The organism is Chryseobacterium sp. MYb264 (assembly GCF_035974275.1).
GTDB lineage: Bacteria > Bacteroidota > Bacteroidia > Flavobacteriales > Weeksellaceae > Chryseobacterium.
Genome location: NZ_CP142422.1, coordinates 2,479,275 through 2,536,945 on the forward strand (window position 1 = coordinate 2,479,275; position 57,671 = coordinate 2,536,945).

Annotated in this window: 53 protein-coding genes and 1 tRNA gene (2 of these 54 cut by a window edge); 27 read left to right on the forward strand and 27 right to left on the reverse strand. The window is 35.8% G+C overall.

The annotated features are described in order from the left end of the window. The 13 genes from VUJ46_RS10610 to VUJ46_RS10670 form a co-directional block, all read right to left on the reverse strand. Positions 1 to 1,880: the 5' portion of an ABC-F family ATP-binding cassette domain-containing protein gene (locus VUJ46_RS10610; RefSeq protein WP_326984951.1), read on the reverse strand. 49 nt of this gene lie to the left of the window's left edge; the window shows 1,880 of its 1,929 coding nt (coding positions 1-1,880); the start codon lies at positions 1,878 to 1,880; its stop codon lies off the left edge, out of view. A gap of 188 nt (positions 1,881 to 2,068) precedes the next feature. Then, complete coding sequence (locus VUJ46_RS10615; protein WP_326984952.1) at positions 2,069 to 3,421, reverse strand: T6SS phospholipase effector Tle1-like catalytic domain-containing protein; 1,353 nt, start codon at positions 3,419 to 3,421, stop codon at positions 2,069 to 2,071. Positions 3,422 to 3,548: 127 nt separating this feature from the next. Beyond that, positions 3,549 to 4,229: a response regulator transcription factor gene (locus VUJ46_RS10620; RefSeq protein ID WP_326984953.1), complete on the reverse strand. Its 681-nt coding sequence runs from the start codon at positions 4,227 to 4,229 to the stop codon at positions 3,549 to 3,551. Then, positions 4,195 to 4,923, reverse strand: a complete 729-nt coding sequence (locus tag VUJ46_RS10625) for a sensor histidine kinase (protein ID WP_326984954.1) — start codon at positions 4,921 to 4,923, stop codon at positions 4,195 to 4,197. The genes VUJ46_RS10620 and VUJ46_RS10625 overlap by 35 nt, the downstream gene beginning before the upstream one ends. Positions 4,924 to 4,973: 50 nt before the next feature. Further along, positions 4,974 to 5,597, reverse strand: a complete 624-nt coding sequence (locus tag VUJ46_RS10630; RefSeq protein WP_326984955.1) for a hypothetical protein — start codon at positions 5,595 to 5,597, stop codon at positions 4,974 to 4,976. A gap of 6 nt (positions 5,598 to 5,603) precedes the next feature. Continuing rightward, a complete protein-coding gene (locus VUJ46_RS10635; protein ID WP_326984956.1) occupies positions 5,604 to 6,359 on the reverse strand; it encodes a hypothetical protein in 756 nt (251 codons plus the stop codon). A gap of 78 nt (positions 6,360 to 6,437) precedes the next feature. After that, on the reverse strand, positions 6,438 to 7,070 hold the full coding sequence (locus VUJ46_RS10640) for a DUF5715 family protein (protein WP_326984957.1): 633 nt from the start codon (positions 7,068 to 7,070) through the stop codon (positions 6,438 to 6,440). 111 nt (positions 7,071 to 7,181) lie between these two features. Next, complete coding sequence (locus VUJ46_RS10645) at positions 7,182 to 7,727, reverse strand: hypothetical protein (protein WP_326984958.1); 546 nt, start codon at positions 7,725 to 7,727, stop codon at positions 7,182 to 7,184. A gap of 154 nt (positions 7,728 to 7,881) precedes the next feature. Beyond that, entirely contained in the window at positions 7,882 to 8,862 is a 981-nt protein-coding gene (locus tag VUJ46_RS10650; protein WP_326984959.1) for a LuxE/PaaK family acyltransferase, read from the reverse strand. A 157-nt stretch (positions 8,863 to 9,019) separates the two neighbouring features. Beyond that, positions 9,020 to 9,823: a UDP-2,3-diacylglucosamine diphosphatase gene (locus VUJ46_RS10655; RefSeq protein WP_326984960.1), complete on the reverse strand. Its 804-nt coding sequence runs from the start codon at positions 9,821 to 9,823 to the stop codon at positions 9,020 to 9,022. A 24-nt stretch (positions 9,824 to 9,847) separates the two neighbouring features. After that, complete coding sequence (queD, locus tag VUJ46_RS10660; RefSeq protein ID WP_326984961.1) at positions 9,848 to 10,294, reverse strand: 6-carboxytetrahydropterin synthase QueD; 447 nt, start codon at positions 10,292 to 10,294, stop codon at positions 9,848 to 9,850. A gap of 793 nt (positions 10,295 to 11,087) precedes the next feature. Then, positions 11,088 to 12,485, reverse strand: coding sequence for a tetratricopeptide repeat protein (locus tag VUJ46_RS10665; RefSeq protein ID WP_326984962.1), 1,398 nt, complete (start codon positions 12,483 to 12,485; stop codon positions 11,088 to 11,090). A gap of 854 nt (positions 12,486 to 13,339) precedes the next feature. Then, positions 13,340 to 13,723 (reverse strand): acyl-CoA thioesterase, encoded by a 384-nt coding sequence (locus tag VUJ46_RS10670; protein ID WP_326984963.1) that lies wholly within the window; start codon positions 13,721 to 13,723, stop codon positions 13,340 to 13,342. 592 nt (positions 13,724 to 14,315) lie between these two features. Between VUJ46_RS10670 and VUJ46_RS10675 the strand changes: the two genes are divergently transcribed. After that, on the forward strand, positions 14,316 to 14,786 hold the full coding sequence (locus tag VUJ46_RS10675) for a ComF family protein (protein ID WP_326984964.1): 471 nt from the start codon (positions 14,316 to 14,318) through the stop codon (positions 14,784 to 14,786). 418 nt (positions 14,787 to 15,204) lie between these two features. Here the strand turns inward: VUJ46_RS10675 and upp are convergent, their stop codons facing one another. After that, positions 15,205 to 15,858: a uracil phosphoribosyltransferase gene (gene upp / locus VUJ46_RS10680; RefSeq protein WP_326984965.1), complete on the reverse strand. Its 654-nt coding sequence runs from the start codon at positions 15,856 to 15,858 to the stop codon at positions 15,205 to 15,207. A gap of 83 nt (positions 15,859 to 15,941) precedes the next feature. Further along, complete coding sequence (gene der / locus VUJ46_RS10685) at positions 15,942 to 17,252, reverse strand: ribosome biogenesis GTPase Der (protein WP_326984966.1); 1,311 nt, start codon at positions 17,250 to 17,252, stop codon at positions 15,942 to 15,944. 346 nt (positions 17,253 to 17,598) lie between these two features. Here der and VUJ46_RS10690 point away from each other — a divergent pair. The 4 genes from VUJ46_RS10690 (at position 17,599) to VUJ46_RS10705 (ending at position 21,491) form a co-directional block, all read left to right on the forward strand. Next, a tRNA-Gln gene (locus tag VUJ46_RS10690) sits at positions 17,599 to 17,669 on the forward strand. A gap of 111 nt (positions 17,670 to 17,780) precedes the next feature. After that, a complete protein-coding gene (locus VUJ46_RS10695; protein WP_326984967.1) occupies positions 17,781 to 18,104 on the forward strand; it encodes a hypothetical protein in 324 nt (107 codons plus the stop codon). 293 nt (positions 18,105 to 18,397) lie between these two features. Next, positions 18,398 to 20,998 (forward strand): phage tail protein, encoded by a 2,601-nt coding sequence (locus tag VUJ46_RS10700; protein ID WP_326984968.1) that lies wholly within the window; start codon positions 18,398 to 18,400, stop codon positions 20,996 to 20,998. Between the two features lie 4 nt (positions 20,999 to 21,002). Further along, positions 21,003 to 21,491 (forward strand): SMI1/KNR4 family protein, encoded by a 489-nt coding sequence (locus VUJ46_RS10705; protein ID WP_326984969.1) that lies wholly within the window; start codon positions 21,003 to 21,005, stop codon positions 21,489 to 21,491. 554 nt (positions 21,492 to 22,045) lie between these two features. Here the strand turns inward: VUJ46_RS10705 and VUJ46_RS10710 are convergent. The 4 genes from VUJ46_RS10710 to VUJ46_RS10725 all read right to left on the reverse strand — a co-directional run bounded on the left by VUJ46_RS10710 (position 22,046) and on the right by VUJ46_RS10725 (position 29,057). After that, a complete protein-coding gene (locus VUJ46_RS10710; protein ID WP_326984970.1) occupies positions 22,046 to 23,629 on the reverse strand; it encodes a fibrinogen-like YCDxxxxGGGW domain-containing protein in 1,584 nt (527 codons plus the stop codon). A 38-nt stretch (positions 23,630 to 23,667) separates the two neighbouring features. Beyond that, positions 23,668 to 25,209: a fibrinogen-like YCDxxxxGGGW domain-containing protein gene (locus tag VUJ46_RS10715; RefSeq protein ID WP_326984971.1), complete on the reverse strand. Its 1,542-nt coding sequence runs from the start codon at positions 25,207 to 25,209 to the stop codon at positions 23,668 to 23,670. Positions 25,210 to 25,247: 38 nt separating this feature from the next. Further along, the gene (locus VUJ46_RS10720) at positions 25,248 to 26,789 is read right to left on the reverse strand and encodes a fibrinogen-like YCDxxxxGGGW domain-containing protein (RefSeq protein ID WP_326984972.1); all 1,542 of its coding nucleotides are present in this window, start codon (positions 26,787 to 26,789) and stop codon (positions 25,248 to 25,250) included. A gap of 552 nt (positions 26,790 to 27,341) precedes the next feature. Continuing rightward, positions 27,342 to 29,057 carry a T9SS type A sorting domain-containing protein gene (locus tag VUJ46_RS10725; RefSeq protein WP_326984973.1) on the reverse strand — a complete coding sequence of 572 codons (1,716 nt, stop codon included), beginning with the start codon at positions 29,055 to 29,057 and terminating at the stop codon, positions 27,342 to 27,344. Between the two features lie 240 nt (positions 29,058 to 29,297). Between VUJ46_RS10725 and rpmB the strand changes: the two genes are divergently transcribed. The 5 genes from rpmB to VUJ46_RS10750 all read left to right on the forward strand — a co-directional run bounded on the left by rpmB (position 29,298) and on the right by VUJ46_RS10750 (position 31,381). Further along, positions 29,298 to 29,540, forward strand: coding sequence for a 50S ribosomal protein L28 (rpmB, locus tag VUJ46_RS10730; RefSeq protein WP_002976757.1), 243 nt, complete (start codon positions 29,298 to 29,300; stop codon positions 29,538 to 29,540). A gap of 3 nt (positions 29,541 to 29,543) precedes the next feature. After that, positions 29,544 to 29,726 carry a 50S ribosomal protein L33 gene (gene rpmG / locus VUJ46_RS10735; protein ID WP_027373683.1) on the forward strand — a complete coding sequence of 61 codons (183 nt, stop codon included), beginning with the start codon at positions 29,544 to 29,546 and terminating at the stop codon, positions 29,724 to 29,726. 21 nt (positions 29,727 to 29,747) lie between these two features. After that, positions 29,748 to 29,900: a DUF4295 domain-containing protein gene (locus VUJ46_RS10740; RefSeq protein WP_065399141.1), complete on the forward strand. Its 153-nt coding sequence runs from the start codon at positions 29,748 to 29,750 to the stop codon at positions 29,898 to 29,900. A 193-nt stretch (positions 29,901 to 30,093) separates the two neighbouring features. Continuing rightward, positions 30,094 to 31,047: a signal recognition particle-docking protein FtsY gene (gene ftsY, locus VUJ46_RS10745; RefSeq protein WP_326984976.1), complete on the forward strand. Its 954-nt coding sequence runs from the start codon at positions 30,094 to 30,096 to the stop codon at positions 31,045 to 31,047. A gap of 73 nt (positions 31,048 to 31,120) precedes the next feature. Further along, positions 31,121 to 31,381 carry a GlsB/YeaQ/YmgE family stress response membrane protein gene (locus tag VUJ46_RS10750; RefSeq protein WP_326984977.1) on the forward strand — a complete coding sequence of 87 codons (261 nt, stop codon included), beginning with the start codon at positions 31,121 to 31,123 and terminating at the stop codon, positions 31,379 to 31,381. A gap of 76 nt (positions 31,382 to 31,457) precedes the next feature. Here the strand turns inward: VUJ46_RS10750 and sppA are convergent, their stop codons facing one another. Then, positions 31,458 to 33,212 carry a signal peptide peptidase SppA gene (gene sppA, locus VUJ46_RS10755; protein ID WP_326984978.1) on the reverse strand — a complete coding sequence of 585 codons (1,755 nt, stop codon included), beginning with the start codon at positions 33,210 to 33,212 and terminating at the stop codon, positions 31,458 to 31,460. Positions 33,213 to 33,232: 20 nt separating this feature from the next. On the opposite strand from sppA, the gene folK reads away from it, so the two are divergent. From folK to fmt, 5 genes are all read left to right on the forward strand, one after another. Beyond that, the gene (gene folK, locus VUJ46_RS10760) at positions 33,233 to 33,649 is read left to right on the forward strand and encodes a 2-amino-4-hydroxy-6-hydroxymethyldihydropteridine diphosphokinase (RefSeq protein ID WP_326984979.1); all 417 of its coding nucleotides are present in this window, start codon (positions 33,233 to 33,235) and stop codon (positions 33,647 to 33,649) included. Positions 33,650 to 33,671: 22 nt separating this feature from the next. Beyond that, a complete protein-coding gene (locus VUJ46_RS10765) occupies positions 33,672 to 34,784 on the forward strand; it encodes an OmpA family protein (RefSeq protein WP_326984980.1) in 1,113 nt (370 codons plus the stop codon). Between the two features lie 43 nt (positions 34,785 to 34,827). Beyond that, positions 34,828 to 36,276 (forward strand): OmpA family protein, encoded by a 1,449-nt coding sequence (locus VUJ46_RS10770; RefSeq protein ID WP_326984981.1) that lies wholly within the window; start codon positions 34,828 to 34,830, stop codon positions 36,274 to 36,276. A 78-nt stretch (positions 36,277 to 36,354) separates the two neighbouring features. Continuing rightward, on the forward strand, positions 36,355 to 38,259 hold the full coding sequence (locus tag VUJ46_RS10775) for a RecQ family ATP-dependent DNA helicase (protein WP_442784947.1): 1,905 nt from the start codon (positions 36,355 to 36,357) through the stop codon (positions 38,257 to 38,259). Between the two features lie 87 nt (positions 38,260 to 38,346). Continuing rightward, positions 38,347 to 39,294 (forward strand): methionyl-tRNA formyltransferase, encoded by a 948-nt coding sequence (gene fmt / locus VUJ46_RS10780; protein WP_326984983.1) that lies wholly within the window; start codon positions 38,347 to 38,349, stop codon positions 39,292 to 39,294. A gap of 109 nt (positions 39,295 to 39,403) precedes the next feature. Here fmt and ribB read toward each other — a convergent pair whose 3' ends face one another. Together ribB and VUJ46_RS10790 are read right to left on the reverse strand one after the other, a co-directional pair. Next, positions 39,404 to 40,525: a 3,4-dihydroxy-2-butanone-4-phosphate synthase gene (gene ribB / locus VUJ46_RS10785; protein WP_326984984.1), complete on the reverse strand. Its 1,122-nt coding sequence runs from the start codon at positions 40,523 to 40,525 to the stop codon at positions 39,404 to 39,406. 469 nt (positions 40,526 to 40,994) lie between these two features. Next, positions 40,995 to 41,996 carry an LLM class flavin-dependent oxidoreductase gene (locus VUJ46_RS10790; protein WP_326984985.1) on the reverse strand — a complete coding sequence of 334 codons (1,002 nt, stop codon included), beginning with the start codon at positions 41,994 to 41,996 and terminating at the stop codon, positions 40,995 to 40,997. Positions 41,997 to 42,078: 82 nt separating this feature from the next. Between VUJ46_RS10790 and VUJ46_RS10795 the strand changes: the two genes are divergently transcribed. The 3 genes from VUJ46_RS10795 (at position 42,079) to VUJ46_RS10805 (ending at position 43,970) form a co-directional block, all read left to right on the forward strand. Next, entirely contained in the window at positions 42,079 to 42,447 is a 369-nt protein-coding gene (locus VUJ46_RS10795) for a terpene synthase family protein (protein ID WP_326984986.1), read from the forward strand. Positions 42,448 to 42,522: 75 nt separating this feature from the next. Beyond that, positions 42,523 to 43,209: a hypothetical protein gene (locus VUJ46_RS10800; RefSeq protein ID WP_326984987.1), complete on the forward strand. Its 687-nt coding sequence runs from the start codon at positions 42,523 to 42,525 to the stop codon at positions 43,207 to 43,209. A gap of 17 nt (positions 43,210 to 43,226) precedes the next feature. After that, entirely contained in the window at positions 43,227 to 43,970 is a 744-nt protein-coding gene (locus VUJ46_RS10805) for a hypothetical protein (RefSeq protein ID WP_326984988.1), read from the forward strand. Positions 43,971 to 43,977: 7 nt separating this feature from the next. Here the strand turns inward: VUJ46_RS10805 and VUJ46_RS10810 are convergent, their stop codons facing one another. Continuing rightward, positions 43,978 to 46,110, reverse strand: coding sequence for a helix-turn-helix domain-containing protein (locus VUJ46_RS10810; protein ID WP_326984989.1), 2,133 nt, complete (start codon positions 46,108 to 46,110; stop codon positions 43,978 to 43,980). 83 nt (positions 46,111 to 46,193) lie between these two features. On the opposite strand from VUJ46_RS10810, the gene VUJ46_RS10815 reads away from it, so the two are divergent. After that, the gene (locus VUJ46_RS10815) at positions 46,194 to 46,649 is read left to right on the forward strand and encodes a hypothetical protein (protein WP_326984990.1); all 456 of its coding nucleotides are present in this window, start codon (positions 46,194 to 46,196) and stop codon (positions 46,647 to 46,649) included. A 150-nt stretch (positions 46,650 to 46,799) separates the two neighbouring features. Here VUJ46_RS10815 and VUJ46_RS10820 read toward each other — a convergent pair whose 3' ends face one another. Then, complete coding sequence (locus VUJ46_RS10820; protein WP_326984991.1) at positions 46,800 to 47,336, reverse strand: gamma carbonic anhydrase family protein; 537 nt, start codon at positions 47,334 to 47,336, stop codon at positions 46,800 to 46,802. Positions 47,337 to 47,489: 153 nt separating this feature from the next. Here VUJ46_RS10820 and VUJ46_RS10825 point away from each other — a divergent pair, with 153 nt between their 5' ends. From VUJ46_RS10825 to VUJ46_RS10845, 5 genes are all read left to right on the forward strand, one after another. After that, positions 47,490 to 48,368 (forward strand): NifU family protein, encoded by an 879-nt coding sequence (locus VUJ46_RS10825; RefSeq protein ID WP_326984992.1) that lies wholly within the window; start codon positions 47,490 to 47,492, stop codon positions 48,366 to 48,368. Positions 48,369 to 48,379: 11 nt separating this feature from the next. Next, positions 48,380 to 48,907, forward strand: coding sequence for an NADPH-dependent FMN reductase (locus VUJ46_RS10830; RefSeq protein WP_326984993.1), 528 nt, complete (start codon positions 48,380 to 48,382; stop codon positions 48,905 to 48,907). An 11-nt stretch (positions 48,908 to 48,918) separates the two neighbouring features. Continuing rightward, positions 48,919 to 49,947: a ferrochelatase gene (gene hemH / locus VUJ46_RS10835; RefSeq protein WP_326984994.1), complete on the forward strand. Its 1,029-nt coding sequence runs from the start codon at positions 48,919 to 48,921 to the stop codon at positions 49,945 to 49,947. Between the two features lie 963 nt (positions 49,948 to 50,910). Further along, a complete protein-coding gene (locus VUJ46_RS10840) occupies positions 50,911 to 51,141 on the forward strand; it encodes a hypothetical protein (protein ID WP_326984995.1) in 231 nt (76 codons plus the stop codon). A 3-nt stretch (positions 51,142 to 51,144) separates the two neighbouring features. Beyond that, complete coding sequence (locus tag VUJ46_RS10845) at positions 51,145 to 51,399, forward strand: hypothetical protein (protein WP_326984996.1); 255 nt, start codon at positions 51,145 to 51,147, stop codon at positions 51,397 to 51,399. 112 nt (positions 51,400 to 51,511) lie between these two features. Here VUJ46_RS10845 and VUJ46_RS10850 read toward each other — a convergent pair whose 3' ends face one another. Further along, the gene (locus VUJ46_RS10850; protein ID WP_326984997.1) at positions 51,512 to 52,723 is read right to left on the reverse strand and encodes a type IX secretion system plug protein; all 1,212 of its coding nucleotides are present in this window, start codon (positions 52,721 to 52,723) and stop codon (positions 51,512 to 51,514) included. Between the two features lie 609 nt (positions 52,724 to 53,332). On the opposite strand from VUJ46_RS10850, the gene VUJ46_RS10855 reads away from it, so the two are divergent. The 3 genes from VUJ46_RS10855 (at position 53,333) to VUJ46_RS10865 (ending at position 55,077) form a co-directional block, all read left to right on the forward strand. Further along, positions 53,333 to 53,971: an MBL fold metallo-hydrolase gene (locus VUJ46_RS10855; protein WP_326984998.1), complete on the forward strand. Its 639-nt coding sequence runs from the start codon at positions 53,333 to 53,335 to the stop codon at positions 53,969 to 53,971. Between the two features lie 135 nt (positions 53,972 to 54,106). Then, positions 54,107 to 54,340, forward strand: coding sequence for a hypothetical protein (locus VUJ46_RS10860; RefSeq protein WP_326984999.1), 234 nt, complete (start codon positions 54,107 to 54,109; stop codon positions 54,338 to 54,340). Next, positions 54,328 to 55,077: a zeta toxin family protein gene (locus tag VUJ46_RS10865; protein WP_326985000.1), complete on the forward strand. Its 750-nt coding sequence runs from the start codon at positions 54,328 to 54,330 to the stop codon at positions 55,075 to 55,077. Before VUJ46_RS10860 ends, VUJ46_RS10865 begins: the two co-directional genes overlap by 13 nt. 63 nt (positions 55,078 to 55,140) lie before the next feature. Here VUJ46_RS10865 and VUJ46_RS10870 read toward each other — a convergent pair whose 3' ends face one another. Then, on the reverse strand, positions 55,141 to 57,585 hold the full coding sequence (locus VUJ46_RS10870) for a TonB-dependent receptor (RefSeq protein ID WP_326985001.1): 2,445 nt from the start codon (positions 57,583 to 57,585) through the stop codon (positions 55,141 to 55,143). A gap of 48 nt (positions 57,586 to 57,633) precedes the next feature. Next, positions 57,634 to 57,671, reverse strand: partial view of a trehalase family glycosidase gene (locus VUJ46_RS10875; RefSeq protein ID WP_326985002.1) — the 3' portion only. Its footprint extends 1,435 nt past the window's final position; the window shows 38 of its 1,473 coding nt (coding positions 1,436-1,473); the start codon falls outside the window, past its right edge; its stop codon occupies positions 57,634 to 57,636.

Sequence of the window (57,671 nt, forward strand, 5' to 3'; positions counted from 1 at the left end):
AGATCTTCTTTAATTTTATTATATTTTTCAAGAGTTTCTTCAGAAGGATTCTCTTTGGTAAAAGAAGCTTCAAATTCTTCCACTTTTCCTTCAAGCTCAGAAATTCGTTCTTCTACTTTTTTAATTTTATTCTGAATATTTTTCTGCTCTTTGCTGACAATCACATTTGACTGACTAGTTGAAACCGGTTTTTCCTCAACCTTTTTTTCTTCAACTTTTGGCTCTTCTTTGTGAAGTTTTGCCTTTTCAGCAGAAATTTCTCTGATCGATTCCTTTTGTCTGAATTCCAGATATTCGTTGATATCTCCCAAGAATTCTTTCATTTTACCATCACGGAATTCATAAATCTTATCACAAAGTCCCTGAAGGAATTCTCTGTCGTGAGAAATTACGATCAATGTCCCTTCAAACTTCTGAAGTGCCAGTTTGATAATCTCTTTAGACTGAATATCCAGGTGGTTGGTAGGTTCGTCCATAATCAAAGTATTGAAAGGACGCAGCAACAATTTACAAAGTGCCAGACGGTTTCTTTCCCCTCCGGAAAGTACTTTGGTCTTTTTATTTACCGCTTCTCCCTGAAACAGGAAAGATCCTAACAAATCACGAACTCTTGGTCTTGTTTCTTCCGTTGCCGCATCTTCAGCTTCCTCCTGAACGGTTTTATTTGGTGTTAAAACTTCCTCCTGATTCTGAGCAAAGTAACCGATATTCACATTGTGACCCAAATTCCAGTTTCCAGAATACTCTTTGATATCTCCGGCAAGAATTTTCGCCAACGTGGTTTTTCCCTGTCCGTTTTGTCCAAGAAGGGCAATTCTGTCCCCTCTCTGAACGATGAAGTCTACATCATCAAAGATTTGTTTTTCACCATAAGATTTTCCAAGATTTTCCGCTTCGAAAATAACTTTCCCAGGAACCTGAGACTGTACGAAACGGATATTGAATTTCGAAACGTCTTCGTTGTCCACTTCAATACGCTCGATTTTATCTAATTTTTTGATCAGTGATTGCGCGAAAGATGCTTTGGTAGCACTTGCACGGAATTTATTGATGTTATCTTCCATTTGCTTGATCTCCGCATCCTGATTCTTTTTAGCCTGAATCAGTTTTTCACGGCGGTCTTCACGCATGATCAGATATTTTGAATAGTTAGCCTTGTAATCATCCACTTTTCTGTTGTTCACATCAAAGGTACGGTTACAAACAGCGGTCATGAATTGCTTATCGTGACTTACCAGAACAATGGCTCCAGGATAATCTTTCAGGAAGTTTTCAAGCCAGATGATGGATTCCATATCCAGGTGATTGGTAGGCTCATCGAGAAGCATGATGTCATTCTTTTGAAGAAGCAGTTTTGCCAGTTCAATTCTCATTCTCCAGCCTCCTGAAAATTCATCGGTAATTTTTTGAAAATCATCTGCTTTAAAACCAAGACCGAACAATACCTTTTCGATATCCCCTTCCAGATTATAGGCATCATGGTGCATCAAAAGGTCGTTCAGATCCGTCATTCTGTTGATAAGATCTGTATAAGAATCACTTTCATAGTCGGTTCTTACCGTCAACTGATGGTTGATTTCTTCCAGTTCATCTTTCCATGCATTAATTTGCTCGAAAGCCTGCGTCGTTTCTGCCCAGACGGTTCTTCCTTTCACAAAATCAAGATCCTGTTTTAGGAAACCGATGGTAATATTTCCTTCAGGAACTACATTTCCTTCATAAAAAGTAATTTCTCCGGAAAGCATTTTCAATAAAGTGGATTTTCCCGCTCCATTTTTACCAACCAACCCAATTTTATCATCCTTTTTAATGGTGAAATTGACGTTTTGAAACAGATAGTTTCCCGAGTGATGTAATCCTAGACCTTGAACCGAAAGCATGTTAAATAATGATTAATAAGTGAGTAATGAATTTTCGCGTGCAAAAATACGGAAAAAGAAATGAATACTCGAATCTGTTAAAATTCATAGGCTCATTTTAATTTTATCATCAGGGGAGGCGAATGACTTAAAAAAAAGAATCGCCCTGACCGGCGATCCTTTAACCTAAACTTAAAACTGAAAAAGTACTAACATTTATTATTATAAAAATTTTCCTTTACCAATATGGTACGGCTCCAATGATCATTATTCGGGATATTGGCAGCATATGCATAATCTATAACAGAATCTTCCATGAGATCTACGCCTGAGCGAAGCGTGGCTCCCATGGAATTGACCAGTTCGCCCTGTGCGTTACCGGGGACATTCAACCCACTGTTGATTAATTCGGCATCCATCTGTCCTTCTTTATTTCTAAGTAGAGACCTTGGATATAGTCCGAAATTGGCTGAGAAGTGGGTATAATCCGCCAGTTTTTCATAATCATAATCCGGTCGTAAAGCCTCGGAAAGTTCTCTGGTATATTTCTCAACTTCATTTGAAAGAGTAACTAAACACGAATGTTTTTCCGGATCAAGTTCAAAATTTGAGGCATCGAAAGTAGTGTTAAAAACATTTTGAAGCTCATTGGTTTCAGTTAACATGAGTTTTCCGTAAACTTTCGACAAATCACTATAGACCCAATCACGGACAACATATCCCTCAGAAAAGACCATTTCTTTTTCAGTCTGATAATATTTCAAAGGGTGAGCCCAGATTTTATTTCCTTTGGAGTCCAGAGAGTTTTCACTGATATTTTCAATATACTTAACCAATGCTTCTTCATCCGTATAATTTCCGGTTATATACACCGCATGTGGTGCTTCGAGATAACCACCTCCCACATCCGCATGAACACCGGGAACAAAAATTTCTTTATGAACTGAATCTCCTGCCCTGTATAATGAATCAACCTTCTCTTTTGATTCATCAAAAAAACCGGTTAGTGGAAAAAAATACCTGCACTCATGTACAGCACAAATATGTAAAGCTTTTTCAACTTCTGGCAACACCGTAACCTGATAATCATTAAAAGGGGTAGACTCCACAGTATCAAAAACACCTAAAAATTTAATTTTAATAATAGACTTGCATCCAAAATCCTTCTGGAGCAGCTCGTAGCAGAGATTTCTAGCCAGCATACTTCCTCTGCTGAAACCGTAAACGTAAAAATGATATTCCTGAGCTTCACCGGTAACTGTGTTATCAATGAAAGCAAAAGCTTTTTTACGTTTGTCTTCAGAAGAATATCCGGTAGATCCTTCAGGATTGAGACATGTTGCCATTGCAAAATCACTATCTTCTGCCCCATCTAATGTTCCGATTCCTTCTATATAACATTTCTGATGGCCATTAAAAAGTTCAAAAAGCTTGTAAATATTTGTTACGGCAGCGTAATAGCTTTCATTATTTTGTCGAAGCTTTTCCGAAGAGGTTGCATTTCTGCCGTTATTTCCGGTTCCGTCGAAGAAAACTCCGATAGAAATAATACTATTTTTCATGCCTTGTGGTTTTATATATTCTTCAAGAAAGAAGTTGCTTTTTATTGAACACCCCAAAGTAACGTTGAAAAACAGCAAAGAAATAGCGTAAAAAACACCAAATAAAAAATTCCGTATTTCTACGGAATTATATTTTGGTGGAGATCGAATAAATATTGTTGATAATGGCATAAACAACGATGCCTACCGTATTTTTAGCGCCTATTTTTTCAAGAACCCTCTGCCTGTGGCTTTCCACCGTTCTTGGGCTAATGAATAATTTTTCTGCAATTTCATTGTTGGTAAATTCCTGACAGATAAGTTTTACGACCTCTTTTTCCCTCTCTGAAAGTTCGTCTTCCATTTCAAAAAGAGATCTTTTTTTTGTTGAACTGTTCATATAAGAAAACAGCATCTGGTGATCTTCCTGAGTAAAGAACACTCCATTTTTATGTACCATTGTAATGGCTTCAATAAATGTTTTTCTGTCAGAATTTTTAGGGAGAAATGCAGCCACTCCTAATTTCACCATATAGCCTAAAATAGAAGTTTTATAGTGGGAGGATAGGATGATTATTTTCAGATCCGGATATTTTTCTTTCAGAATTTCAACAAGTTCAAAACCATTCATAGGCTGCATTTGTACATCTACCAATGCGATATTGGGAAATTCTTCAGGAGATAATGTTTCCAGCTGTTGAATAAATTCGGGTCCGTTATTGGAGGTAAGAGTAACGGAGATATTTTTTTCTGTAGACAATAGCATCTTCACCCCTTCGAGGATCAGTTGTTCATCATCTATCAGCGCTATTTTGATTTGGGAGTTCATTGTATGGAATTTTTATGATTAAACGGCTTCCTTTATCGATCATATTTTTCCATTTGTGTTGTGCATTCATCGATTTGATGCGGGATTCTATATTTTTGATTCCCATTCCTTTTTTTACGGCTTCGTATTCAAAACTTTGTCCGTTATCTGAAATTACCACCGAAAGATAGGTTTGATTATCTTTAATATAAATCCAGATCCGCGTAGCTTTAGAATGCTTCAGAACATTGGTTGTACATTCCTGAATAATTCTATATAACTGAACTTCAATGAATTTATTTTTTCTCTGAAATTTAGGACTGACGCTCAGAGAAATATTTACTCTGTTGGATAAATTGGCAATTAACTCCTCAATATACAAAACCAATCCCACCGTTTCCAGATTCACCGGATATAATGAGTGAGAAATGCTTCTGGCAGAATCTATAAGAGAAGACATCTGACCGGAAATATTTTTTTTGATGAGCTCATCTCCTTTGGTATCCAGATTATTCAACCATAAAGATAAGATATTCAAACGATTTCCAATGTCATCATGAATCATGACGGCAATTCTTTTCCTTTCTTCTTCCTGTGCTTTGATATTTTCCAAAGCCAGATTTTTCTGATGTTGAATCTTTGCAAAATTCTGGGCATCTTTTTCACGAATAATCCTTGCAACAAACGTTCGATAACCCATTAATATAAAAAACACGATAATAGCAAGCGTTACGATTATCAGAATGAGCAGATTGATATTTAGGGTTACTTCTTTAATTTTAAAAAGGTATAAATGATTGAACAATATAAGACGCCGGACAAAATATTATTGGTTCCTAAAAGAAGGTAATAATCATTTTCATTGAGATTGGCTATCTGATTTTGAATGATAAATATAAAAACAGATACCGCATAATAGAAAAATACAAAGGCATCTACCAGTAAAAAACGGTTCTTGAGCTTATTGCCTTTAATTTCCTGTAATAAAACAAAACCGGAAAGGCACATAATCACGATATTCGAGACCACTTTTACAATATCTGCATTATGCGGAAGATCTACACTGTATTTGGTAATTAAAAAAGCCAGACTAAGAAAAGCGATCAGATACAAGACTGTCTTCGGCAGATTCAGCTTCCTTGCAAAAAGCGTTGTTAAAAGGTAAAACTCTCCAGTAATGTAGATGGGATAGAGAAACGAAGTATCCTGAAAATCAAAAAACTGTGTTAAAATATTGGTAATTGCTTCGATAATAAAAAGAAAAACAATATAGAGATTATATTGCTTTTCTTCTTTATATAATAGAGAATACTTCGCACCTCCGCAAATACAGGAAGTAAGAAGTAAAAAGTTAGTTATTCCCCAGGTTATAATAAAATAATTATACATTATGTCTTATAACTTACAAATCGGCGGACAAGGTCTAGACCAATCGTAGGTGTTTGAAATCATTTCTACACTGGCGCCTACTCCGCTTTCCAATTTATCATCTTTATAATAAGAAATAAAAATAAGAGTTACCAATGTCTGCTGGAAAATGGCAGAATATTTGAGTCCAAACGAACAGATTACTTTATCCAGATCTCCTTTTTGTGAAGTTGAAGAGATGTCCTCTGACGGCGCATAAAATCTTTCAAAAATATTCTTCTGTTTTGTCTGGTCATACTTTCTGGCCTCATTATAGAACCAGTCCATCCCTTCGTTTCTCCAGCTTTCGATGGCAGCTACCACCTTGTCCTGCTCCAGCAAAGGAACATTGGCCACCGGAAAATACGTGTTGGCACTATCGTCAATTTTCTGCAGATCATTAGAAAGAACGGCATGTTTTACGACGGTATACTGCTTTGTTTCCACCAGCCGAATATCCCCGCTGCACTTTGCCAAAGTACTGAAAGGATATTCTTCCTGTTCAATCTTAAAGCCTTTTTCGTCAAGCGGACATAGGGCAAGAATCAGAGCGCCGTTGTAAATTCCTACTTCTGCGCAAAATTCGCTGCCTTTGTTTCTGCTTTTCAGCCACTCGATCTGACCTGCGTCAAATTCAAAAATATTGCTGGTAGGGATCAGGTTTTCAACTTCGTTGTACTTCTCTGATACAGCACTCCATTGTGAAACTGCACGTACTAATTCGTCTCTGTTTAATGTTGTCATATTACATGGTAAATTAAGTGTATAAAATTATGTAAACTTAATAATGTACACAACTATTCACGTTAAATTGAATTTAAATTAATAATTTCTTACCGTAACATGATAACAGCTTTGCTGCTTTTCTTTGATATAATAAATTCTGCCCGCAGCAGCATAATATTTTAAAACTTTTTCGAGAGCAAGCTCCATTTTAAGATTATTTCTGAGCTGATCATTAAATCTGACATATGAAATATCAAAGGAATTTCCATAATTGTGGGAACTGATTCCCAATGAAGCGTTAGAATTCACCTTTCTGAGCCTGCACTGATCTTCCAGTGTTCTGGTAATGGAAGACACCGTAAAAGTATGTCCTTTTGTTTCCTTACTAAACCTTGTTCCCATACTTTCGAGCGTCATCTTGGCTTTCGAAACCATCCATGCTCTGCTATAATCCAGTTTCTGAACCCGATATCCCTTCCCCGATTTTTTCACTTTATGGAATTTTCCATTATTGATATATTTTTGAACGGTTCTGGAATCTTTCAGAAGTTGAATTCCGAAACTTTTGGATGTATTGAGATGGGGTTGATAAAGAGCCGTGGCCTGTACTTTCAAGACTTCATTAAGGTCATAGCAAGGCAAGACTTTTTTTGAGGATTTCTTTGCTCCTTGGGAGTAAAACACCGTAAAAATACATGAAACACAAATCACACTCAATATCTTTCTCATTAATCAGACTTTTAAAAATTTCAACAGAATCTAATAAATTAAAAAAATTATTTCAATAATAATACCAATAACAGTATATTATTAATTAAAATAAAGAGTGTACATCTTAATTTATTTCAACTTTCTGATATCGAAAGGGTTCTTAAAAATCAATTCTTCATGCTTTCCCTTCACTTCCATTTTCTTTTGCAAAAGGGTAAGAGCGATTTTCCTGAGAAAAAAGTCTTTGTCATTCAGCTTCCAGTAAGATTCTTCATGAATACGTTTGGGTTTCCGGATCATATAAAATTCGGTTTCCCAGGAGTCTACATTATGATAAAACTCAATAATTCCGCAATGTTCAGGGATCATGGAGTGCTCTACCATACCCATTGGCAGTAAAAAACTAAATGCATTGCAGACATAATCTCCACAGGAAATTTTATCGTGTTTTAAAAATTTTTCACCGGTCCCTGAATGCGTATATGATTTTTTGAAATCGTTTTTAAAATCACTCTTAGAGAGCTTAATCTCAATCTCATGACTGAACCCTTCAGAATTAATAATAAGAATATCTGCTTCCCAATCGCCCTGAAAATGATTAGTCAGCACCGTTTCTTTCTCAAAATCACATTGAGAATGTAGGTAGGCATGCACCAATTCTTCTATTTTTAACATGATGAATGATTGTTGGTTGTTGATTGCCGGTAATTGGTTAGGGTTATTATACTCAAAAGAACACTCTACTCACTACACAGCTTCATTCTTTTTCCTTGAAAAAGGACAGTCTTCAGACCCTATAGGACAAAACTCTTTTACTCTACGACTCCAGCTAGCTCACCAAAAGGCTACACCCGCGAATATCCGAATGATCTATTCTTCCCAAAACCTGAAATTGAGTTCCGAAAGTTTTACCCAAATCCTGCGTTGCTATAAATGCACAAGAATGGATATTCGCCAGATCGATAATATTGATCGCTCCGGTTCTCCCTTCTCGTTCATAATTAAAGGGGTCCTCGGCATTTCTCACCATTATTCTCATCCAATTCGGACACTGGTATATATTTTCGCCCAGGGAATAGGCCTGAGAAAGCAATTCTGTCATTGAATATTCAGAATAAATTTTATCCGTTTTAAAGCCGTCCTGTAAAATATTCAGCAATTCGTCTTTGGTCATCTCTTCTTTTCGCCCTTTCATTCCACCGGTTTCTATAACCGTAAGAAAGTCTGACGACTTGAGAGTCTGAGAGCTTGAATGGCAATAATCGAGGAAATCTAATAAGGCAAATGAGACTCCGAAAAGTATAACTTTTTTATCCTTTAATTTATGTAAAAGTCTAAACAAATCTTCGTGATTATAGAGGAAATATCCGTTTTCCGGCTTGGCAGATTTTTGCATCAAATAATCTACCATATATATTAAGGAAGAATGTTGTTTTTCAAGATAGCTTGGCAGCAATCCCAAAAAGATAAAGCCTTCAGGCTTTCCGATAAACTGATCGAAGCTTTTGTAAATACTTTCCTGATAGATCGTTTCGTCTGCAATATGATGTTTAGAAAGCGTCATTTGTGTTGTCCCCGAACTCTGAAAATACAGTTCTGAGGACTTTGCCGAATCCAGGATCTTATGATTTTTAAACATTTCAATAGGAAGAAAAGGAATTTGAGCCAGACTTTTAACCTCATCAGGATTAATTTTCAGGTAATCCACAAATTTCCTGTAAATATCTAAATTTTGATACTGATGTTGAAATGTCATTAAAGCGGCAGCCAAAAAGTCCTGCTCGGTCTGTATGTCGAATATATTTTTCAAAACAAAATTATTTTTAAAACCTATTAATGATTCAGAATGAAACATTTATAAAAAGGACATTATTTTTTAACTATTTTTTAATAATAAAATTAAAAATTGGTCAGGTTCTTGCAACTATAAATCCGGAATATGGATTAAAAACAGGATGATTTCAAAATCATCCGGAGATTACCTCTTTAAGGGGTAATTTTTTTTGTTCAAATGTCTTCAGTTCAAAATCTTTCTCGAAAACGCCGTAGGTAAAATAAGAGATCCAGTCTCCAAGGTTGATATATTTTGCATTACTGTCCAGTGAAAGAACCATGGGAAGGTGGCGGTGTCCATAAATAAAATAATTAATCTTTTCTGTCTTCAGTTTTTCTTTTGAATAAATAATCAGGAACTCTTTATCTTCCCCCAGAAACTCCTTATCCTCTTCTCCAGAGATCATTTTATTTTTCTGAGACATGTATAGGGCAATCTTCATGGCAATATCCGGGTGCAGCCATTTAAAAAACCACTGCGCTACCGGATTGGTAAAGACTTTTTTCATTCTTTTATAACCTTTATCCCCAGGTCCCAACCCATCTCCGTGAGCCAGCAGAAACTGCTTTCCGCCCATTTCGAAATATTGCTTCTTATAAAAAACCGTACAGCCAATTTCGTCTTCCAGATAATCTTTCATCCACAAATCATGGTTACCCACAAAAAAATAGACCTGAACCCCGTTGTCTTTCAGTTCCGCAATTTTACCCAATACACGAACATAGCCTTTGGGAATTACATGCTCCCATTCATGCCAGAAATCGAACAGATCTCCCATTAAAAAAAGAACCTGCGCATCATGCTTTATTTCATCCATCCAACGGATGAATTTTTCTTCACGTACTTTGCTTTCCTTTGGATCTGGCGCTCCAAAATGCTGGTCTGACGCAAAATATACTTTTTTTCCGGGTTCTAAATTAATGGTTGTTTTTAGCACCGTTTTGAACTTTTAGTCAGTAAATTATTGATTGTCTTCTGCAAACCACTCTCCGTATGAGTTTTCTGTCTCATGAAGCTTCAGATAAGCCAGAGAAATTCCTTCAGGAAGTCTTGCTTTTACTTTAGAGGCAATAGCATAGAGCATATTTTCACAGGTTGGCTGGAAAGTGCAGTAAATCACTTTATGTCCCTGCTCTTCCAAAGTATCTCCAAGATCTTTATGAGGAGAAAGCGCATTGATAAGCACCGCATGATCCCAAACATCCACAATTTCGGATTTCACGATGGTTTTAATATCCCCGAAATCCACTACCATCCCGTTTTTGGGATTTTCCAAATCATTAACCGGTTTTCCCTTCACTGTTACAAACAGCTTGTAGGAATGTCCATGCATATTTTTACATTTCCCGTCGTAATTGTACAGTACGTGGGCAGTTTCAAAAGTAAAAATTTTTGTTATACGTATCATGCTACAAAGATATAATAAAAACCCCGTAACATAAAAAACAGAGCCAACGCACGAAATAATCGCTTTATTCAAAACTCAATGTATCTTTTTGACCGCCACGGAATGCGGGAAGTAAAAATATTCCTGTATTCGTAGCAAAAAAGATCCCTGGAATAATCCCCCAACTTTTGTAAAGTCCCCTAAAAAAACGTTTTATCCTATAAAAAGAAATAAGGACATTAGAACAAACCAAAGACCTTCCGGACGAGGGAAGGCCTTCAAAAAAAACATGTTATGAAATTAAATCAACTTTCTAATAAATATGGGTTTTACAATTTTTTTATAGATAATGCTGAAGCGCTACTTTTTTATTGTGTGAGAAACTGAATCGCCTCTCTGTTTTCTTTTACAAATTTGCAGTTAAAAAGAATACGAATGGCTACTACAAAATCACATCATCCGTTTAAAACACTGTTAATCAAACCATATATACAAACACAGATGTTATTTTGTAGTGGTTGTAGTGATTTGAATTGCCTTTAAATTCTAAATAAATCATAAAAAAATATTCCTGTAAAAATAAAAACAGAGCATAGGAAGTCATAATTCTGAATCGGGATATCTTCTGCGGAGCAATAAACAGTCGCATTCTACCTTGCCCATCAACGTGATATTGACAAAAAACATCAGCTTTCTTATTCAAATCCTTTCAATTTATTTTCTTATCTGACTTCAGGCTATAGCATCCCATAAAAATTGACCGCCAGCCCTTAAGTGATGCTCAAAGTCATTTCACCTTACTTAATACAACAGGCTAAATTTCCATGATCCATTTAACCAGATCTACTTCAGCCGGAAGTTCAAGCTTCTTTTTCACCCGATATCTTTTTGTCTGGATAGCCCGGGTAGTTACGTTTTCAAGGCGTGCTATTTCTTTATTGGTGAGACTAAGCTTGATATAAGCACAGAATTTGATGTCGTGCTCGGTAAGTTCGCCGCCCTGTGAAATTAGTTTTTCGTAGAACTCTTGGTATATTTCTTTAAATCTTCCTAGAAAAAACGGGCTGCCTTCTTTTGCCATTTCTACAATTTCACCAAAAGATTCATTTACTCTCTTTCGAAGCACATCAGTTTCTTCCGCTTTTTCTTTTAGCAAGCTGTCTTTTTTCTTATGCTTATCTCTGTAGACTTTAATAATAATCGAAAGTAAAACAGTCACCAAAAGGGCAACAAAGCCCAATATAAAATAAGTTCTGTTTTTTTCATCCTCTTCCTGCTCAACCAGCAGTTTTTCCACAGTACTCCCTATCACTTTCCTTTCATTGTAATTCACGGTATCATTAACTACCGTAAACTTCATAAAATACTCCCGTCTTTTTTCTTCTTCATTCAGCAGGTGATAGGTTTCGGATATTTTTCTATAAGTATCCCTTAAGCTCGTTTTCCTCCGCATCTTTTCGAATATCTTTAAAGCTTGAAAATATTTTTTCAAAGCTTGTTCAGGTTGTTTTTGTTGTAAATAAAGTTCTCCAGATACAAAATATGCTTTCGCTTTGTCATCATTCTCATCATGGGCAAGAGCAAGAGCCTTATTTAAGTAATACGAAGCAGAATCAAGATGCTGTTTTCTGGTAACAAATCCGTCTGCGATCTTTGTAAAAGTAAGAGAATTAGAAGGCATCAGCTTCATACTCTTCTTTTGCATTACAGACACTGAATCTTCAATTCCCAGCATATCAAAATTATACCATTTGCTGGAATAAATATAGTTAAGATAAAAATCGTGTCTTTTTTTATCTTTAATTTTAGCCGCCTTTTTTATGGCTTTATTAAAACTAACGTTAGATCGACTGTACAGTCCAAGCCCTGAATATACCTTACCATATTCGCTGTAAAGTCGCGCATGGACGATCGGGTTCTTCACTTTGTCTATATCTTTACCTGCGCAGTCTAGATAACTGAGACTTTCCTGATAGGCGTTCAGGGTACAGAATAAGTTCCCTATATTGATAGACGCGGTAACAACACCTTCTATATTATGAGTCCTTTTATACATGGCCAGAGCTTTTTGGTTAAAACGCAGCGCTCCTACGATATCCGCCTTATTCTGATACTGTACTGTCCTGTAAATCAAATCCTTAATATTGTACTCCTGACTTTGAGTGAACGAGGGAACAATGACAAGTATAGATAAGTAAATTTTCAGCTTCATTTTTTATGAGTATTTTATTTATAACATAATATTAATAAAAATTACTCAATAAAAGAAAATTAACAATCTCAAATCAAAAAATCACAACTGTTTTTCTCTGAAAAGTGATTAATTATTCCAAAAATAAGTATTCACAAACAGTATCTTAGCTTCTAAACACGTCCTTTTTATTCCGGAAAATCTATTATTATTTTTTTCATCCTCTGTAAAAAAATGCATGTAATAATGGTGCATTTTAGTAAATGATCTCATTTATTTCAAAGGGTACCCATGCCGCCCCCTCAAAGATTAATCGTCACAAATTAAAACAAATATTCACAGTTCACACTTCAAAGCTACAATAACCTCAATGTTAATCAATGCAAAACAGATAGTTATGTTATGTAGTTAATTTGTAGTAATTGATTATTGGCTAAACCTCAGTTACTTTGTGGCAGATTCTAAAAACAGAATCAAGATGAAATAAAATTAAAAATTAACTAAATGAGGAGTCCTTAATACTCCATTTTTCATTTCGTGTTTGTGTTTTTTACAGCAGAGCTACAGTTCGAGGCTCTGCTGTTTTGGTATTGAGATGTCATTTAGTTTTCACTTCATAAAAACAGATCATGTACAAAATTTAAAGACAAAGCAAAAAGGCAAGCTAATCTGAACTGAATTTTTTTGCCCTCACAGATTTTGTAAATGGTGCGCATTTTTTTCCTTACACTTTATATATTGAACACGAAGGCTCATCAAGTTTTTTACTGCTTACCGTTTTAGGTCTCAGCAAACCGCTCTACCCATGAGAAACCAGCAAGATTGAGGAAAGATGCTGTAGCATCGTCACCATACATATCCATTTTAAACACAGCTTACAGTTCCGAGAGCCAGTTGTTATTCAATCGAATAATTCGTTGCGTTTCATGCTCAATAAACACCCAGATGGTGAGTGAATCAACAACCAGCTGATCATGACAGTAGAATTCCACTTTTCTGGGCTGGCGTATCCCTTCAGGATCTTTTGGATAAGTTTTTACCGTTAGTATATCCCCCAGATAAACCTGTTTTTTATATTGAATATGGTGATCCAATAACATCCAGATGTCATTAGTAAAACCTGTTTTATGTTTTACAAGATCCCAGTGCTCCCCAGCGATTTCTTCTACCCATTTTACATACTGAACATTGTTTACATGATGATTGCCATCAATATGATCCTCCGTAACTGTTATTTTTTTTTCAAAAACCAGACTCATCTTCTTCAAATATTTACTCAAAAATAACACTTAAAAATCAAAAAAAATTCTGATTCCGAAAGGTTTTACAGCAGGTTCTCATTCAATTAATCAAAATCTGACAGCAAATAGTGGAGAACGAGGGGTAGCATAAAGCTGGAAGCTTTGATAAGTTCAGTCTATATTCTTAAAATTAAAGTACTATTGTTTTCTTTTTGAATTTACCTCAAAAACCACAAAGGGGTAGCATCTCGTGAAACCCGACGCATACGGATTCAATGATGTTATAACCCTGAAAGGGTTAAATAGTGTAAAGTAAATTTCAAAGATTAAGTGGTAAAAGGTTCTGATCGTGGAAATTTAAAAAGAACTTAAAAGAATATCATCACGACCACCAATTGCTTATCTTAGCGAGATAAGAACAACACAAATGATTACAGACCTTTTATTTCCAAATCGCTGTCTTAAGTGCAACCGGATCATTGAAGCTGATGTACTGCTCTGTACCCTTTGCTACCAGCATATCCCTTTTTGCCAGGACAGTTACAGCCCATACAGCTATTTAAGTAATAAATGCAAGACATTATTTCCTCTTGAAAGTGCATTTGCACTGATGTATTTTAAAGAGGCATCACTGAGCCGGGATATTATTCATGAACTGAAGTACAGAAGCCGTGAAAAAGCAGGAAAAATAATTGCAGAATGGACCATCGAACGTCTTCATTTCAGTGATGCAAAGCCTGACATTCTCGTTACCATCCCTTTACACTTCCGAAAACTCAGGCAAAGAGGATATAACCAACTGCATTTGTTTACTGACACTCTCTCAGATCACTACTATATTCCGTCTGATCATGACCTTCTTAAAAGAAATTATTATTCGAAAGCGCAGGCATTAAGAAATAAAAAGCATCGGCTGGAGACACAGAATATGTTTTCGATTGACCGTCCTGTTTCAGGAAAACATATTTTACTTATTGATGATGTTTTTACTACCGGAAATACATTAGCTGCCTGCGCCTGGGAAATTTTAAAATCAGGGGGAAATAAGGTAAGTGTTTTAGTTATGGCTGTTGATAAATAGTGTGAGCATGTTTAAATTTTCACCAAAATATTAATTCAATTCTAAAGTCAGTCTAAGAAATCAACTGGATACCGAAAGCCTATGGGGCTCTGCATTTTATAATGCTGATCGTCTAATCATCGAAAATTAAAAACGTTGGCCTTATGCCATTTTAAATTTCCTTTAAATTATTCAACCCACTACGGGCTTATTCAATCATTAAATACTTGTTTGCCGGGCTTCACCCGACGCTACTGATAGGTAACCCCTTCAGGGTTTTTGAGGTAAATTCAAAAATAAAATAGTATTATGCTTCAAAAACCATCGACAATAAAATCCCGGCAAATAAGAATAGCGCTTTAAAACCAAAGTCAGCTCCGGAAATTCCGAAGCTGACTTTTATGATTTCCAGAGAGAAAACCTTATATCCGTCTAAAATTTATCTCTGTAGTTTTTCACCATAACTCAAATCTCCGGCGTCCCCCAAACCAGGTGAGATATACCCTTTTGAAGTTAAGTTTTCATCAATGGCTCCTACCCAAATTTTTGCATTGGGATACGCTGCCTCAATTGTTGCCACCCCCTGCTTTGAAGCTATAGCTGCTACAATATGAAGCTGAGAAGGATTTCCATGGGTTAACAGATCTTTGATGGCTTCAATTAAAGAAGCTCCGGTTGCCAACATCGGATCACCAACAATCAGAGGTCTTCCTTCAATATTCGGACAAGTTAAATAATCTTGTTTGATAGAAAAATAATCGTTGGCGTCGTGTTTTCTATAAGCCGCTACAAAACCACAGTCTGCTCTGTCAAAATAATTTAAAAGTCCTTCAAACAATGGCACACCTGCTCTTAAAATAGTGGTAATAACAGGCTGAACCGCAATTTCTTTAACTTTAACAGTATCTAAAGGTGTATGAATTTCCACTTCTTTCTGCTCCAACCCTTTACTGATTTCGAAAGCTGCAATTTCCCCGATTCTTTCCATATTTCTGCGGAATCTCATTCGGTCGTGCTGAATGTCAACGTTTCTAAGTTCATTAATCCAAGAATTAACTAAAGAAAATTGTTCTGATAATACGACGGTATTCATTATTTTAAAAAGCTTTTTATCTAAAATTATAAATTTAATAAAGAATAAAATCCCTCTTAGAGAAATCTAAAAGGGATTGTAAATTATTTTTGTCTGAAATACACTTCAATTGGAACTCCGGTAAACCCGAATTCTTTTCTCAATTGGTTTTCAGTAAATCTTTTGTATGGTTCTTTTACGTACTGCGGTAAATTACAGAAAAATACAAACTGTGGCGACGGCGTTGGAAGCTGTACACAATATTTGATTTTAATGTATTTCCCTTTGTTTGCAGGTGGTGGTGTTCCTTCGAAAATCGGAAGCATCACTTCATTTAATTTTGAAGTTTTAATCTTCTTCTTACGATCTTCGTACACCGTCATTGCCATTTCAACAGCTTTCAAGATTCTTTGCTTCGTCAACGCTGAAACAAATAAAATTGGAATATCGCTAAACTGTCCGATTTTATCTCTGATTGATTTTTCGAAATCTCTTACGGTATTGGTAGTTTTATCTTCCACCAAATCCCATTTGTTGACAACAATTACAATTCCTTTTCTGTTTTTCTGAGCAAGACCAAAGATATTCATATCCTGAGATTCCCAACCTAAAGTAGCATCAACCATGATAATCACCACGTCTGAATACTCAATAGAACGGATTGAACGCATAACAGAATAGAATTCCAAATCTTCGTTTACCTTAGATTTTCTTCTCATCCCAGCTGTATCTACCAATACAAACTCGTGCCCGAATTTGTTGTAAAGCGTTTGAATACTGTCTCTTGTAGTTCCTGCAATATCGGTTACGATATTTCTTTCCACATCAAGTAAAGCATTCGTCATCGTAGATTTTCCTACGTTCGGACGACCTGCGATTGTAATTTTTGGCAATCCTTCGAAAGGATCTTTATATTCGGTTGTCGGGAAATCTTTTACGATATCATCTAACAAATCTCCTGTTCCTGAACCCGTTGCAGAAGACAAAGTATAATATTTATCAATTCCTAATTGATAGAATTCCGTTGCAGGAAGTTCTTCTTTTGAAGAATCTACTTTGTTGATCACAATATAAATCGGTTTGTTTGATCTTCTTAAAAGTCTGTAGATTTCGTAATCTGTATCGGTAAGACCTTCTTCCACGTTCATCATAAAAATGATAGAAGTTGCTTCATCCACCGCCAATTGCACCTGCTTACGGATTTCTTCTTCAAAGATATCATCCGTGCCTACATCATACCCTCCGGTATCAATAACGGTAAAATCTACCCCGTTCCAGTCAGATTTTCCATAGTGACGGTCTCTGGTAACACCAGCTGTAGAGTCTACAATAGCCTCTCTCCTTTCTAATAAACGATTAAATAACGTGGATTTTCCTACGTTGGGACGCCCAACGATTGCGACAATATTCGACATAAAAATGTTTAATAATCCTTTGCTAAAGCTCAGGATGAGTTATTAATGGGTTTCTCCAACTTTTGGAGCCCAATTTTTTGCAAAGATAAGATTTTTATTTGATTTGATTTTTTGGAAAAGAAAAACCGGAAACAATTATAAGTTGATTTACTGATAAGATTACTGCCAAATATTTAGTATTTTAATTAAGTGAACCTAAAAACCTACCCTTCATTCGAAAAAAAATCATAAAATAATTCTTTGAATATCAATAAACAAAGGCATTTCATAAAATTTTTATTAATTAATTTCAACCTTAAATTTTTATTTTCAAAATAAATGTTCTAATTTCGCGGAACAGAAATACAGACTCATGGTGTAGCGGTAACACTACTGATTTTGGTTCAGTCATCTGGGGTTCGAATCCCTGTGAGTCTACAATATAAAAAATGCAACTAGCTAAATTACAGCAAGTTGCTTTTTTATTTTGGTCACTTTCGGTCACTTGGTCACAATTTTGGTCACTGTTTTTCTGAAAAAAAATCTCAGATGAAGACACAATATGTGAAGTACAGGCAGAACAAAGGCGGATATTGGACTGAGTGGAGCGAATTAAAGAAAACATCCGTTACAGTAACCATAAATGCAAATGAACAAAGAATCATAGTACATTCAAGCCCGCAGGAAATATATAAAATCCTTGATTTTAAACCAACACAATACATCGATGATAGTTTAGTGCAGGATTATTACTGTGTCGATTCAAGTGGTAAGAAATGTATTGTAACACTTGTAATAAGCAAAAGTGAAAGCGCTATAATCAATCTCAAGTATAATAATTGGGAATATATTTACAGCGGATATTTACTGTAAAATTGAGCCTTGACCTTATGGGTTGAGGCTTATTTTTTTCGTATGAACACAAGGGTTGTATATAATCTGCTACATATTACAAATTTTATCTCTTAATTAATCTTTCACAAACCAACTCTAATACTCTGATCGGTAAAATTTAAAGAAAAAAGACGGTATATTTTATCGCCCTGCAAATATTTTTCAAAATACTTCAAAAAAGAACTATTAAACACGTCATGTTTTGGCGCAGTCAAGATTTAGCTTTGCTTTAGAAACATTTAAACAAAATATTAATTACTAAAACACAGCTTATGGAAGAATTTGATGACGAATTTGGTGATTTATCCCAGTTCAAAACACTATCTTTTGAAGATGTAAATCAAGGATTTACAGGAAACAATGCTTTTGCCAACACAATTATCAACAAAGATGACTCTCCTGATTATAGAAGCCCATTTCACGATTATAGAAATACTCCTTTAGGATACTCTTATCTTACTGATAACCCAGTATCAGTTTTTGCATCAACAGGTGTAAATGACAAAGGAGTGAAAGGATATGAGTATCAAGCTCAGGTATTACCTTGTGAAAATGGCTCACAAGTATTGGGAAGTTATAACGCAAACAAAAGGGAGCCCCAAAGTCTTTTTCTTTTTTATGAAAAGCCAGATTCTAAAAAATCCAACTTTGCAGGTGGCTTTTACATTGCCAAGATGGGAGATTATTTTGTCCAGCTTTTTAAGAGATTTCCTGAGCCATTACCTTCTAATATTGGCGGAAAATTCTTTAAGAACATTACTTCTATGGAGGATGAAGCTGCTTACTTGGCACAGTTAGCTTATACTTATTATGGGGATAAGATTAATGCAACTCTTATTCGTGATGCATTAATGAGAGAGTATCAGTTTTATACTGGTGACAGAAGATTTGAAGAAATCATAGGAAATATCATCTCAATTCCTGCTGATACCTTTGGATGGTGTGCAGAGCAATTAGAAAGTTTAAAGCCTACAGAAAAAAATTACAACCCCGAATCGGAAGATTACACACCTTTATTTCCTCTTGTAACTGGCGCAGGTATAATTCCTATACCTATTAATATGAATAAGGCATCTCAATTCTTTGAAAATTTAGGAAATAATCCTTTTGTGCAGGGAACACAGATTGCTTTCACCCAAGTTTGGGAGTTAGTAAAACAGTCCGCAAGTAAGGTTAAAGATGCTTCTATAGAACATCTTCCTGATGCTTTCAAAGGACTTGTAGAGAAAATAAGTAACGTTGTAAATACAATTAAAAATTTTCTTTCTGAGATTAAGGATCAATTAGAGGAGCTAGCCAAGATAGGTATTGAAGTTCTTAAAATAGCCAATGCTTTTTACTGTGGTATTAATGGCGGTATTGTCGGACTTTTACAATGTATTTTATACATTCTACAGTTTCTTTTTCAACCAACAACAACCTTTTCTTATGACCAATATAAAGAAAGAAGAGATTTATTGGAGAAAGCAGAAGATGTATTAGATTGGATTCATGTAAATATTCCTGTATTTTTAAAAGGTGTCAAAGACTTGTTCAGTTCAAATAAAGGTATATATAAATCTGATTTTGAAGGTATATTTGACAAATTGAAAGGATATTGGGACAATACATCTCGTTATACAGTCGCATATTATTCAGGAATTATTGCCTTTGAGTTCATCATTAATATTCTCCTTCTAATTTTCACCGAAGGTGCTGGTAACATTATAAAAGGAACTACTTACGTACAAAAAGCTGCAAGTTTATTAAAAGTAATTACAAGGGAAGCAATGTCAGCTGTAACATTTGGAATTACAGATTTACTTGCTCTTTTAGGAAATCTTATCTTTAGATTTGGAAAAGCATGTGTTAACGGTTTTAAAGGTTTTATCAACTTTATTGAAGATTTGCTACAAGGCATTAAGAATGGTGCTAGAGTTGATGATTTAGTTCAAGAGACGACAGAAATTGAGGGAGTTATTATTCAAGGGAAAACCCTAAGAGGATTAATTGCCCAAGATATAAAGAGATGGCTACAAACAAAATACAGAATTGGTAGAGCTACACTTGAATTATTAGAGGAACTAGGAATTACGATTATTCGAAATATAGATGACCGATTGAAAGGCGCAAAAGCACTTGCAACATCTGAGGGTTTTATTGTAAAATATGGTAATGATAATATTTTAGAAGGAACTGGTGATGCAATTAAAAAGTTCTCTAAGAAGATTGAAGATATAAGTAGGTCTGGAGGGAAAAGTGCTGCTAAACAATATATTGATGAATTAAAAGATATTCAAAAATATATTAAGACAAGAAAAACTCTTAAAGAAAGTTTAAATGAAGCAACTTTATTAGCTAAATTTAAGAATACTTTTACTATAAAACATTTTGATGCTGTTGCCTATTATGAAAAAATGGTTAAGAAATATCCAAAACTAAGAGGTATGACAGATGAAATAGGGAATGTAAGACAAGTAAATTTTGCTGAATTTACGATAGGTAAAACTAAAAATGGTAAATTTGAAAAAGTAGAAGAACTGTATCATTCTGGGCAAGATGAATTCTATAGGAATGACTTTACCCATCCCTTCGAAGAAGGAGACCAGTTGACAAATACCTTTAAAAAAGGAATTTCAGATTTAGATGGTAATTCTCGAAGAAATGATAGTGAAGCAAAGTTTATCTTTAATTTTATACGAAAGCACCTTCATACCGCAGATGAATTTGTAATAGAAACAAAGAATATTTATTTCACATGTACTTCATGCCAGAGAGAAATGCTTATGCTTCAAGAATATGCAACGGGTTTAGGTAAAAAAGTGGAAATTATTATTCATGGAGATGAAAGTATTTTAGGAGGAGCTCAATTATTTGAAAAAATGAAAAAATAAAATTATGGAAATAGTATATTTAAAAAAATACAAACAATACATAGAAAATGGAATTGGTAGGTTATATAGCACATTCGGCTCGCCGAGGGGATTAAGTGAAGCTGAAATTTTACAAATGGAATTGGAAATGAATAATGGCTTGCCTTTCCCCAAAGCATATAAAGAATTCTTGTTTTTAGGAGGAGAATTCAGTACGATACAGTTAAATCATTATGGCAAAAAGACTTCAAAAGGCACAGATTTTTTTAAAAGCGGATTAAAAAAGAGAAAAATTAACATGGTTCGCCCGTTTGCTATACTTAATGTATTGGATGGAGAATCTGGAACATTTATTTACTTAGATGAAGGAGATAATCCACGACCAAAGAATTGTTCATTGCATGAAGCTTATGATAGTGATGATGATGAAATTATTTGGAATACTCCCTATAAAACTTTTTCAGAAATGATAGATAAACGTGTTTATCTTGCCGAAAATAATCTGGGAATCTAATGTCAAAGAGAGATTAGGGTTAAAGTAGTATAATAATTTATAAATCTTAATAATTAGCCTTGACCAAAAGCGGTCAAGGTTATTTTTTTATATTGCAATTATGAAAAAAATCGTCAAATGGAATCCAATATTGGATTTTAACAGAATACATAATAATACCGATTTAAATAAAGAAACAGAAAGAGTCAAAGTATCAGAAAATACTTGATTTACCTAATACATGGACTAATAACAGCTATATCAAAATAAGCAATTCTAAAACAGGTCTTTTAAGAATTAATACTAAAGATAAAAATAATCCCGCATTTGTATTTTATGACACTCTCCCATAAAGTGTGTAAGTTAGTGAGACACTACCAGTAAAAAGCAGATATTTTATATTGAGTGATCCATTAAGCATATTGTCAACACTCTCAAAATCATCTATTAACCAATACTACAAGCAATAAAATTTATTCAATAAGAAACAAACAAATGTAACATGTTTAACCTGTGGATCTACGAAAAACCATCCTCTTAAGGATGGTTTTTTTATTAAAACATAAGAGAGATAATTATCTTACCCAAACTCTGTGAAGCGTATTTGCTGAGCCATTATTGGGGTAATCATCTACTTCCCAGCGATTATTATAACCAGCAATTCCCCAGTGATTTTGCCCCGATCTAAAAAAAGGAAATTCACACAGTTCACGTCCCGATATCGTTGTAGCAATCGCATTATTGGCAGCGCCAGGAATCATCGCGGTATGATCTGAAAACGGCGTAAATGATGATCGAATACCGCCTGCATTTCCGGATCCTGTTTTAAAATAGTTAATAGAAGCGGCATGCGAGGTTTTAAAATGGATAACTCGTGAATGAGCGCTTGTAATTCCATAAAAAAGGTATTCTGTAGAGTTCAATGCAAACTGAAGAGCTCTTCCTGCATTTCCCCAAAAATCAGCATTTTCCGCTTCATTGTCTCCTAATGTAGAGGAACCGATGACAGGAAGTGTAGCCAATCGTATGTTAAGTGCTGGCGAAGTAGCTCCTGCCTGATGCAGATAATTAAGGATAAGTGTCCAGCCTCCGCCATCTGTTGACATATCACATTGAGCCTTTATTGGTGAAAAACCGGTTCCTTCATGATCGGGATCAATCCAATACACCCCATCGGACGTACCGGGCACCTGAGCCAATAATTCTTTACAGCTGCTGCATACCCCGATATAAACTTGACAGCCTGATGCCGTAGTAAAGGTAACAGCGCCATGATCAGCTCCCTGATACGTCCCCGAAAGCACGTAATCTATTGTACCCGAACCCGAAACAGGGCCTCCCGCGTACGAAAAAGTTAATCCTTCAGCGCTTAGTACATCCGGAGCAATGCTACAATCCCCATCTGAATAAGGAATGCTGTATACTCCGCTATAAGACTGCCCGTTCATTAAGCCTGTGAGTTTATATTCTGGAGAGACCGCTACAGACCAGGCCGCTTTACTGCAGTCAAAAACCGTTGCTGCTTCTACAGAAACTGTGGCTGTACAGTGCAAGCTCCTTTTTACCCAATCTCCCTGAAGAGTACCGCAACCATCCGGGGTACCCGACAAGGTGTAGGTTACCTGCGCAGATTCTCCTCCATTCATGTTGACCGTAGCCGGATTTACAGATGCCACGGTGATACCTCCCACACCGGAAAGGGTAAGATCGTTGGTATTAAAAGAAAAGTTGACCACAGAAAGTGAGTTATTAACAATGGTAACCTTAAAGGTATTGCCCGGAGTAAGGGCTGTCCCTTTTTTATAGTGACCGTCAAAACCATTTCCCGAAGCGCTGCAATCTACTGTAACATCATTTGAAGATGAAGAGCCCGCATCCAGACAGTCTGACCATCCCGAAGAGCCTCCATTCGTACTTTTTTTATAAAGTCTCACACAATCCTTTGTGCTGTCGTACATAATAGTGCCTTCCGCAATACTTCCTCCCTGAGGATTCTGCATATTGGCAGGATCGGAATTCGTGGGCAGTACCAGTCCGTAAACATTAGTGGTAGGTTTGTTGATGTCCAAACCTCCTCGAGGAGTCGTTGTGCCTATTCCTACCTGACTAAAAAACAAAGTAATTGTTGTCATTAACAATAAAGAAAATAATTTTTTCATGTTTGATATTTTTTAATTAAATCTATACAATCGATCAACTATCTTATCCAGGTAGACGCCCATAAATCACCGGAATACGTTCTGTTTGAATTTGTCGAATTCATAAACCAATGTACATTATCTCCATTTCCACAGGCATGATAGGGAACCGGCCATCCCGTAGCGATAACAGAATTACAGCTAGCCGGCCATTGCCATGTTCCGACCGGGGAAATATTAGTATTACCGGTAAAATCTCCTACAGCCCCACTTCGATGCCATGTACCCTCACCCAAAGCAACAGTGCTAGGATCTCTTAAAGCCAATATCGCTGCGCCGCCAGGTTGGGAGGTTATTTTATGTGCATAATTTGTCGCTGAATTTCCCGCTCTAAGCTGAACCTGAGAACCAATAACAGCCATTTTGATAACGGTAGCTCGAGGCAGGTACCCATTATCATTCTCCCCTGTAATTACAGATTTCTGTCCTTGGCCTGAAAAACTTCTTCCATTAATTGCTATTAAAGACCAGCCTCCTCCGTCTGTTGTCATATCACAATATACCTGAGTAATATCCTGAACCCCTGTTTTATTCAGATTAAAATAATAAACACCATTGGCTGTATTCGATAATTCATTTTTTAATTCTTTACAACTTTCACATGGTCCTATATAGATTTTACATCCCATCGCGGTTTCCCAGGTAACAGAGCCATGATCAGTACCCTGATACGTACCCGAAAGCACGTAATCTATTGTACCCGAACCCGAAACAGGGCCTCCCGCGTACGAAAAAGTTAATCCTTCAGCGCTTAGTACATCCGGAGCAAGGCTACAATCCCCATCTGAATAAGGAATGCTGTATACTCCGCTATAAGACTGCCCGTTCATTAGACCCGTTAGTTTATATTCTGGAGAAACAGCAACAGACCAGGATCCCTGGCTGCAGTCAAATACCGCTGATCCCTCTACAGAAGCTGTGGCTGTACAGTGCAGGCTCCTTTTTACCCAATCTCCCCGAAGAGCACCGCAACCATCCGGGGTGCCGGACAAGGTATAGATTACCTCCGCAGATTCTCCCCCATTAACATTCACCGTAGCCGGATTTACAGATGCCACAGTAATGCCTCCCATACCGGAAAGCGTAAGATCATTGGTATTAAAAGAAAAGTTGACCACGGAAAATGAGTTATTAACAATGGTAATCTTAAAGGTATTGGCCGGGGTAAGGGCTGTTCCTCTTTTATAGCTGCCGGTAAAACCATTTCTGGAAGCGCGGCAATCCGCTGTAACAGCATCAGAAGACGATGAGCCGGCACCCAGACAGTCTGACCATCCCGAGGAGCCTCCATTCGTAATTTTTTTATAAAGTCTTACACAATCCTTTGTGCTGTCGTACATAATAGTGCCTTCCGCAATACTTCCTCCCTGAGGATTCTGCATATTAGCCGGATCGGAATTCGTGGGCAGTACCAGCCCGTAAACATTAGTGGTAGGTTTGTTGATGTCCAAACCTCCTCGAGGAGTCGTTGTGCCTATTCCTACCTGACTAAAAAACAAAGTAATTGTTGTCATTAACAATAAAGAAAATAATTTTTTCATGTTTGATATTTTTTAATTAAATCTATACAATCGATCAACTATCTTATCCAGGTAGACGCCCATAAATCACCGGAATACGTTCTGTTTGAATTTGTCGAATTCATAAACCAATGTACATTATCTCCATTTCCACAGGCATGATAGGGAACCGGCCATCCCGTAGCGATAACAGAATTACAGCTAGCCGGCCATTGCCATGTTCCGACCGGGGAAATATTAGTATTACCGGTAAAATCTCCTACAGCCCCACTTCGATGCCATGTACCCTCACCCAAAGCAACAGTGCTAGGATCTCTTAAAGCCAATATCGCTGCGCCGCCAGGTTGGGAGGTTATTTTATGTGCATAATTTGTCGCTGAATTTCCCGCTCTAAGCTGAACCTGAGAACCAATAACAGCCATTTTGATAACGGTAGCTCGAGGCAGGTACCCATTATCATTCTCCCCTGTAATTACAGATTTCTGTCCTTGGCCTGAAAAACTTCTTCCATTAATTGCTATTAAAGACCAGCCTCCTCCGTCTGTTGTCATATCACAATATACCTGAGTAATATCCTGAACCCCTGTTTTATTCAGATTAAAATAATAAACACCATTGGCTGTATTCGATAATTCATTTTTTAATTCTTTACAACTTTCACATGGTCCTATATAGATTTTACATCCCATCGCGGTTTCCCAGGTAACAGAGCCATGATCAGTACCCTGATAAGTACCCGAAAGCACGTAATCTATTGTACCCGAACCCGAAACAGGACCTCCTGCATACGAAAAAGTTAATCCTTCAGAACTTAGTATATCCGGAGCAAGATTGCAATCCCCATCTGAATAAGGAATGCTGTATACTCCGTTATAAGACTGCCCGTTCATTAAGCCCGTTAGTTTATATTCTGGAGAGACCGCTACAGACCAGGCCGCTTTACTGCAGTCAAATACCGCTGATCCCTCTACAGAAGCTGTGGCTGTACAGTGCAAGCTCCTTTTTACCCAATCTCCCTGAAGAGTACCGCAACCATCCGGGGTGCCAGACAAGGTGTAGGTTACCTGCGCAGATTCTCCCCCATTGATGCTGACCGTAGCCGGATTTACAGATGCCACGGTAATGCCTCCCATACCGGAAAGCGTAAGATCATTGGTATTAAAAGAAAAGTTGACCACGGAAAATGAGTTATTAACAATGGTAATCTTAAAGGTATTGTCCGGGGTAAGGGCTGTTCCTCTTTTATAGCTGCCGGTAAAACCATTTCCCGAAGCGCGACAATCTGCTGTAACAGCATCTGAAGATGAAGAGCCCGCCCCCAGACAGTCTGACCATCCCGGGGAGCCTCCATTCGTAATTTTTTTATAAAGTCTTACACAATCCTGTGTGCTGTCGTACATAATAGTGCCTTCCGCAATACTTCCTCCCTGAGGATTCTGCATGTTGGCGGGATTGGAATTCGTGGGCAGTACCAGTCCGTAAATATTAGTGATAGGCTTGTTGATGTCCAAACCTCCTCGAGGAGTCGTTGTACCGATTCCTACCTGACTAAACAACAAAGTAATTGTTGTCATTAACAATAAAGAAAATAATTTTTTCATGAGTCATGTCTGTATTTTTAATAAACTAAATATACAAACAAATAACAACAAATTAACCTCACATAAATGATTTAAATTAAGTATTTCATATTGAAAAATATAATTTATTAAAAATAAAATAAACCAAAATAAAATACAGAAAATATATTAACATTATGTATAGCTGAGCACATCAGAATTTAAAAAATCCGGACTTTCATGAAGTATTTTTCAGCTTTATATCTAAAGAGTATCGCGGCATCGTAATCAACTCATTAAAACCTTTACAATTGAACCTTGTTTTTTATATTTATTTAGGCTCTTATTTAAGCTTACTTTTAACGCTCTTATGACTGTATTTTTCTCATTTTTCCTCTTTGAGCTCTCTTAGCGGAGTTTACAATACGAGATAAAACAAGATCTCAAATCAATAAAGGAAAATTAGATCTACATCATGCAAACCGGCAGAAATACCGATTGAACAGCATAAAGCTGTTTGCAGATTGTTTACAAACAGAACAGAAAAAAGAAAGCCGGCTGGACGTCCGGCTTCCTCATTGAAAGAATGCTCAATTATTTAACGATAAGTTTTTTGGTGATTGTTTGTTCTTTTATTTTTAATTGTAAGATATACGTTCCTTTTGGCAAATGAGATACGTTGATTGACTGATCGTTATTTAATACCACATTCAATTTTCTCCCGTCTATTGAATACATCTCAACAGCCGTTGCTTTTTCTCCTTTAATGAATACTTTTTCCGTTGCCGGATTCGGATAAATTGAAATTTCTTTATCTAAATTAGTAATGTTCTGAACTCCTAAAACACTTTCCGAAGATGCATCAGAATACACTTTTGAAGCATCAATAGATTTCACGCTCCAAAAAACATTCTGAACCGAGGGATCGAGATCTAAAAACCATGATGGCGTTGTCACTACATATTTGGCAATATCCTGAGCGCCCGGCGTAGAACCTACTTTTATTTCGTATCGTAGGGCATTTTGGGGTGTTTTATCATCCGAAGCGCCACTCCATGAGAAATTCACTCGGTTTCCGGCTCTTGTAAAACTCAGGTTTGTAGGAGGTAAAGGTTTAAGATTGGTTCCAATAGAACCAGCCTTAAATAATTTTGTTAATGAAGGAAGCCCCGGAGTTGCCCAATCAAATCCGGAGAGTAAAACATCGAGCTGATGATCATTATTAATGTCAAGTAAATTCACAAAACCCGGCCCTCCTAAAAAATTCAAACCTGTAGGTGTATTCTCTGTAAAAGAGTTATCTGTAGTATTATATGTAAATATTTTTACGACCCCGTCATTACTTTCATCATTTCCTGAAACAATGAAATCGTAATATCCGTCGTTATTTAAATCTCCAGTCAAGACAGATGTTTCAGACATTTCTCCCGTAGGAATTTCCTGAAGCGTGAGTTGTCCCGTTCCGTCATTCATTAAAACGCCAAGATATCCTGAATAATTTTGATCCTGCGCAGAAACTACAATATCCTGAAAACCGTCTCCATTAAAATCTGCAAAATCTAATTTTCCGCTGGACATTGCCGGAAAACTCTGAGATTCCACCAAAGTGCCGTTTTCATTTAAATAAGACTTAAAAAGCGGTTCATAATTCGTATCAAAGCCCATCACGATCATATCTAAAAGGTGATCATTATTAAGATCGATCATTTTAAAACTTGAATTCTGAGTTCCCTGCATCCAACCGTTGTTAACCTGAAACCCGGCTCCTGTATTTTGGTATAAATCTAATTCGTGTACAAAACCAACTCCGTCGATATACTGAGTTCCGTTGATGGCATAATCTAATTTTCCGTCATGATTAAAATCAAAAACCTCCATCGTTCCATATACTTTTCCGGGAAGTTCTGCTTCTTTCACATAACCGGTTCCTGTATTTCGGAATCGGTAATGTTTGTAATTCACAATATCATTATAGCTTAATCCTGTAGAAATAATATCCAGCAATCCGTCATTATTAAAATCAACGAATCTGATGTCTCCTAAATGCGTTGCATCAATTCCCAAATTCGCATAAGGAACTAGTGTAGTGCCATCACTTTTATACACTTCATTAAAAGTTGTATCTACCTCCCCATCGCCATTAGAATCTATTGCTCCGTTTACCACAACATCGGGAAAACCATCACCATTCATGTCTCCCACATCGGCAGATCCATAATAGATATCCATCATCCCTGTGGGAACTTCGGTGAAAGTTTGTGCCATAATTCCTACAGGCAACATATTTAATAGAATAAAAATCCTCTTCATGTTATTTTTATTTAGATTAATTAAAAACAAAGATATGAGATTAATTTTCCGAATTAAAAGAAAGGATACATGAAATTTATCATTCATCAGGGTTGAGGGCAATAGAATATATTTTATATCGAAAATCAAGATTATTAATCAAGAAGTTATTTGGAAATATTTTCTAAAAGATTTGTCTATCTAAAAAATTCTTCGTTATTTTGCAACCTCAAATATTATACAAATAAAGAACATCGAGATATGTCAAGAATTTGCCAAATAACAGGAAAGCGTGCAATGGTTGGTAACAACGTTTCTCACGCTAATAACAAAACGAAGCGTCGTTTTGAAATTAACTTATTGGAGAAGAAATTTTACCTTCCAGAGCAAGATAAGCACGTAACACTGAAAGTATCAGCTCATGGATTGAGAGTGATTAACAAGATTGGAATCGAGGAAGCTATTGAAAGAGCTACAAGAAACGGATTGATTAAAAAGAACTAAGTCATGGCAAAAAAAGGAAATAGAGTTCAAGTAATCCTTGAATGTACAGAGCACAAAGAGAGTGGTATGCCAGGAATGTCTAGATACATTTCTACAAAAAATAAAAAGAACACTACAGAGAGATTGGAATTGAAAAAATACAATCCGGTTCTTAAAAGATCTACCCTTCACAAAGAAATCAAGTAATTTATTAAATTATAATTTACCATGGCAAAGAAAGTAGTAGCAACCCTACAAAGCGGACAGTCAAAAAAAATGACTAAAGTTGTGAAAATGGTGAAGTCTTCTAAATCAGGAGCTTACGTTTTCGAAGAAAAAGTAATGAATGCAGACGAAGTTGACGGATTTTTGAAAAAATAATCCTCACTTTATTTACAATATAAAAAACTACTCATATTTTGGGTAGTTTTTTTGTTATCTTTGCTTTTAATCTAGCTGGAAGCCGGAAGCTGGGTGCCGGAAGTTCATTACAAACTTAAAAAACTGAGTTTGTCAACTTCACGCCTCTATCCTCCAGCTTCCATCATTTAATTAAAATTCCGTAATTCATACTATGAGTTGGTTTAAAAATATTTTTAAAAAAGAAGAAAAAGAAACTTTAGATAAAGGGTTGGAAAAATCCAGCCAGGGTTTCTTTGAAAAAATGACGAAGGCCGTAGTCGGTAAAAGCAAAGTAGACGATGAAGTTCTGGATGATCTGGAAGAAATACTTATTGCATCTGATGTAGGCGCATCTACAACCATTAAAATCATAGAAAGAATTGAGGAGCGTGTTGCAAGAGATAAATATGTAAGCGTAAGCGAACTTGATAAAATCCTTCGTGATGAAATTTCAGGTTTATTACTTGAAAATCCTCATGCAGGAACAGGAAATATTGATACTTCAAAAAAACCATATGTAATCATGGTAGTTGGAGTAAATGGTGTAGGAAAAACAACAACGATTGGTAAGCTGGCTCATCAATTTAAATCTGAAGGTAAGAAAGTGGTTCTAGGAGCTGCAGATACCTTTAGAGCTGCTGCTGTAGACCAATTGGTCATCTGGAGCGAAAGAGTGGGTGTAACCATCGTAAAACAGGAAATGGGATCTGATCCCGCTTCTGTTGCTTTTGATACGGTACAAAGCGCCGTGGCTCAAAATGCAGATGTAGTTATTATTGATACGGCAGGAAGGCTTCATAATAAGATCAACCTGATGAATGAACTTTCTAAAATTAAAAGAGTAATGCAAAAGGTAATTCCTGATGCTCCTCACGAGATTTTATTGGTACTTGATGGTTCTACAGGACAAAATGCTTTTGAACAGGCTAAACAATTTACAGCCGCAACCGAAGTGAATGCTTTAGCGGTAACTAAATTAGACGGAACAGCAAAAGGCGGTGTGGTAATCGGTATTTCAGACCAGTTCCAGATTCCTGTAAAATACATTGGTGTTGGGGAAAAAATGCACGACCTTCAGCTTTTCAATGGTACAGAATTTGTAGATTCATTTTTCAAGAAAAGATGATTTTACATCATGTTTTCCCTTTATTAGTAAACAAATCATTTTATAAATATTAACAACTAAAAAATTTGCAACTATGGGATTTTTAACATGGATTATTTTTGGGCTATTAGCCGGTGCGATCGCTAAAGCAATTATGCCAGGTAAACAAGGAGGTGGCTGGCTGATCACCATTATTTTAGGAATTATAGGAGCTTTTGTAGGAGGAGCAGTTGGAGTATATGTACTTCATTGGGGAGATGTAACAACGTTCTGGAATCCTAGAAGCTGGATCTTAGCCATTGGAGGAGCTTTAATTGTTCTTTGGATCTACGGAATGCTCACCAAGAAAGGCTAAACCCTATCATATAAAAAAACAAAACCCCGAATTTGAAATTCAAATCCGGGGTTTTTGGTACAATATAATAATTTAGTTAGTTGATTTTGATCTGGTAAGGCATTTCCATTTTAACCTCAGATTTTAGCTTTTCGTCTGTGATCTGCTGTAAAATTTCGTAGTTGGCTTTACCAATTTTATTTTTAATAATTCTTGCAGAAATATCATCTTCATTTAGGCCATTGAATATCTGCTCAAACTGTGACATTTTCTTAGGATAAGAAGATACGTTGTAAGACTTTAATCCCGCCTTCTGAGCCGCGAATTTAACAGCATCATTCAGCGTTCCCAGTTCATCTACCAAACCGATTTGCTTCGCTCTCATACCACTCCATACTCTACCGCCACCAACATTATCGATTTGCTCGAAAGTCTGTTTTCTGTTTTGAGTTACAAAATGAACGAATCTTTTATAAGTTCCTTCCACGCTTCTTGTCATCATTGTTACTCCGTAAGGCGTAAGACCGTGAAGAGAAGAATAATATTGAGAGTTTGCATTTGTAGAAACGATATCTGAGTGAATTCCGTTTTTATTCGCCAATTCTTTAAAGTAAGGCATTACTCCGAAAACTCCGATAGAACCGGTAAGGGTATTTGGTTCAGAATAAATTTTATCAGCCGCCATGGCAATATAATAACCGCCTGAAGCTGCATAGTCACCAAAAGAAACTACCAAAGGTTTTTTCTTTTTCAACTGTTGAAGTTCAAACAAAATTTCGTCCGAAGCATTTGCACTTCCGCCAGGAGAATTGATTCTTAAAACAACTGCTTTAATTTTATCATTTTCCTGTAAATCTTTAATGTACTTTACATATTTTTCAGAATAAATATCATTATATCCGTCTCCATTATTAATAGATCCTGAAGCGTAAAGAATAGCAATTTTATCTCCCGATTTACTTTCGTCGGTGTAAGATTTAATATAATTCGACAAAGAAACTTTATTAAGCTTCTCTTTATCTTTAAGACTTAATTTTGATTTTAATAAATCATCATATTCACTTTTCTGAGCCAGTTTATCAACCAGTTTATATTTTAAACTTTGCTCAGGAATCATTCCATATAAGCTATCTACCGCTGTTCTGAATTGAGCAGTATCAATTTTTCTTGAAGCCGCAATTTTTGTAGAAGTATTTTTCCAGATGTCATTTAATAAAGTACTCAGCTGTTCTTTATTTTCAGGAGAAATATCATCTCTAAGAAAAGGCTCTACCGCAGATTTAAATTTTCCGTGACGGATAACTTCAATCCCAATTCCGTACTTTTCAGCAAATTCTTTGAAGAAAGTAACCTCAGTTGCCAACCCTTTCAGCTCAATTAAACCCGCAGGATGAAGAAAATATTTTTCAGCCACAGATCCTAAATAATAAGAAGACTGAGAAACCCCATTTCCGTAAGCATACACAAATTTTCCGCTTTTCTTAAAATCTTCCAACGCACTTCTGATATCATCAATCTGTGTGATGCCGGCATTCAGATAATCTGCTTCAATGCTTATCCCTTTAATATTATCATCTGTCTTCGCTTTATTGATAGCTTCCAACACATCATATATAAGGACGCTTTTACTTTCTTTGCTTAAACTGAAGAAATCCGTTTTCTCTTCCGTAGGGCTGTCAAGAATATCGGTTTTAAGATTTATCGTTAAAACTGAGTTCTTTTTTACCGTTACAGATTTGTCGCTTCCCATCGAGCTGAAGACCATTAGCATAATAAAAAAGATGAAAAATACGGCACACAATATCACAATTGCCACTATATTTGCCAGAACATTTTTAAAAAAACTTTTCATAAAATCAATCATTTTTCAATATGTCGCAGCAAAAGGTAGTTTTGTTACTCGGAAGTAACCTCGGAGATAAAAAAAAAAATTTACAAACCGCACTTCAGAAGATGGAACAGAGAGGAATCAACATATTAAAGAATAGTGAATTCTTAACATCAGACCCTGTAGAATTTGCCAGTTCCAATATTTTTTGTAATATTGCATCAATAATAGGTACGCATCTTTCACCGATTCAGTTGCTTAATTTGATAAAAAGCATTGAAAATGAGATGGGAAGACTTGATGATTCAAAGGTTTCCGGCGGCTATACAGACCGGATTATAGACATTGATATTGTTAAGTACAATGAGTTAAACTTCATCTCAGAAAGATTGAAAATTCCGCATCAAAAACATTTGTTTGAGAGAGAATTTTCTAAAATATTATTAAAAGATATTATCTGAAATAAAACATAAAACATATTGTATGAAATTAGGTTTATTATTATTGGCCGCTTTGCCTATTGCTACTTATGCTCAGGACAGTATTGCAGTAAGTTCCACGAACGAATATCCCAATACGTTTTCCTCAGGTTCCGCCAATGTTCAGCCTTTCAACAACAAAGCGAGACGATTCAACGACTGGTCGGTCTCAATTGGTGGTGGAGGAGCATTTATGGTGCACTCAGACCTTAAATCAATCCATGACAAAAAGGTGAACTGGGGATACAATGCCTACGTAAGTATTGACAAACAAATTACCCACACCTTTGGACTCAGCCTTATCTATCAGAGAGGTGAAACTACCCAGAAAGGGCAATTGGAGGGAGCTGCAGGATTAGCTGCAGGGGTCGCTACCGCAAAAACCAAGTATAACCAATTTGCTTTGATGGGAGATGTTAACTTTTCTAATTTCTTAAGAAGAGTAGATAACCATTCTCCTTACAGATGGGCGCTGCACGGATATGCAGGTATTGGTATAATGGGTTATGACACTTCACTGTATGACAATGATCAGTACAGGTACAGTAACTCTCCAAAGAGAACCCCTTTATTTATCAAACAGGATATAGACATTAATTCATTGTTCTACCAGTTCGGTATCGGACTGAAATATAATGTATCAAGGCTTGTTGATATTGAAGCAAGAACCATGTACGTTATCAGTGGAGATGATGAATTTGACGGCGGCGGATGGGCAGGCCCGGATAACTATGATCCGGCTTCTTCTACTCCGAAATACAACATGCTCAACAAAAGACGTTCTGATAATATGTGGACCGTTAACTTAGGAGTTTCTTTCAAAATAGGAAAACAGCTTTCTCACCTTGCTTGGCATGATCCTCTGCAGGAAGCGTATTACAGAACCAGTGTTCTTGAAAACGCCAGTTCAGAACTTGTGGTATGCGAAAAAGGAGATGCAGATAACGACGGTGTTTGTGACGACTGGGACAGACAGCTTGATACTCCGGCAGGGGCAAGAGTGGATGGTGCCGGTGTTGCGTTAGATATGGATCTTGACGGAGTAATCGATCTATACGATAAATGCGTTACTGTTCCGGGACCTGTAGAAAATAACGGATGTCCTACGAACAAATAATGTGTAAAATGAATCATTTAATTAACTAAATAAAAAATACATTATGAAATTAAGTTTAGCAATTGTTGCACTAGCACTAACTGTTCCGGCAGTGGCCTTTGCACAAGACTCAACGGCAGTTTCTTCCAACGGAGAATATCCGAACACTTTTTCTTCGGGTTCTGCCAATGTTTCCCCATTTACAAATAAATCCAAGAGATTTAATGATTGGTCTATTTCAGCTGGTGCAGGTGTACCTTTGATTCAGTCCGCAGATTTAACATCTATAAAAAATGGTAACGGGAAAAACCTTTTCGGATATTCCGCTTATGTAAGTATTGACAAAGCTATTACACATGCGTTTGGTTTAAAATTACAATACGACAGAGGGGAAACCAGACAGGGATGGTTTAATACAAAAGATCCTGTTCCCAATAATTTACCTTACCAGCAGGTAGGTGCCAGAACACAGTATGACGCAATCTCTATTTTAGGAGACATCAACTTCTCAAATCTTTTGAGAAGAGTAGACAATCACTCTCCTTACAGATGGGCTTTACACGGTTATGCGGGTGTCGGTACAATAGCTTACAGAGCATATCAGAAAGATAAGGCAGGACAAAGAATGGTTACGGAAGTTAAACCTTTCCAGTTAGGATCAATGTTCGCTCAGGTGGGTACAGGTCTTAAATATAATGTAAGCAACAGAATTGACCTTGAAGCTCGATTGATGTACGTTGTTACGGGTGATGACGAATTCGATGGTGGAGGATCTAAATACAGCGCAATCAACCAACGCGAAGAGCAGGTTTCTGACAACTTCTTCAATGCAACATTGGGGGTTAGTATTAAACTTGGAAAACACGAATCTCACTTAATGTGGCACGACCCACTTCAGGAGATCTATTACAAACTGGATGTTTTAGCGAATAAAAATCAGGATATTGAAGTTTGTAAAAAAGGAGATGCCGACAACGATGGTGTTTGTGATGACTGGGACAGACAGCTTGACACGCCTGCAGGGGCAAGAGTGGATGGTGCTGGTGTAGCATTAGATACCGATCTGGATGGTGTTATTGACCTTTATGATAAATGTGTAACTGTTCCGGGACCTGTAGAAAATAACGGATGTCCAACAACAACAAGCGGACCGGTACAGGAAGAAACAAGAAGTCTTGAAGGAATTGAGTTTGATCTTAATTCAGACAGAATTCTACCTTCTAACACTCCGATACTGAATAACGCTGTTAACTATATCAATACTTCAACTGGAAATTATACCGTGGTAGGAGCAACCGATACAAGAGGTACTGATGCCTACAACCAGAAATTATCAGAAAGAAGAGCGAACAACGTTAAAGACTATCTTGTTAAAAACGGAGTTCAGTCAGGAAAACTTAATGCAGTAGGAAAAGGTAAGAAAGATCTTAAATATCCTGAATGTAATCCTGCAACGAAATGTCCTGAATGGAAAAACAGAGCAAACAGAAGAGTTTACTTTGAAGCCAAATAATAATAAACTTTTTAGTACATTATATAAAAGCCATGCATCGCGTGGCTTTTTTTGTTGTCATACTTTTCTTACTTTTACATGATGATTTCTCCGCAAGACTTTAAAAAATTAAAATATGAGACCCTTAAACATTTTTGGGGGTACAGTACCTTTAGAGATTCTCAGGAAGAAATTATAGATTCTCTTATCTATGGAAAAGATACGTTGGCTTTATTGCCCACAGGTGCCGGCAAATCTCTGTGCTATCAGTTACCCGCTTTGTTAAAAGAGGGAGTGTGTCTGGTAATTTCGCCTTTACTGGCATTAATGAAGGATCAGGTCAACCAGCTTAAGGCAAGACAAATTGACGCAGAATATCTGTCATCTGAATTAGATGAATTTGACGCTGAACTCATTTACAACAGATGTAAGGAAGGCCTAACTAAGTTACTGTATATTTCCCCGGAAAGATTAACCAATAGTCAGTTTTTACAGAATATTGCAGAAATTCAAATGTCTTTCATCGCAGTGGATGAAGCACACTGTATTTCTGAATGGGGGCAGGATTTCAGACCCAGCTATCAGCATATAAAAGAGTTCAGAAAAAATAATCCCGAAATTGCCTGCCTGGCTTTAACTGCAACAGCGACTCCAAAAGTTTTAGACGAAATTAAAACGAAGCTTGAATTTAAAAATCCTGAAATTTTTCAGAAAAGCTTCAGGAGGGATAATATCAAAATTTTTTCAGAAGAAGTTTCCGACAAATATCAAAGAGTTTTTGATATCCTGAAATATGCTACAAAATCAGGAATAATATATGTCCGAACCCGTAAAGACGCAGAGCAGCTTTGTGAATTTCTGCATCAAAAGCAGTTGACGAATGTTGACTATTTTCATGCAGGGTTAACTGCTAGAGAAAAAAATAATAAACAAAACATTTGGAATAACAGTGACAGAAATGTTCTGATCTCTACAAATGCATTCGGAATGGGAATAGATAAGGATAACGTCCGTTTTGTCATCCACTTCTCTCCTTCTCCCTCCATTGAAAATTATTATCAGGAAATTGGAAGAACGGGTAGAGACGGAAAAAAAAGTTTTGCTTTTCTTCTTTGGAATCAACAGGAGTTATTGAATTTCGATCAGATTCTGAAAAATCAAATTCCCAATAAAGCAGAATTTTTAAAGATCATTACTTACCTCTACTCTGTATTTCAGGTGGCTGAACACGAATTGCCAGAAAAAGTTTTTCAGTTAAATTTTAACGGAATTCAGAACTTCACGAAATTATCAAAAGCTAAGATTACGAATGTTCTCACTTTTCTTCACAATCAGGAAATCATTTATTTCAATGATAATAAAAGTCTGTCATCATTAGAACTCTTTGTAAAAGGTGATGAATTAGATCAGCTTCCAAAAAAAGATGCCTATTTTATTGAGCTTTTACTACGTTCGATTTCCGGAGCTACGACTCACAAAGTAATGTTTAGCGAACAACAGCTGAGTAATAAAATTTCCATCGATAATCATTTGATCAAAGAAAGACTGAAAGAACTTCAGCAAAAAGGTTATTTGGAATATATTGACGGAGCTTTATCCAGCATTAAATTTCTAAAACCGAGAAATGAAAGACTGATACATTCTGCCTATTGGAAATTGTTTGAGCATATTCAAAAAAATAAAATTCAGAAGTGGGAAGAAATGAAATTCTATATTGAAGACAGTCAGTATTGTAAAATGAAGCTCATTCTTTCTTATTTTGGAGAAAAAAATACAAAAAACTGTGGAATCTGCTCTGTCTGCGAAAAAAATAAGCAGTCTATTTTTGGTAAGAATATTGGTTTGGAAATCATTAATTTATTATCTAAAAAATCGGCAACCATTGAGGAATTATCTATTCAGATGACGTATCATTCCAAAGAAAATATATTGGAAAATTTAATTTACCTGTTAGATTCCGGAAAGGTAAAAATGTTGAATTTCAAGACCTACGCCTTAGCATAGGTTCCAGGTAATTTTTAATAAATAATGATTTGAATTTTTTAATTTTTAAATCTTTTAATCCTTTAATAAAGACCTTATCTTTGCACCATGAAATCATTGAAAGTAGTTTTTTTAGGAACTCCGGAGTTTGCAAAAACGTCACTGGAGGCCGTTCATCAATCTCATCATGAAGTTGTAGGTGTTGTGACCGTGGCTGATAAAGCCAGCGGGCGCGGACAGAAAATTAATCAATCACCTGTAAAAGTTTTTGCCGTTGAGAATAACCTGCCTGTTTTTCAGCCTGAAAAATTAAGAAATCCTGAATTTCTCGAAGAATTAAGAAAGCTGAATGCGGATGTTTTTATTGTGGTTGCCTTCAGAATGATGCCTAAAGTATTATTTGAAATGCCAAAAATGGGAACTTTCAACCTCCACGCTTCTTTACTACCCGATTACAGAGGCGCAGCGCCTATTAATTATGCAGTCATTAACGGTGAAGAAAAGACAGGTGCCACGACTTTCTTTATCAATGAAAAAATAGACGAAGGAAATATTCTATTACAGGAAGAAATCCCGGTGCTGGAAGACGAAAATGCAGGCCATCTTCACGACAGATTAATGGAAATGGGTTCAAAACTGGTGGTTAAAACATTAAATGGACTGGCTGAAAACTCAATTACAGAAAGACCTCAGCCGCACGTTGAACATCCGAAAAATGCCTATAAGATCTTTAAAGAAGATACAAGAATCGATTGGACTAAAACCTCAAAAGAAGTTCACCAGTTTATTTTGGGAATGTCTCCTTATCCGGCAGCTTTCACCACATTAAAAATTAATGAGGAAGACAAAGGATTAAAAATATTTGGCGGAAAATTTGAAATTCTAAACCACGGAAAAACCGTCGGAAGCTTAGAAATCTCTAAAAGCGAATTTAAGATCTACACTCAGGACGGCATTTATTATCCTATAGAATTACAATTAGAAGGAAAGAAAAGAATGAATATCAAAGATTTTCTGAATGGTTTCAGAAGTTTTGAAGAAATAAAAATGGCTTGATTTTTCAAGCCATTTTTTATGTGAATTGTGAATTGTGAATTTTGCTTCGCAAGTGAATTTAAAAACGTATCAAAAAAATTGATAACGAAGTTTATTCACCATTCACATTTTATAGTTGAACCAACTCCGTCACCTCAACATCATATCCTCCTACCTGAGGTTTGATATCCGGATTTTGAGTGATTACTTTAAACTTATTAATTCCAAGATTCTTAAGGATCTGTGTTCCGATTCCATAATCTCTGTAATTGAAAGCAGCTGTCGGATGCTTTTGCTGCCCATCCTGATGATTGATGAACTGCTGTAGCTTTCTCAACGTATTTTCAGAATTTGAAACATTATTAATGAAAATAATAGCCCCTTTCCCTGCCTCATTCACCATATTGGTCACTTTCTCCAATAATGGCTTTTCTCCGTTGTTCAGCCTGGTCAAAACGTCAAAATAAGAATCAGAAGACTGAACTCTCACCAAAACAGGCTCATCAACTGTCCAAGTTCCTTTTGTTAAAGCAAAATGGATCTGATCATTAGATGTTTCTCTAAAAGCGAAGAAATCAAAATCACCATAAGCAGTTTTCACTTTTCTGTCTTCCAGTCTTTCGATCAAATTGCCTTTTTTAAGCTGATAATGAATTAAATCTTCAATAGATACAATTTTCATATCGTGCTTTTGAGCCAAAACTTGAAGATCCGGCAAACGAGACATAGAACCGTCTTCATTCATGATCTCACAGATCACCCCTCCTTCCTTTAAACCGGCAAGACAAGTAAGATCAATCGCAGCTTCCGTATGCCCTGCTCTTTTCAAAACACCTCCTTTTTTAGCACGAAGCGGGAAAATATGTCCGGGTCTCATAAAATCTGTCGGTTTGGATTTTTCATCCATCAAAGCTAAAATAGTTTTTGCTCTGTCGCCCGCAGAAATCCCTGTAGACGTACCGTTTCCAAGAAGGTCAACCGATACCGTAAAAGCTGTTTCTTTCGGATCGCTGCTTCTGCTAACCATCACTTCAAGCCCCAATTCGTCGCATCTTTTTTCAGGAAGTGGCATACAGATTAGCCCTCTGCCGTGAAGTGCCATGAAATTGATGATCTCAGGTGTTGTAAGTTCAGCAGCACAAAGAAAATCACCTTCATTTTCTCTGTCCTCATCATCTACTACTATGATTATTTTACCATTTTTAAGGTCTTCAATAGCCTCCGGAATGGTATTTAATTTAATATCAGACATTTTTACTTTTTAAATTTTTGTAAAGATACTCATAAAAATAAGCATCCTCCAATTAATATAAATGGTTTGTATTTGAATCTAAATTTCAACAATAAAAGTTTCTAAAATTTATTTTACACATAAGACGCATGAGATTAGTGGCCAACTTTGAAAAAATTGAGAACAAATAAGTTTAAAAATCTTTGATTTTTCATTCTTATATGATCCATTACTATTTTTTTTTATTTCTTAGAGGCTGTTTAAATTTTATTGCCAAAAATTTTTATAGCTATTTTGAGATGGATTTTTTGCTTCGTGTTTGCAGATCTAGCGGGCTAAATCAAAAATAGGAAGTGAAAAATACGCTCAAAAGAGCATCAAAATGGAGCAAAGATCAACTTCATTAAGGACAATAAATAAAACGGTAAAATTTTAAACAGGCTCTTACTCTACTATGACTTATATGTAAAAATTCTATTGGTGTTGATTTTTAACTAAATAATGAATCTTTTGCTTTTCTAATAATTTCGTAAGATGCCAATCTTTTCTGATGATCGTAAATGTGAGAATTAATCATTAATTCATCCACATTGTACTTTTCCTGAAAATTTTTCAGCATTTCTTCAATTTCAGATTGATCTCCTATAAAAGTATATCTCAGTTTCTGTAAAACCATAGATCTTTCCATTGGTGACCAGATATCGTCCATATTATCCACGGGCGGAGCAAAAGGTTTTCTGTCGTTTCTGACGATATTAATAAAAGCCTGGAATAAAGTCGTTGACATTTTATGTGCTTCTTCAGACGTTTCAGCGGCAATTCCGTTCACACAGGCGATGATATAAGGTTGAGCCAGATATTTTGAAGGTTCAAAATTCTGTCTGTAAATACTGAAAGCCATTTCCATCTGTTCCGGAGCAAAATGTCCTGCAAAAGCGTAAGGAAGACCCAATTCCGCAGCTAAATAAGCGCTGTCTGTACTCGATCCTAAAATATACAACGGAATATCCAAGCCTTCTCCCGGAATCGCACGCACCAGCGCGTCACGGTTTTCTTTGGAGAAATATTTTTGTAATTCCAAAATCTGTCTCGGAAACTGTTGATTGATCATTGCTGCGTTTCTTCCCAAAGCCTGAGCCGTTAGACCATCTGTTCCGGGCGCTCTTCCTACCCCAAGATCAATTCTTCCGGGAAAAAGAGATTCCAGAGTTCCGAATTGTTCGGCAATGACTAATGAACTGTGATTAGGAAGCATAATTCCTCCCGATCCTACTCTTATTTTTTTTGTTCCGTTGGCGATAAAACCAATCAGAACCGAAGTTGCAGAGCTGGCAATACTTTCCATATTATGATGCTCGGCCAACCAGAATCTTTTATAATCTAAATTTTCAGTATGGTTTGCTAAAGATAAACTGTCCTGAAATGTATCGTGAATCGTTTTATCCTGTTTTACAGGTGCAAGATCCAACACCGATATTTCGAAATTTTTCATATTTTAAAATTTAGGTCTAAAAACCAAGCAAATGTAAGGCTAATAAATTGCATTAGTTACTTTTTGTAATTGATAGGATGGATTGCCTAGTTCAGAAAAAAACTATCGAAAAATTATGGCTATTCAGAATGACTTCGCATCTATAGAAAAAGAATTAGCGGTAGATACAGAGACTTTAAATATTATTTTAGTCATAAAACATCAGTACAAAGTTTCTGTAGAAGAAGCGGTTACAGAATCCATGAATATTCACGATACATATATAAAAGAATTTGTAGAATTACAAAATAACCTACCCGATTTCGGTTCCGTGCAAAAAAATATAGAACGTTTTGTTCATAATATGGCACTTATGATTTCAGGATTAGGCGCTTGGTATCATAAAGGAAGTTCTACCCGATATAAAACTCCTGGCGAATTCCCAAAACCAGAATACGGCTTATCATTATAAAAAATGATAAATTTTTGATTCAATGCTTAAGAAGGGATTCAGTTTTATACTGAATCCTTTTTTGTAATTTTGAGTATGAAAATAGCGACTTTAAATATTGACTGGGCAAGGAAAAAAACGTCAGCAAAAATCGAAGAGTTTCTTAATCAGTTTGATTTCGACTTTCTTATTTTAACAGAAGCTATTGATCTTGATCTTAAAAATTTTAACCATAAATATCTTTGCTCACAAATTCCTGAAAATATTATTTACGAAAATCTTAATTACACGGAATATCTGAAAGGTGAAAAGGCATTCCGAACTATTTTATATTCTAAAATTCCTTGTTCAAAAAAACATTCTGTAACCGATGGCAAAACCAATCTCGCGTTGGAGTTTGAAACAGAGTTAGGAAATATTATAATTTATTGTACAATTGTTGGAACTTGGTTTAATCGAAAACCTTTTGTTAATAATGAATTGTACAATACCATTCAGGATTGCAGAAAAATTTATTCAATGAATAAAAATCTTTTTATTGTTGGAGATTTAAATACATCATTCAGAAAAGGAGAAGAAAGTTTTTCGATTAATTCTAAAACCACAAAATCCTTAAAAGATCTTTTTGAAGATTTAAATTTGATTAACTCTACTGTAGAAATTGAAGAAAATATCGATCATATTATTATTCCAAAGGCTTTTATGAATAATATTACTGAAACCAAAACTTTTGTTGATAAGAATCTTCTAAGTGATCATAAAGGAGTTTTTGTTTCTATTTAATACGTAAAATATAAAAAATGGCAAGAAATATAGAAATCTATACATTCAACAAAGAAAATGCTAAAGAAAATTTATTACCCTTGATTAGTGATACCATTTTGCACAAAAAATCTTTTTCTCAGTTTTTGAATGAAAGAAAAAATGAATTCGAAAATAATTTCAATATTTCTAAAAACAAAATTGCCAAAGCAATTTCAACTGATATTAACTACATTCAACCAGAAGATTTATTGGAAATAATATTTTTCCTTGATGAAGAAATTAAGTATAATAAAGATATTTTGGAAAAAGATATCGAAAAGTACGGAGTAAATCTGTTGTATGAAATACCCACAGTACGTTATAGTTATATGTATCAATACAGCAATTACACAAATTATTATCCCATCGAAGAGATTACGGATAATGATTATTATGGATATAATATTTCTGCTGTAGATTTTTTGAAATTCAACGATTATATGATTCTTCTTACTAGAAAAATATTAGATAGCAGAATGAATGGATATGATTATAGCGAAAAAGACTTTACGGATCTTGAAAAAAAAGTACTCGAAATTATAAATTATCAGTTTAAAGACGCTGACGGACTTCACAAAATCATAGAAGAAGAAATTCTCTACCTCAGAAATAGCGTAGATAACGAAGATAATAATGATGCAACACAAATCGTTTGGTGCGCATCAGAATTTTTTTCGAAATCCGTACTAATGCGGGAAAAAATTGATCTTCAGAATAGAGTTGTTATTCTGGATTATTGATAAAAATTCACTCAGTCTTATTTTTCTCCTTCTGATAATTAAAATGATTAATCAAAATTCTGATTTCATTAAATTCAAAATTACTTGGCAATATATTTTTCCATTCCGTTAAGGTTTCTTTCGGGTCTTTGTAGAAAATTTCTTCAAAAGCTTTGATCTTATCAGAAGTAATCACTCTGGAAATATCCAGCAAACCTTGCTCTGCAAATTTCGCCAGATGCCCAATTACCGTTTCCTTTACCAAGCCTCTTTCCAACGCAATTTCGGCAATGGTTTTTCCTTGTTCAAATAATTGAAAAGTAAGAACCTGAGACGGAACTTTTGCAATTTTCATGCTGACTTCCTTATCATTCTTTTCATCTAAAAGTTTAGTTTCCAACAAATGAATTTCTTTTAAACTATTTAAATATTCTTCAATATCTTCCAGCCAGACACGGAAATCTTCATTATACTGTTTCAACCCTTTTGCGCCTTTAATTTCCGCATAAAACTCTTTCAGCGGACTGAAAACTTTATCTTTAATTTCGGTAAAAAAGAAATTAACCGCTCCTTTTGTTTTGCTTTCAATATCAGACCATTCTTCATTCTGATTAATGAAATTATTCACCTTCTGAGAAATTACTCTTTCTAATTTTTCAAAGATTTTCCCCAGATTCACGACCTCATGTCTGAGCTGTCCATACAACTGTTTCGCTTTAAGATGATCTATACTTTTGGTAACAATAGACCGGTTATTCCAATCTTCAAGTTCTTTCAGAAACCATAGACAATCTATGGTACGAAGTACTTTTCTAATGCTGTAGTCGTATTTTTCTTTATTTAAAATGGCTTCAACATTATCGTTGGCGTGCGTCTCACCCTGAAATTTGAGAATTCTGTTATCTTTAAAAATAACTTCAGGGGTAATTTTAGATTTTAAGACAATCCCTTCCAGCGTTCGACAACGCGACAAGGCAACGTAAACCTGACCAGCTGTAAAACTTTTCCCGGCATCAATAATTACTTTATCAAAAGTCAATCCCTGACTTTTATGAATGGTCACTGCCCAAGCCAGTTTGATCGGAAACTGCTCGAAGCTTCCCAAAACTTCTTCTTTAATATTTTTATCGGTATCCAGAAAATATTTTTTCTGTTCCCAAACTTCACGTTTTACGGTAATTTCCCGGTCACTTCCATCAAGAATTACTTTAATTTCATTCTCATCCAACGCAGAAATTTCACCTAATTTTCCGTTGAAATATTTTTTTTCACCGGAAATGTCGTTTCGGATAAACATTACCTGAGCGCCCATTTTCAGATCTAAAAACTGCTCGTTCGGAAACTGATTTTCTTTAAATTCACCAAAAAGCTTCGCTTCATAACTTCGGGCGTCCACTTTTATTTCAGCTAATTTCTCCTGGTTGATCTCGTCCGCCATTTTATTGTGTGAACACAGATAAACGTAAGAATCGGTTCCCATTTCGAAATCGGGATTATATCTTTCATTCAAATGATTAAAATCGATATTGGCAACATCACCATCACGAATAGCATTTAAAATTTCAAGGAATTCCTGATCGGTCTGGCGATAAACTTTGGTTAATTCAATTGTAATTAACGGAATATCTTTGATCGCATGGCTGTCGAAAAAGAAAGGCGAATTGTAATACATTTTTAATATATGCTCATCTCTCACCACCGGCGGAAGCTGATACAAATCTCCGATGAACAACATCTGAACACCGCCAAAACGCTGATTATTTCTTCGGATAAAACGTAAGGAAAAATCCATCATATCCAAAACATCAGAACGCAGCATGGAAACCTCATCGATAATAAGAATTTCCACTTCCCTTAAAAGCTTCAGTTTATCTTTTCGATATTTGAAATGGGGCATCAGATCGGCAATATTATTTGCCAAACTGGTATCTATCCTGTCGGTTGTCGGTAAAAATGTTCTCAGCGGCAAACCAAACATCGAGTGAATAGTAACTCCTCCCGCATTAATCGCAGCAATGCCCGTAGGCGCTACCACAATATGCTTTTTGCGGGTATGCTTCACAAAATCATTAAGAAAAGTAGTTTTTCCTGTCCCTGCTTTTCCTGTTAAAAATACACTTCGGTTGGTATGCTCTAATAAGTCAAAAAAATGATTGTTCATCGCTTCCAAAATTACGGAAAATGAATTGTATTTTTCTATCTTGGCACAAGATTTGAAAATTCTTGTTGAGAAAAAACATTATTATGAAAAATTTATTTCTAAAAATACCCGCTTTAGTATTATGTACAGCGTTAACGGCAATGTCTTGTAACAGCACAGCCAATGCAAATACCAATTTGCCAAAAGATATTTCTGAAAGACCTGCCGATGCAGACAGTCAAAAATACGATCAGGCTCAGCTTGATAAACTGAAAAATGAAATAGAAACCGAAATCGGGAAAGAAAAATGTACGGAGGCTACCGTGAACGACTGGAAGCCTGTAGCAATGGGAGCAAAAGCCTGTGGTGGACCAAAATATTACATCGCTTATCCGTCAAAAATGGAAGCTTCAATTTTACCGAAAATTGAAAATTACAACAACAAAGAAAAAGAATTCAACAAAAAATACAACATCATTTCCGATTGTTCTTTTATAGGAGAACCTGTGGGAGTAAGATGTATCAACGGAAAAGCAGAGGTTGTTTATCCCGTTCAATAATAGATTTCGGAAAGGAGTTTAAATAAAAAAGGATAAAAAAAAGCTTTATCAAAATATGATAAAGCTTTTTTTGTGTCAATTGTCAATTTCTACGAGTCAATAGTGAATTTTTAGCCACTCAAAAATTGACCATTCACTATTTACATATAATTATTCTACAACGTCTTTTACGTTTTCTTTGTACCAAGAAGAATATTTCACATAATTATCGGCAATTCTATTCACCTCACCTTCTAACAGCTGTGAATTGATATCCTTAATTTTTCTCGCCGGAACACCGCCCCAAACTTCGCCAGATTTAATATGAGTTCCCTGCGTCACCACAGAACCGGCACCAACAATCGAGTTTTCTTCCACCAAACAATCATCCATAACAATCGCTCCCATCCCAATCAGAACATTATCCTGAATTGTACATCCGTGAACAATTGCATTGTGCCCTATGGATACATTATTTCCAATATTTAAAGGATATTTTTGATACGTGCAGTGCAGCATCGCATTATCCTGAACATTCACTTTATTGCCCATTTTAATATAATGAACATCCCCTCTTATCACCGCATTGTACCAAACGCTACAGTCTCTTCCCATCGTAACATCTCCGATAATCGTAGCTGTTTCTGCCAAAAAAGTATTTTCCCCAATCTGAGGTGATTTGCCTAAAAGTTCTTTTATAAGTGCCATATTTTTTAATTTGATAATTTGATAATGAGCTAATTTGAAGATTAAATCTTGAAATCACAAATTGTAAATTACAGTGATAGCGAAAATCTAACTTCCAACTTCTAGCTTCTAACTTCTAAATCCGTATTTTTGTATCTCAAATTTAACGAAAAAATGCATACTATACTTATAGAACCAACCGAAAACCCGAAAGTGATAAAATTTGTAGCAGATTACAATTTGATTCCGGGGTCTTTGGAGTTGGACAGAGAGTCAGATATTTCAGAAATCCCTTTAGCACAGGAGCTTTTCAATTATCCGTTTGTGGAAAGAATTTTCATTACGGCTAATTTTGTGGCCGTTGCAAAACAGGACACTGTAGAATGGGAACATGTAGCAGAAAGTCTGAAAAATGTAGTGGAAGACGAGCTTTTGGCAAATCCTAGAATTTACCTTCAGAAGAAAAAAGAGATGTATCAGATCTATGCTGAGATGACTCCTAACCCGAATGTAATGAAATTTGTTTCCAACAAAATGCTGATGGACGGCTTTGTGGAAGTAAAATCTAGAGATAAAGCAGAAGGCGTTCCGATGGCGCAGGCTATTTTCAAGGAATTTGAATTTGCAAAAGAAGTTTTTATTTCAGATAATTTCGTGGCGGTAACGAAAGATGATTCTGTAGAATGGCATCAGGTCATGATGACGGTTCGTGCATTAATTGCCGAGCATCTTCAGAACGGAGGAGAAATTTCAAACCTTGAACCTCAGAAACACGAAAATCCTGTAGAAAAAATCATCAACAGAGATTATACAGACGATGAGCAGAAAATTTCTGACATCTTAAATGAATATGTAGCTCCTGCAGTAGAAAATGACGGTGGTAAAATCTCTTTGATGGAATATGACAAAGAAAATAAAACCGCAAAAATGCTTCTACAAGGTGCTTGTTCAGGTTGTCCAAGCTCAACAGCTACTTTAAAAGGCGGAATTGAAAATATTTTGAAACAATTCGTTCCTGAATTGGTAGAAAGAGTGGAAGCTGTAAACGGATAATTTCCTTTAAAATGTCTGAAAGAAAGAAAATTGTTGTCATTATTGGCAGTGCTACGAAAAATTCCAGCAACTTTAGATTAATGGAAAAAGCACTACAGCAAAATCAAGCAACTGATTTTATAGTATATGATAATCTTTCTATTCTTCCGCATTTTGATACAGACCTTACCGATATTAAAACACCTGCCGAAGTATTGAAGATTCGCGAGGATATCAATAATTCAGCGGGTGTTGTATTTTCTACGCCGGAGTATATTTTCAGTATTCCGAGCAGATTAAAAAATTTATTAGAATGGTGCGTTTCTACGACTATTTTTAATGAAAAACCTACAGCTGTAGTTACAGCTTCCGCCAATGGAGAAAAAGGGCATGAAGAATTATTATTAATTCTGCAAACACTTGGCGCAAAAATTGATGATCACCAACTGCTGATCAAAGGTATCAAGGGCAGATTCCGGGAGGATGGCTCACTGAAAAACGATACCTTTACTGAAATTTCAAAGTTGATGATGAATTTTGAAAAGTCTATTCATAATTAAAATTAAAAATTTTGGCTAAAAAAGGAATTTTACTTGTAAATCTTGGTTCACCAAAGTCTACAGCAGTAAACGATGTGAAGGAATATCTTGACGAATTTTTGATGGATGAAAAAGTGATTGATTATCGCTGGATCTTCCGTGCATTGCTGGTTCGCGGAATTATCCTGAACACCAGACCTGCAAAATCTGCCGAAGCCTATAAAACGGTTTGGACAGACGAAGGATCTCCGTTAATCGTGATCACAGAAAAAATTCAGAAAAAACTACAAAAACTGGTCGATGTTCCTGTAGAAATCGGGATGCGATATGCCCAACCGAGTATTGAAGCCGGAATTCAGAAATTAGTAGATCAGGGTGTTTCCGATATCGTACTTTTCCCGCTCTACCCTCAATATGCGATGAGCACCACGGAAACCGTGATCGACAAAGCGGAAGAAGTAAGAAAGGAAAAATTCCCCAATATTAAGATTAATTATATCCAGCCTTTTTATAACAGAGATATTTATATTGATTGTTTAGCTGAGAGTATTAAGGAAAAACTTCCTGAAAACTTCGATGCCTTACAGTTTTCGTATCACGGTGTTCCGGAAAGACACATCTATAAAACCGATCCTACAAAGACGTGTAATTTAAACGACTGTTGCTCGCGAGAAAACAATCCGAGTCACCAGTTTTGCTATCGTCACCAGTGTTTTGACGTTACCAATTCTGTGATTAAAAAATTAGGATTACCAAAAGAGAAAGTAATGGTAACGTTCCAGTCGAGATTAGGAAAAGACAAATGGATGGAACCTTATACCGATGAAACCCTTGAAAGCATTGGTAAAAAAGGAATAAAAAATCTGGCAATTGTGTGCCCGGCCTTCGTTTCAGATTGCCTGGAAACATTGGAAGAAATTTCTGTGGAAGGGAAAGAACAGTTCCTTCACGGTGGCGGAGAAAATTTCCATTACATCCCATGTCTTAATGATGAAGACCGATGGATAAACGTTGTGAAAACATTATGCGAAGAAAAACTGAATGAATTTTATTTAGTTTAAAAGATAAAACCTCCAGAAATGGAGGTTATTTTTTTGTCGAAATAATTATTTACCGCGTCTGAGGTTCAGAATCTCTCAACTCATATTCATTTGCGTCGTCTGAACATCAGAAAACCTCAATCTGTTTTGGTTCTGCTCGTCTGGGGTTCATACTTGCTTCAATCACTTTTAGTTTAGTCCGTCTGAAATTCAGACGGCAGAAAATATTTTGAGTCGTCTGGCTCTCAGACGAAAGTTTATTTTTTTAAGGAAGGAAACACCTGTCGAAAACGTGACATTGTGGATAACTTTCAAATCGTATTATTTTACTTAAAATTTATATTTTTCGACTTTAATGTTCAAATTTTAATTGTGGAAAAGTATCGCCTCCAATTCTTATTACGAAGAAATCTCAGCCGTATTCAATATTTATAAACAACTAATATTCAAATCATTAAAACTAAATAAACTTGATAATTAATAGAATATTAAAGCGTATATTTTTATTCATCATTATAAAAAAGTCATATTGTGGATAACTTTTACTGAAAAAATTTTGATGATAGAAATTTTCAAAATTGAATCTTAAAAATATCTTTTGTGGAAAACTCTACACGTAATTCATTTTAAAGCTAGGGTGAAAAGAATGATAAATCGATTTAAATTATTAATAATCAAGCGAGCATGATTTAATAAAGACATTTAATATTAATATGTCATGAGATAAACTCTCCGTTACCAAAAGAAAAACTCATATTGTGGATAACTTTTTTCAGTCTTAAAGGAAGTAATATCATTAAAGATATAAACCGAACCAAAAAAAATAATTTCTATACACACCCCCTTAAAAAAAACCATGAATTTAAAATAAATATAAAATTTAAAACAACAACCCCTATTTTTTTTAATATAAAAATATAAAATATAATTATTTTTCTTACCTTTACCCCATCAAAAAGAACATCATCAACCTTAAAAATTAAAATGATGAATGCAACGGCACAAATTTTACAGCACAAGATTGAAAGTTTCACTCCGGAATTGTTGGAAACTTTAGCGAAAATGGTAGAAAAGCTAGAAACGCCCAGTAGTATTTCTGTTCCGCAGTTTCAGATCGATGAAGTCTTATACAGAATTCAGTTTCATCAGGAAAATCCAAAAACAAAACTTGATTTTTTTGAGAATATTTCCGAGCTGCAAAAGACCTGTGCTTAACACATGAAAATCCTGCTCTCTTCCATTGCCAAAAACGACATAAGGCTTCTTATGCGGGTTTTTAATGCTGACCAAGAAAAAAAAGGAATCGACTTTCTGGAAGATCTGAAAATGTCTATCGATGGTATTTTGCAGAGATCGCCCACTAAGTCTAGTGAGATTGCTGTGAATAAAATGCTGAATTTTCCTGTGAATATTCATTACGTTTTTGAAAATGAGGAAAATCTTTTCATCACCGCTATCTTTAAAGAAGATTAGAATTATTTGATTACATAATTATATTTCAAGACAAGTATTATTATATGAAAGCCTTACAGTCTATTTTCTGTAAGGCTTTTTTATTTTCGCTAAAAATACATTTATATAAATTTTATTTCACAGGCGTTCTGAATTCTCCATACCCCATCAATCCGTCATAATTTCTCCCAAACGGCTTATAATACATAAAACTCTGATATAGATTTTCTGTCTGCCAGAAATTCCCGTTAATTTCACCAAAATTCAATGCTCCGTTGGATCCTTTTGTCGCCAGAATATAGTTGTAGAAACCTTGTTTCAGGAAAATCTTCGCTACATATCTTTTATTTTGCTCATCATACTGCATCTGAAATTCTTTACTCGGTTTAAAATCATTAAAACCGCCCAAAACATAAATTTCTTTATCCAAAGGTTCCGAATCCAATGAAAAATAAACCCATGAATAATCTGCTTCACGCTCGGCATTTCGCTCTAATCCCAAGTCGTTCCTACGATAATACCAGGCTCCGTTCACATCCGGCTGATATTGGTAATTCAGCGGATAGGCCCAGACAGGATGAAGATACGTATAATTCACCCCCTCTTTTACCTCAACAGACTGCACCATATCGGCCGCCATATTCATATTTTTGTTATCGAAATAATAAAATTCGTTATTTCCGGGAAACACAAGATTCATTTGCTGAAAAAGCAATTTATTTCCTAGTGTTGTACTTGGCTTCAGATTATTAACGGTCAGATTCGGATTGTTATTCTGCATCACATTAATGGTGATGGAATTTACATTTGAAGTCAGGTCTCCCCCTACGGCAACCGCCTGTACTTCTACCCTTTGATTTGCATTGGGATTTCTCGCATCTGCAAAACGGGTCACATTTAATGCCATGGTCGCATTCTCTTCCACGACATAAAAACGCCTCGTAAATAAAGGTTTTTCGGCAGAATCTTTATACACAATTAATTCAAAATTTCCCGAAACTTTAGGCTGCATTTTATCATTCGGAAAATTGAGTTTATAATGCGTGTAAGGCTGCAAAGTATTAAAAGAATATTCAAAACGATCCAGCAAACCATTCAGGCTTCCGTTTGCAAATTCCGTAAAAAATAGATTATCATCTTCCCAGTTTCTATCGTAATGCTTCAATGTATACCGATAAATTTCACTGGAATTAGAGAGATCATCGAAACTCAAAACCAGTTGCTGATTAAAATTAATAACCGGCGTTTCGTCATTCGTCTGCGGATTGAACAATTGGATACTCTGGATTTTCTGCCCCAGCATCAAACCACTTAAAGAAACTAATAATAATTGCAAAGTTTTCATTATGACGAAGATAACGAAAATTCATTTTTAAACCATACAAGATGGAAACTGAATTCCTATTTTAACAAAAATCATTATTCATTTTTTTATTTGAAGCTATTCCTGCTTTCCGCACTCGCTATTTTTTGCCCTCTTCTGATCCAGCAAAAAAATGAGTTCAAACAATGCTGCAATCAGGGCTAAGGTTTTTGTCACGATGAAAAGATTGAACGATGAAAGCCGGAAGCTTTTTCTTTCCGCCTAATAGATGATAGTTTTCAATAGTACATGATGCCCTTGTGAAAAAACCTAAAATCTGCTGATAAAAAAACCACTTACACCATTTTGTCTTTAAATTTTTTTTAAATTATTTAACCCTTTCAGGGTTACATCATTATGCAATACTTATTCATCGGGGTTTACCCGACGCTATTCATATTAAACCACTTCGTGGTTTTTTAAGGTAACTTTAAAACATAAATGGTATTACTTCCATCTTCCTGCACCCCGCCTCCAACCCCTAAAATCAAATTCCCCCTTTACCAGGTTTACCCTAAACTTATCATTCAAATATTTTTACACCAAAACTTTTGTGGCTACATTTGTTTCAACAAAAAAAATAATCAGCTTATGCTTCAGATTCAGCGATTCGTATTCAATTTTGCAAGCGAAAACACCTATGTTCTCTATAATGACAATAAAAATGGATGGATTATTGATCCGGGAAATATGAATGAGCAGGAAACTCAGCTTATTGACAATTTTATTTCAGAAAACGGATTAAAAATTCAGAAAATTCTTTTAACACACGCTCATATTGATCACGTTTTGGGACTTCAATGGGCATACGACACATTTAAAGTTCCCGTCACAATGCATGAAGACGATCAGGAAGTTTTAGATATGCTTCAGGCAAGCGGAATGAGATTCGGTTTCCCGCTGGAACCTGTAAATGTAGACATAGAATATATTAACGAGGGAGAAACGATTGACCTTGATGGTGAGGAATTTAAGATTTATCATGTTCCGGGGCATTCTCCTGGAAGTATTGTGTATCATAATGACGATCGAAAATTCATGATCTCTGGTGATGTTTTGTTTGAAGGAAGCATCGGAAGAACGGATCTTTATAAAGGAAATCACGAACAACTTATCAACGGAATTAAAACCAAACTTTTTATTCTTGATGATGAAACACAGATTTTATCAGGACACGGAAATGCGACGAGTATTGGGTTTGAGAAGCAATATAATCCGTTTTTTAAATAAAGTCAGGCTTATTTATTTTTGTTGTGACTTTACCCTCTCTGTTTTTGTCATTTAACAGTTCAATCGTATTTTTTTGTATTTTAGCTTAATAAATGTATACAGATGAGCAAAAATAGAAGTACTCAAAGATGCCGAATGAAAGAAGCTCGCAGAAACAGCTTAAGACGAGAACGTATCGCCAGCTTTGCTCTTATTGCATCAAAAAATGCAAAGAGATCCTCCATAGCTTTGGATATTCCATTTGAAGTCATAAGAAATGGAATAATCTATCAGTTTAAGGAGGGAAAAATGGTTCAAAAAGCTTCCATTGAGAGAATGACAGCTGATAAAGGCAGAATAACAAAAGGTAGCAAAATATGTCTAAAGTGAAAAAATTAAGAATTTTTGCAGGTCCAAATGGCTCAGGCAAATCCACTTTATTCTATACTTTCCAGCAAAGAAATTACAGATATGGAATTTTCATTAATTCCGATGTCATTGAAAAAGAAATCCTTGAAAAGGGATTTCTTGATTTACAGCCCTATGGTCTCGACCTTTCTCAAGAAGATCTCCTCCGCTTTTGCGAAAGTCCGAATGCAAAAACACTTCTTAAAAAATCCGAACAAGAGGACCATAGCATCAATATTGAGATTAGAGAAAATATCATTGTGGATAAATCCCGTGATACGCATAGCTACGAAGCAGCGCTTATTACATCATTTATAAGAGAGCATCTATTAGCAAATGGTATTTCTTACACATTTGAAACAGTAATGAGCCACCCTTCAAAATTAGATGAAATAATCAATGCCCAAAGAAATGGTTACAGGATCTATTTATACTTTATCTGTCTGGATGAGGCAAATCTAAACATATCCCGCGTAAATGACCGTGTACGAAAAGGTGGTCACAAAGTAGACCCGCAAAAAGTAAAAACAAGATATATCAATACCCTTCAAAATCTCTACGCTGCCCTTAAGCTGGTAGATCGAGCCTATTTATTTGATAACTCGGACGAAATGCTTATGATTGCGGAGGTAGAAAATGGCGAACTAACAATAAATGTTGAAAAAGAATTGATTCCCGATTGGCTTATGACATATGTTATCAATAAAGCTGGATCTTAGATAGCATATAAAAAAGACTGTCTTTAATGAGACAGCCTTAAAATTATATAAAAAACTAATTGTTTAGAAATCTAAAGTAATCGACGCTCTTGCTGCAGCACCCATAATCGGTCTGGCCATTCTGATATCGCCGGTTCCCGTTAATGGAGATCTTGGATCACCTTCTGTGATTCCGATGGTATTAAAGATATTCGTTCCATCTATTGCAAAACGGATTTTTCCTAACTGATAAGAAGTTCCTGCTCCGAATTCTGAGAATGAAGGCAAACTGTTATTTTCCGAATTAACCTCATCCTGAAAACGCTTCCCATAATAATTCATACTTACATATGCTCTCCACTGTTTCGTAATATTTACCGCAGGAGAAATATTGAAATAGAATTTCGGCATTCTTCTAACCGCATTTCCGTCATAATTAAAAGAACTTCCGTCTGCATTTCGTCCCGTAAAATCTTTATATTTTGGATTTTGAATCGTTCCGTTGAAAGTCAGCTCGAGCACATTATTAAATAATCTGGCATATCCTTCCAACTCAACTCCGATATTGGTTGTGTTGGCGAATTTATTTTCAGAAGTTCCGTCTGAGAAAATATCAGTAAACGAAAGATTTTTCAAGGTTGAATAGAACGGAATCACCGCAAAATCAAACGATCTTGAATAGTATTTGTATCCAATTTCCAGCTGATTGGTCGTTACCGGCTTTATCGCCGAAAGATCATTCATATTATTATAGTACGCTTCTTCATTCGGGGATCTGAAACCATTTGAAAAACGGGCATAAACCGCATTTTCTCTGTTGATTTTATAATTTAAAGCGGTCGTAAACGAAACTTTATTCACATCATAATTCCAATAGGTGTATTTATTTCCTAAAACTGCCATATTATCATCAGCCGTCGTGGTTTCAAAACCGTGAGTTCCATCTATGGTCAACCCTGAATTATTAAGATTGGAAGTCGTGGTATTCACTCCATATCCTTTGTAAAAATCTCTACTATAACGAATTCCTCCGTTAAAACTTAAAGCTTCTGTAATATTATAATCTAAATTCAAATAAAGATCATTCAGACTTCCCTGAATCTGAGAATCTCTCATCAGGAAAGACATATCGGTAACGCCATTGTAGGTTTTAGAATATCCGACATCAGTAGGATTTAATGAAGAATCAACCAAATTCAGCAATTCAGGTCTGTCGGTTGCTGTAGTCAGAATATTGCTCCAGTTCCAGTTTTGATGAGATTTCCAGTTAGACTTATAAAAACCTGCCGTCACATTTCCTTTATCAAATTTATAATTAAGTTGTAAGTCGTTCACAAAATTATTCATCTGCTTATCGATTGCCCAAAAACCTAGCTTCTGAACATATTGAGGATTTACAATAGCTCCTGAACTCACTGATGAATACTGAAAATTATTCCCTGCAATACCATTGTCTTTAGCAAAATCTGCCGCTAACTGTGGTCCGCCGGAAGGGAAAATTCCGGTATAATTCATATTGATATTGGTGTATCTCGTTTTATTGATCACAGAGAAATTATTTCCAAGATCATATTTAAATTCAGCTCCTAAAACATCAACTCTCGGATGAATTCCATCTTCTAAATTTCTACTGAAAAAACCTCCTCCTGCTTGTGGAATATTCAACTGGCTGATGGCTCTGTAACTATACGTTCCGTAATTCGGATCAAACCCCTGAAAACCTTTCAGCTTATTTCCGTTTTGCACCAAAGGAATCGGAAGGAAGAAGGTATTTCGGTCGTCCAGTTTTTTATAATAAACTTTGGCGTATCCTTTATCGAAAACATATTTAAGATTCATTCTGATTTGTCCTCCGTTATTGGCTTTAAAACCTGTTTTTCTGATCCCGTCATCTGTTCTGTAAAAACCACCGACATTGAAAAATAATTTATCTTTAACCAAAGCACCACCAAGATTAAGATCGGTACGCATCAAGCCATAAGTACTGGTTTCCAACTTCGCCGTTCCTTTGAAATCGTTGCTTCCTTCTTTCGTAATAAAATTGATCAAACCTCCGGGAGAATTGGTGGCATAAATCGATCCCGAACCTCCTCTCAAAGCTTCCAGTCGGCTCACGGAATTATCTACACGGAAAAAATTATCGGCATTGGCAAACTGCAATGCACCATCTTCAAAAACCGGTAAGCCATCTTCCTGAACCTGCACAAATTCATACGCTCCGGCGGAAGGAATACCTCTTGCAAAAAGGTTATTTCCCACTTCTCCACCAGAAGTTTCCACTGCAAAACCGGGAACTCTTTGTAATAAAGCCGCCGCACTGATCGGGTTTTGCTTCTGAATTTCTTTCGCACTAAACGTGGAAATTGCGGTGCTGGATTCTATTTTCTTTTTCGGATTGGAATTACCTGTGATGACAACCTGCTCAATAGATGCCGATCTTGTGGAATCCTGCGGAGTTTCCTGTGCATACGCATTATTGAAATAAAGCGTTGCCACACCGGCCATTAATAAGATCGATTTTTTATTCATAGTCTTATATTTTTTTACAGTTAGTTTTAATTTTTTCTTGTTTAAAATTTAATCCTCTTTTAATTTAAGATAAACTCCATTCGTCC

Excerpts from the sequence above, each read along its gene's own strand:
- VUJ46_RS10615 (WP_326984952.1), bottom strand. The coding sequence starts at position 3,421 with ATGAAAAATAGTATTATTTCTATCGGAGTTTTCTTCGACGGAACCGGA.
- VUJ46_RS10620 (WP_326984953.1), bottom strand. The coding sequence starts at position 4,229 with ATGAACTCCCAAATCAAAATAGCGCTGATAGATGATGAACAACTGATC.
- VUJ46_RS10630 (WP_326984955.1), bottom strand. The coding sequence starts at position 5,597 with ATGTATAATTATTTTATTATAACCTGGGGAATAACTAACTTTTTACTT.
- VUJ46_RS10635 (WP_326984956.1), bottom strand. The coding sequence starts at position 6,359 with ATGACAACATTAAACAGAGACGAATTAGTACGTGCAGTTTCACAATGG.
- VUJ46_RS10640 (WP_326984957.1), bottom strand. The coding sequence starts at position 7,070 with ATGAGAAAGATATTGAGTGTGATTTGTGTTTCATGTATTTTTACGGTG.
- VUJ46_RS10645 (WP_326984958.1), bottom strand. The coding sequence starts at position 7,727 with ATGTTAAAAATAGAAGAATTGGTGCATGCCTACCTACATTCTCAATGT.
- queD (WP_326984961.1), bottom strand. The coding sequence starts at position 10,294 with ATGATACGTATAACAAAAATTTTTACTTTTGAAACTGCCCACGTACTG.
- VUJ46_RS10665 (WP_326984962.1), bottom strand. The coding sequence starts at position 12,485 with ATGAAGCTGAAAATTTACTTATCTATACTTGTCATTGTTCCCTCGTTC.
- VUJ46_RS10670 (WP_326984963.1), bottom strand. The coding sequence starts at position 13,723 with ATGAGTCTGGTTTTTGAAAAAAAAATAACAGTTACGGAGGATCATATT.
- VUJ46_RS10675 (WP_326984964.1), top strand. The coding sequence starts at position 14,316 with ATGTATTTTAAAGAGGCATCACTGAGCCGGGATATTATTCATGAACTG.
- upp (WP_326984965.1), bottom strand. The coding sequence starts at position 15,858 with ATGAATACCGTCGTATTATCAGAACAATTTTCTTTAGTTAATTCTTGG.
- der (WP_326984966.1), bottom strand. The coding sequence starts at position 17,252 with ATGTCGAATATTGTCGCAATCGTTGGGCGTCCCAACGTAGGAAAATCC.
- VUJ46_RS10695 (WP_326984967.1), top strand. The coding sequence starts at position 17,781 with ATGAAGACACAATATGTGAAGTACAGGCAGAACAAAGGCGGATATTGG.
- VUJ46_RS10700 (WP_326984968.1), top strand. The coding sequence starts at position 18,398 with ATGGAAGAATTTGATGACGAATTTGGTGATTTATCCCAGTTCAAAACA.
- VUJ46_RS10705 (WP_326984969.1), top strand. The coding sequence starts at position 21,003 with ATGGAAATAGTATATTTAAAAAAATACAAACAATACATAGAAAATGGA.
- VUJ46_RS10710 (WP_326984970.1), bottom strand. The coding sequence starts at position 23,629 with ATGAAAAAATTATTTTCTTTATTGTTAATGACAACAATTACTTTGTTT.
- VUJ46_RS10715 (WP_326984971.1), bottom strand. The coding sequence starts at position 25,209 with ATGAAAAAATTATTTTCTTTATTGTTAATGACAACAATTACTTTGTTT.
- VUJ46_RS10720 (WP_326984972.1), bottom strand. The coding sequence starts at position 26,789 with ATGAAAAAATTATTTTCTTTATTGTTAATGACAACAATTACTTTGTTG.
- VUJ46_RS10725 (WP_326984973.1), bottom strand. The coding sequence starts at position 29,057 with ATGAAGAGGATTTTTATTCTATTAAATATGTTGCCTGTAGGAATTATG.
- rpmB (WP_002976757.1), top strand. The coding sequence starts at position 29,298 with ATGTCAAGAATTTGCCAAATAACAGGAAAGCGTGCAATGGTTGGTAAC.
- rpmG (WP_027373683.1), top strand. The coding sequence starts at position 29,544 with ATGGCAAAAAAAGGAAATAGAGTTCAAGTAATCCTTGAATGTACAGAG.
- VUJ46_RS10740 (WP_065399141.1), top strand. The coding sequence starts at position 29,748 with ATGGCAAAGAAAGTAGTAGCAACCCTACAAAGCGGACAGTCAAAAAAA.
- ftsY (WP_326984976.1), top strand. The coding sequence starts at position 30,094 with ATGAGTTGGTTTAAAAATATTTTTAAAAAAGAAGAAAAAGAAACTTTA.
- VUJ46_RS10750 (WP_326984977.1), top strand. The coding sequence starts at position 31,121 with ATGGGATTTTTAACATGGATTATTTTTGGGCTATTAGCCGGTGCGATC.
- sppA (WP_326984978.1), bottom strand. The coding sequence starts at position 33,212 with ATGAAAAGTTTTTTTAAAAATGTTCTGGCAAATATAGTGGCAATTGTG.
- folK (WP_326984979.1), top strand. The coding sequence starts at position 33,233 with ATGTCGCAGCAAAAGGTAGTTTTGTTACTCGGAAGTAACCTCGGAGAT.
- VUJ46_RS10765 (WP_326984980.1), top strand. The coding sequence starts at position 33,672 with ATGAAATTAGGTTTATTATTATTGGCCGCTTTGCCTATTGCTACTTAT.
- VUJ46_RS10770 (WP_326984981.1), top strand. The coding sequence starts at position 34,828 with ATGAAATTAAGTTTAGCAATTGTTGCACTAGCACTAACTGTTCCGGCA.
- VUJ46_RS10775 (WP_442784947.1), top strand. The coding sequence starts at position 36,355 with ATGATGATTTCTCCGCAAGACTTTAAAAAATTAAAATATGAGACCCTT.
- fmt (WP_326984983.1), top strand. The coding sequence starts at position 38,347 with ATGAAATCATTGAAAGTAGTTTTTTTAGGAACTCCGGAGTTTGCAAAA.
- ribB (WP_326984984.1), bottom strand. The coding sequence starts at position 40,525 with ATGTCTGATATTAAATTAAATACCATTCCGGAGGCTATTGAAGACCTT.
- VUJ46_RS10790 (WP_326984985.1), bottom strand. The coding sequence starts at position 41,996 with ATGAAAAATTTCGAAATATCGGTGTTGGATCTTGCACCTGTAAAACAG.
- VUJ46_RS10800 (WP_326984987.1), top strand. The coding sequence starts at position 42,523 with ATGAAAATAGCGACTTTAAATATTGACTGGGCAAGGAAAAAAACGTCA.
- VUJ46_RS10805 (WP_326984988.1), top strand. The coding sequence starts at position 43,227 with ATGGCAAGAAATATAGAAATCTATACATTCAACAAAGAAAATGCTAAA.
- VUJ46_RS10810 (WP_326984989.1), bottom strand. The coding sequence starts at position 46,110 with ATGAACAATCATTTTTTTGACTTATTAGAGCATACCAACCGAAGTGTA.
- VUJ46_RS10815 (WP_326984990.1), top strand. The coding sequence starts at position 46,194 with ATGAAAAATTTATTTCTAAAAATACCCGCTTTAGTATTATGTACAGCG.
- VUJ46_RS10820 (WP_326984991.1), bottom strand. The coding sequence starts at position 47,336 with ATGGCACTTATAAAAGAACTTTTAGGCAAATCACCTCAGATTGGGGAA.
- VUJ46_RS10825 (WP_326984992.1), top strand. The coding sequence starts at position 47,490 with ATGCATACTATACTTATAGAACCAACCGAAAACCCGAAAGTGATAAAA.
- VUJ46_RS10830 (WP_326984993.1), top strand. The coding sequence starts at position 48,380 with ATGTCTGAAAGAAAGAAAATTGTTGTCATTATTGGCAGTGCTACGAAA.
- VUJ46_RS10840 (WP_326984995.1), top strand. The coding sequence starts at position 50,911 with ATGATGAATGCAACGGCACAAATTTTACAGCACAAGATTGAAAGTTTC.
- VUJ46_RS10845 (WP_326984996.1), top strand. The coding sequence starts at position 51,145 with ATGAAAATCCTGCTCTCTTCCATTGCCAAAAACGACATAAGGCTTCTT.
- VUJ46_RS10850 (WP_326984997.1), bottom strand. The coding sequence starts at position 52,723 with ATGAAAACTTTGCAATTATTATTAGTTTCTTTAAGTGGTTTGATGCTG.
- VUJ46_RS10855 (WP_326984998.1), top strand. The coding sequence starts at position 53,333 with ATGCTTCAGATTCAGCGATTCGTATTCAATTTTGCAAGCGAAAACACC.
- VUJ46_RS10860 (WP_326984999.1), top strand. The coding sequence starts at position 54,107 with ATGAAAGAAGCTCGCAGAAACAGCTTAAGACGAGAACGTATCGCCAGC.
- VUJ46_RS10865 (WP_326985000.1), top strand. The coding sequence starts at position 54,328 with ATGTCTAAAGTGAAAAAATTAAGAATTTTTGCAGGTCCAAATGGCTCA.
- VUJ46_RS10870 (WP_326985001.1), bottom strand. The coding sequence starts at position 57,585 with ATGAATAAAAAATCGATCTTATTAATGGCCGGTGTGGCAACGCTTTAT.